The sequence below is a fragment of the Hydrogenophaga sp. FW305-3-2-15-A-LB1 genome (genome assembly GCF_058787875.1).
Map to the genome: position 1 here is coordinate 1 of NZ_JBYTAE010000011.1, position 54639 is coordinate 54639.

The window sequence follows — 54639 nt, forward strand, 5'->3', positions numbered from 1 at the left end:
GGGCATTGGAGGGGCGGGCCGGACCTACTGAAGACCGCCGGGCGCGGTGGCCGAGCCGTCGGAAATGCGTTCGCAATAGGCGATCAAGTCGTCCAGTTCGCACGACTTGTCGAACACCCGGTCCGCCCCCAGCAACGCGCAGCGCTTGCGGATATCGGGTGTGGCGTAATTGGTGAGCACCACCCGGCGCGCCGGCACATTCGACTCCTGGGCGGCTTTCAGCACACCCAGGCCCGAGCCGGTGACCAGGAAGATGTCGATGATCATGAGGTCGAACCGATCCCCCTGTTGCAGCCAGTGCACGGCCGTCTCTTCGTCGCTGGCGTGCCCGACCACTTCCACATTGGCCAGCTCTTCCAGCGTGGACACCAGGTTCTCATAGATGACCTTGTTGTCCTCGACGATGTAGGTTCTGAGCGGCGACATGGGGCAGGCGGGCGTGAGCGTTCCAAGGATATCCGGTGCGGGCGAATGGCATCCAGGATGCCTTCACGCACAAACGCGGCCATCTTGCCGCGCCTGTGCGTTCCCGCGCCTTCACGGCCGCTGATTTTCGTGTAGGCGGAATCCTACACGCGGCGGCCGTCGCTCGCGGTCAGCGGACCGCGATGTCGTTCTTGACGGATTTCACCCCGTTGACTTCACGCGCCAGGCGCTCGGCCGCGCTCTTTTCACCGGCGGACTTGGCAAAACCCGAGAGCTGCACCGTGCCGTTGAGGGTTTCCACATGGATGGAGGTGGCGGCCACGACCGGATCCTTGGCGTAGGCGGCCTTCACCCGGGTGGTGATGGTGGCGTCGTCGACGTAGGCGCCGACGGTCTGTTGATCGCGGGCCACGGCACAGCCGGTGATCTGAACGACGGCGGTGGCGGCGGCAATGGCCAGCAGGGTGTGTGACAGTTTCATGGGATTCTCCTCGGGGTTGGGTTCTTGGAGCGACCGGCGAGCCCCTGTGGACGGGGCCCGCCGGTGGCGGTGGTGGTCATTTGAAATTCAGAGAGAGATGGGTCTGGGGGCTGGTCAGCCCTTGGCCTCGACGGTCAGGCGGTTTTCCACCTTCACCACGCCTTCGACGGCAGCGGCCAGGACGGTCGCGCGATCTCGGGCGGCGGGGTCGGGTGCGGTGCCCTTGAGTTCCACGTGGCCATTGGTGGTGTCCACGTTGATCTTGAGCGCACTCAGTTGCGAGTCGCCGGCCAGGGCGGCATTCACCTTGGCGGTGATGGCCACGTCGGCGGCGCCCATGGCGATCTTGTCGGCGGCTTCGTTGCCGGCGGCCTTCACGTCCTGAGCGGCGTTGTTGGCATCGGCGCGCAGTTCAGCGCCCGCTGCCTGGGTTTGCTCCACCGTGCTGTCCATGCGCTGGCCCACGGTTTCGTCTTCCTTCTGGCCACAGGCCACGATCAGGCTGGTGGCCATGGCGGCGGCCGCGAGGGCCGCGAGTCGGGTGTTGCGTTTCATGATGTTGTCCTTTCAGATCGCCGGTCAGGCCGACGAAGGTGAATGAAGCAAATTCGCAGGTCAGTGCGGCTTGCGGTCGTTGGGGTTTTCGAACCAGTCGTCGCTGACGCGGCGTTCCCAGTCCGCCACCTGGCGTTCGGCTTCGTCCTTGGCCACGCCGTAGCGCTCCTGGATCTTGCCGGTGAGCTGTTCACGGCGGCCGGCCACGACGTCGAAATCGTCGTCGGTGAGCTTGCCCCACTGCTCGACCATCTTTCCCTTGACTTGTTTCCAGTTGCCTTCGATGCGATCCCAGTTCATGGCGACTCCTTGTGGTTGGGTTGCAGGTACCGGTCAGAAGACCGTGGAGTCACTGTAGGAAATCCGCCGGTTGCCGGATGTCGGGCGGCGGGCCGAGCGTGTGTAGGACATGGCCGATGCGCGGGGCGGGGTTGTAGGAGCCGTCTGACTGCCCCCGGGGAGCCGGCCTGTTAAATTGCTTGCGGCCCCCACCAAAGAGCATCAAGGACACCATGATCAAAGTCGGAATCGTTGACGACCACGCCATCGTGCGGTCGGGCCTGCGCCAGTTCCTGAGCGAACACGTGGACCTGAAAGTGACGGGCGAGGCCAACAACGGCCGTGAGGCCCTCGAACTCGTGCGCGGGGGCGAGGTGGACGTGCTGCTGATGGACATCTCCATGCCCGACCACAGCGGCGTGGACGCGCTGCAGGCCATCAAGGCGCGTTTTCCCGATCTGCCGGTGCTCATCCTCAGCGGCTTTCCCGAGGCCCAGTACGCGACCACGCTGCTGCGCTACGGCGCCAGCGGCTACCTGAACAAGGACTGCGCGCCCGACGACATCGTCACCGCCATCCGCACCGTGGCGCGCGGCCGGCGCTACATCAGCCCGGCCGTGGCCGAGCTGCTGGCCGACAACGCCGCGGGCGATGCCGAGCGCCCGCCGCACGAGCTGCTGTCGGAGCGCGAGCTGCAGGTGTTCCTGCGCCTGGCCAAGGGCGAGACCATCGGCAACATGGCCGAGTCCATGTTCCTGAGCATCAAGACCGTGAGCACCTACCGCACGCGCGTGCTCGAGAAGCTCAAGCTCACGAGCAACAGCGACCTCACCTACTACGCGCTGAAGAACGGCCTGATCCAGTAGGCGGCGCGCGCGCGAAGTGTCGGTGCCGTCCTACGAGACAACGGCGCTCGGGCTTGCAGCTTTCGAGCACCGGTGTCCCTACAGTGAAGGCATCACAACGGTGGTCGTTGTGAACCCACCAAAAGGCCGGACCACCGGCCTCACACAGGAGCCCACCATGCTGCACTACGCCGTGGTTTTCTTTGTCATCGCCCTGATTGCCGCTGTGCTGGGCTTCGGCGGCATCGCCGCCAGCGCGGCCGGCATCGCCAAGCTGCTTTTCGTGGTCTTCCTGGTCATGGCCCTGGTCTCGATCGTGGTCGGCCTGATCCGCAAGCGCTGACGAGCCATTCCGCTCGCTTCACCGCGATGAGGGCCCGACCGGTGTCTGCCGGTCGGGCCTTCGTTTTTTGGCGTCAGCGTTCGCTGCTCACGCGCCAGACCACATTGCCCGCGTCGTCGGCCACGAGCAAGCCGCCGCGCCGGTCGATCGCCACGCCCACCGGCCGGCCCTGGGCCTTGCCATCCGCATTCAGGAAGCCGGTCAGCACATCGACCGGCATGCCGGCGGGGCGGCCCGCCTGGAAGGGCACGAAGATCACCTTGTAGCCGCTGTGCGGCTGGCGGTTCCACGAGCCGTGCTGGCCGATGAACATGCCCTCGCCCACGAACGGCGCGGGCAAGGCGCTGCCACTGGACGAAGCCAGGCCGAGCGACGCGGTGTGCGGGCCCAGCGCGTAGTCGGGTGCGATTGCCGTGGCCACCAGCGCGGGTTGCGGCGGCTGCACGCGCGCGTCCACATGCTGGCCATGGTAGCTGTAGGGCCAGCCGTAGAAGCCGCCGTCGCGCACCGAGGTGAGGTAGTCGGGCACCAAGTCGCTGCCGAGCTCGTCGCGCTCGTTCACCACGGTCCACAGCGTGCGGCCCGAGGCGTCCCAGGCCATGCCCACGGGGTTGCGCAGGCCGGTGGCGAAGAGGCGGTGCGCGCCCGTGGCCACATCCACCTGCCAGATCGCGGCGCGGCCTTCTTCGGCGGCCATGCCGCGCTCGCCCACGTTGCTGTTGGAGCCCACGCTCACGTAGAGCCGCTGCCCGTCGGGGCTGGCGATCAGGCCCTTGGTCCAGTGGTGGTTGATGCCGGCCGGCAGGGCCACCAGCGGGGTGCCGGGCGCGCCGATGGTGGTGTCGCCCGTGCGGTACGGAAAGCCGAGCACCGCGTCGGCGTTCGCCACGAACAGGCGCTCGCCCACCAGGGCCATGCCGAAAGGTGAGTGCAGGCCGCTGAGCAGCACCGAGCGGAACTCGGCCACGCCGTCGCCGTCGGCATCGCGCAGCAAGGTGACGCGGTTCGCGCTGGGCACGGCCGCGCCCGCGCGCTTCATGAACAGGCCGGTGACCCAGGCCTTGAAACCGCCCCCGCTGCCTTCCGGCTTGGGGGGCGCGGCAGACTCGGCCACCAGCACGTCGCCGTTGGGCAGCACCAGCAGCCAGCGCGGGTGCGCCAGGTCGCGCGCGAAGGCCGTCACGCGCGTGCCCGGCGCGGGGGTGGGCGCTGCACCACTGGGCCAGCCGACGACGGGCGCCACGTTCACCGTGGGGATCAGGGTCTTGTTCGGTGCCGGCAGGACCGGGTTCGGGCCCGTGCCCTCGGCCACGCTGTGGCGGGCCGATTCGGCGCAGGCGCCGAGCGCCAGCAGCGCGGTCAGGCCCACGGCGGTGCGGGCGCGCCAGTTCGGCGGAGGAAGCAGGTTGGGCCGGGGCATGGGGTTCTTCGTGGCGGGTGGGTTTCCACGGTAGGACCTGTGCCCGGCCCGGTCTGTTCGCCAGCGCACGCGCCGTGCTCAGCGCGCGCGGGCGTCCTCCCGCCAGAGCGGGCGCAAGGCCCACAGCCCCAGCGCGGGCCCGACCGCCAGCCAGGGCAGCAGCGCGCCCAGCGGCACGTGTTCGGCCAGGGACACGAACAGCAGGATGCTCGCGATGGAGATCGCGAAGCCGATGCTGTTGGTGAGCGTGAGCACGCTGCCCACGGCCTGCGGTGGTGCATTGCGAGCGGTCAGCGTGGAGAACTGCGGCGAGTCGCCCGAAACGGTGATGCCCCAGAGCAGCAGCCAGCCGATGAACAGCGGGGTCGGCGCGCCCAGGGCCCAGGGCGCGGCGAGGCAGCAGGCGCCGCTGAGCGCGAGTTGCGTGCCCGCCACCCGCGCGCTGCCCCAGCGCGGCGCGAGCCAGCCCCCGCCCGCGCAGCCGATGGCGCCCGCGCCCAGCACGAGGAACGCGGTCCAGGAAAGCCCCGTGCCCTCGAAGCGCGTGGCCAGCACCAGCGGCACCATCACCCACATGGTGTAGAGCTCCCACATGTGGCCGAAGTAACCGAGCACCGAGCTGCGCACGCGCGCATCCGTCCACAGCGTGGCCAGGGCGCGCCATTGCAGCGTGGTCACGCGCTGGGCTGCGCCGGGCGGGTCGCTGGTGCCGAAGAACAGCAGCAGGCCGCCCGCGGCGGCCAGCGCCGCCACGCCCAGCATGAGCGTGGGCCAGGGCAGGGCGCCGCTGAGCGCGCGCAGCGCGTGCGCGCTGGCCGAGCCCAGCACCAGCGCCCCGATGAGCAGGCCCAGCGCACCGCCCAGGCCGCGCGTGTACCACTGCGCCGCGATCTTCATGCCCACCGGGTAGATCCCGGCCAGGAAAAAACCGGTGGCGAAGCGCCAGACCAGCAAGGCGGTGTGGTCGCGAACCATCCACCAGGCCCCCACGGTGCAGGCCGCACCGGCCAGCGAGCACACCAGGAACACGAGGCGCGGCGCGAACCGATCGGCGATGGCCAGCAGCGCGAACACCAGCGTGCCGGCGATGAAGCCGAACTGCAGCGCCGAGGTGAGCGTGCCCACCGCGCTGGTGGGCCAGCCCAGCTCGCGCTGCAGGTCGGGCATGACGGCGTTGACCGCGAACCAGAGCGAGGTGCCCAGGAACTGGGCCAGCACCAGCACGGGCAGGATGTGGCGGGGCACGGAGGTGTTCATGCCGGCCTCAGCGCCGCAGCTGTGTGAAAGCCTCGAACTCCCAGCTGCGCATCGCCAGCACCAGCGTGTAGCCCTCGCGGTCCTTCTCGCTGAGCTTCTGGTCGGTCTGGTGCTGCTGCGCGAAGTCCTGCGCGACGCGCTGCAGGCGCTCCAGGAAGGCCGGCGCCAGCGTGCGGCTGACCGATCCGTGCACCAGCATCACGCCTTCGCCGCTGCCGTCGAAGCCGCCGGCGAAATAGTCCAGCAGCGCGTGCTCGCGGAAGTAGTTCATCACCGGGCCATGAGGGCGCCAGCGGAAGGTCTTGGCCAGCTTGAGGCGGTAGCGGTTGAGCGGGCGCAGCTCGATGATGCCGATGCGGTCGAGCTGCACCAGGTACTTCACGCACTCGGCCTCGCTCAGCCGGTACTGCGCGGTCATCTGCTCCAGCGTCCACTGGCTGAGCACGCAGATGGCGACGAGCAGCAGCTTCTTGTCGGCCACCACCGCGCGTTCCTGGTCCTGCGACATCTCGCGCAGCAGGGGCTGGGTGTCGGCCACGCGCCGCGACAGCTCCGCGAAATCCAGCTTCAGGGCGCGGCAGATCTCGTCCACGCGCGAGAGCGACATGTCGCCGCCGGCCAGCATGCGCTTGACGCTGGACTCCGCCATGCCGATGGCCTGCGCCAGGTCGGCGTAGGTCATCTGCGCGGCCTTCAGTTCCTTCTTGAGCGCGAGAACGAGGTCGGTGGTGGTGCTCATGGGGTGTCCGGTATCGAGATGCGGTACTTGGGGTTTGGTCTGGATCGACTGTATCGGAAGACGATGCCCGATGGGGTGGGGAGCATGACACTGCGCCGTGCGGCAGAATCCGCCGCACAAGCCCAACAGGAGGAGATGCACATGAGCCCATCCACCGCCACGTCCGCCGTGGCCCATCCGTCTCACGCCCCGGCCCACGAAGGCGGCCAGTTCGCGCTGCTGGGCCAGCGCCGCTTTGCGCCGTTTTTCTGGACGCAGTTCCTCGGCGCGGCGAACGACAACCTGTTCAAGTTCGCCTTCACCGTGCTGGTGACCTACCAGCTGCAGGTGGCCTGGCTGCCACCCACCCTGGCCGGGCTGGTGATCGGCGCCCTGTTCATCCTGCCTTTCCTGCTGTTCTCGGCCACCAGCGGCCAGCTCGCCGACAAGTACGACAAGAAGACGCTGATCGTCTTCGTGAAGCGGCTGGAGGTGCTCATCATGGCCCTGGCCGCGTGGGCCTTCTTCAGCACGAACATCGTGCTGCTGCTGGCCTGCACCTTCCTCATGGGTCTGCATTCCACGCTGTTCGGCCCGGTGAAGTTCGCCTACCTGCCGCACCACCTGGGCGAGCGCGAGCTCACCGGCGGCAACGGCATGGTGGAGATGGGCACCTTCGTGGCCATCCTGCTGGGCAACCTGGCCGGCGGCCTGATCATCGCCGTGCCCGAGATCGGCGCGCACCATGTGGGCTTCAGCTGCGTGGCGCTGGCCGTGCTCGGGCGGGTGACGGCGCATTACGTGCCCGCCACGCCCGCCACCGACCCGGGCCTGAAGATCAACTGGAACCCCTTCACCGAGACCTGGCGCAACCTGAAACTCGCGCACGGCAACACGGTGGTGTTCCGCTCGGTGCTGGGCATCAGCTGGATGTGGTTCTTCGGCGCGGTCTTCCTGAGCCAGTTCCCCAGCTTCGCCAAGGAGGTGCTGCACGGCAACGAGCAGGTGGCCTCGCTGCTGCTCATCGTATTCTCGGTCGGCATCGGCACCGGCTCGCTGCTGTGCGAGGTGCTCTCGCGCCGGCACGTGGAAATCGGCCTCGTGCCGCTGGGCGCCATCGGCATGAGCGTGTTCGCCATCGACCTGTACTTCGCCTCGCGCGGCCTGCCGCCGGTGGCCAGCCAGGGCGTGGCCGAGTTCATGGCGGTGCCGGGCCACTGGCGCGTGCTGGTCGACCTGACCCTGCTCAGCCTGTTCGCCGGCCTGTACAGCGTGCCCATGTACGCGCTGATCCAGATGCGCAGCCAGCCCACGCACCGCGCGCGCATCATCGCGGCCAACAACATCCTCAACGCGCTGTTCATGATCGCCAGCGCGCTCATCGCGGGCGCCCTGCTCGGCGCGGGCTTCACGATCCCGCAGATGTTCCTGCTGGTGGGCCTGGCCAACGCGGTGGTGGCGTTCTACATCTTCATGCTGGTGCCCGAGTACCTGCTGCGTTTCGTGGCCTGGGTGGCCTCGCGCTGCGTGTACCGCTTCAAGGTCACGGGCGACATGCACATCCCCACCGACGGCGCGGCCGTGATCGTCTGCAACCACGTGAGCTTTGTCGATGCGGTGCTGCTCATGGCCGCGAGCCCGCGCCCGATCCGCTTCCTGATGGACCACCGCATCTTCCGCGTGCCGGTGCTGGGCGCGCTGTTCCGGCTGGCCAAGGCGATTCCGATCGCGCCGCAGAAGGAAGACGCGGCGGCCTACGAGGCCGCGTTCGACGCCGCCGCCGCCGTGCTGCGCGAGGGCGAGCTGCTGGCCATCTTCCCCGAAGGCGGCATCACGGCCGACGGTCAGCTGCAGCCGTTCAAGGGTGGCGTGATGAAGATCCTCGAACGCGCCGAGGCCGATCGTCTGCAGGTGCCGGTGATCCCGATGGCGCTGACCAACCTCTGGGGTTCCTTCTTCAGCCGGGTCGAGGTGCGCCACGGCGAGAAGACCGCCATGGTGCGCCCGTTCCGGCGCGGCCTGTTCAACCGCGTCGGGCTGAACGTGGGCGAACCGATGCCGTCTTCGGCCGTGACGCCCGAGGCCTTGCAGGCGCGCGTCGCCCAGCTGCTGCGCTGATGGGTTGATCGGGTATCGAAAATCGATACTCGATCAGCCATTTTTCGATACAGGTCGAGTTTCCCGGGTCTTTCGAGGCGCGCCAGCGGCACCATCGCGGCTCCTCAACAACCCCAAGGGTTTCCACATGGCCTCGAACCGTTCTTCCCTCATCGTGATGCGCGACACCCGTGCCTGGCAACTGCAGGTGTGGGTCTCGTTCGGTGTCGCCGTCTTCCTGTGCGCCACCGGCCTGGCCTGGCTGCCGGGGCAGTCGCTGGACCGCGCGTTCATGGTGATGGGCTACGTGTTCTGTCTCTCGACCGTGTTCGTGCTGTCCAAGGCGGTGCGCGATGGCCAGAAGGCCGCGCTCAGTGGCGAGGCCGAAACGCCGATGTGGCGCATCGTGGTCTGGGGCGGTTTTGCCGTCGCCATGGGCCTGACCGGCTGGGGCCTGATGCGCATGGAGATCAACGACACCTACCGCGCCTACCTGGGCGTGAGCTGGCTCTACCTCGTCACCTCGGCGTTCACGCTGGCCAAGACCCTGCGCGACCGCCACGAGGCCGACCTGAGCGAGGCCCAGATTCGCGGCCGTCAGCAGGCGATGCAGGAACGCGCCGCCGGCACCGCCGAATGAACCGACCCACCCCTTCTTTTCTTTTCCAGCCGGAGTCTTCCATGAACACGTTCAAACTGAAATCGATGTCGCTGCTCGCCAGCGTCTGTCTGGCCTTGTCCCTGGCCAGCGCCCCGGCCCGGGCGCAGAGCGAGGCCTCGGCCGCGCTGTCCCTGCTGCCGGTGGCCTCCGTGGTCGTCACCGCCTCGGCGGGCGCGGCGGCCGTCAGCGTGCTGCCGGTGGCGTTCTCCACCGCCGGCGCGGTGCTGGTGGTGAAGACGGTGGAGAGCACCGCGCGCGGCACGGTCTATGTGCTGGAACGCGCTTCCGACGGCGCCCGCGCCAGCGTGGAGGTCGCCGGGCGCGCGGCCTCGGGTGTGGTGGTCGGCGTGGGCACCGTGGTGGCGGTCAGCGTGATCGGCACCGGCGTGCTGCTCTCGGCGGCCGGCGAGGTGCTGGCCTTCATCCCCAACGAGCTCGGCCGCGCCCTGCTGCACAACGAACGGGTGACGCAATGAAGGCCGCGCTGTGTTTCGCTTGTGGATGCGCTGCCGCGTTGATGCTCACGGCGGTGGCCCACGCCGGCCGCTCCTGCGACCAGAAACCGCTCACCGCGCACACCATCGAGCAGGGCATGGCGCTGGCGCAGCGCACCGCGCAGGCGCTGGACGCCGAGCACGCCCGCAGCGGCGCGCGCGTGGTGGTGTTGGCCCGCGCCGGGCAGGACCTGAGCAAGTACCAGCTGCGCTACTCGCACCTGGGCTGGGCCTACAAGACGGCGCAAGGGCCCTGGCGCGTGCTGCACAAGCTCAACCAGTGCGGCACCGCCACCGGCGACCTGTACCGCCAGGGCCTGGGCGAGTTTTTCCTGGACGACCTGTGGCGCCAGGAAGCCGCCTGGGTGGTGCCGGCACCGGCCCTGCAGGCGCCGCTGTTCGAGCTGTTGAACGACCCCCGGCGCTCGGTGGCCCTGCACGCGCGGCCCTACAACCTGGTGAGCTACGCCTGGGGCCAGCGTTACCAGCAGTCCAACCAGTGGGCGATCGAAACCCTCGCGATGGCGGCCGAAAGCGGTGTCGGCACGCGCGAACAGGCCCAGGCCTGGCTGCGTTTCAAGGGCTACCAGCCGACCACGCTCAAGCTGGGCGCGTTCACGCGGCTCGGCGCGCGCGCCGGCACGGCCAACGTGGCCTTCGACGACCACCCGAACGAGAAGCGGTTTGCCGACCGCATCGAGACCGTGACGGTGGATTCGGTGTTCGAATGGCTCTCTCGCAGCGGCATGGCGTCCGCGCCGCAGGCGCAGGCGTTGTAAAACGGTGCAACTTTCTGGAGGACTGAACATGGGCAAGGCATTGCGTTGGTCGGAGAAGTGGTTCCACCGAGGCCTCTGGCTGGTGGCCTTCGTGTTCGCGTGGTTCCTGGTGGGGCTGGGCAGCACCATCGTGGGCGACCTGCCGCAGGTCGAGCAGCAGCGCACGCTCGACGACTTTCTGGACCCGCAGCGTGCGCCGCAGGTTCGGCAGGTCATCGAGACCGCGCAACGCAGGGCGCGCGAGGCCCAGGACGCGCTCGATCAGGCGCAGCTTCAGCACCAGGCCGCGCAGGCCAACCACCGCGCGGCACGCGACACCTTCGGCAACTGGTTGAATACCCGCCAGGCCACGCAGCGGCCCGAGCAGGACCCGGAACTGATCGAGCGCACGCGGCAGCTCGACGGTTACCGCCAGGCCGAGCGCGAGGCGCTCGCGGCGGTGGAGTCACAACGTCAGGCAGCGCTTGACGCGCGGCAGGTGCAGCAGCGCGCCCAGGATGAACTGCAGCAGATGCAGGAAGACGCGCGCCAGTCCTACGAATCGGCCCAGCGCGCGCAGGAGCTGCGCGTGTTCCTCTACCGCCTGGCGCTCACGCTGCCCCTGCTGGTGGTGGCGGGCTGGCTGTTCGCGAAGCAGCGCAAGAGCACCTACTGGCCCTTCGTCTGGGGCTTCATCTTCTTCGCGCTGTTCGCGTTTTTCGTCGAGCTCGTGCCTTACCTGCCGAGCTACGGCGGTTATGTGCGCTACATCGTGGGCATCGTGCTCACGGTGATTGGGGGGCGCTACGCGATCCAGGCGCTGCAGCGTTACCTCGAGCGCCAGCAGCAGACCGAGGCGCTGCCCGATCGGCAGCGCCGCCAGGAGCTGGACTACGACCTCGCGCAGACCCGCCTGGCCAAGGGCGTGTGCCCGGGCTGCGAGCGCGCGGTGGACCTGAAGGACCCGAAGAACGACTTCTGCCCGCACTGTGGCATGGGCCTGCACAACCACTGCACGGCCTGCCAGGCGCGCAAGAGCGCGTTCGCGCGGTACTGCTACTCGTGTGGTGAACCGGCGGCGCGGGTCGAGGCGCCGGTGGTGGGTGCGCCCGGGGCTTAGCGCACCGTGGGGATTTCGTCGTCGATTGGCGTTTCGGTCTTGAACTGGGCCGCGTCGCGGATGTTCTTCTGCACCGTGACCGAACCGAACAGCGAGAGCAGGAAGGCCATGGCGTAGAAGCCCTTTTCGCTGTTGGCTAGCGTGGCGTTCCACAGGCCCACGGTCAGCAGCAGCACGGCCAGGCCCAGCGACAGCCAGCACAGGCCGTAGTAGATGCCGGTCACGGGAATGCCTTCGAGCCGGTCGCGCACGGACTTCTGCAGCGAGACGGCCGAGAACAGCCCGTACATCAGCAGCGTGAAGTAGTAGCCCTTCTCGTTGAGCTGCATCTGGGCGTTCCACAGGCCCGAGAGGTACGTGATGGCGCCGACCAGCATGGCGGCCCAGGCGGCCGCCACGAAGGCGCCCGTGGGCTTCTGGATGTGTTGTTTGGGCATGGGAATCCTCCTCCTTGGTTTTGGATTCGCCACTGTAGTGGATTCGGCGCCCCGGGCGCCGCCCGCTAGACCCCGCGCGCGCGATCGGTCTTGAACTTCGCCTGGAAGGCGCTGAAGGTGCCGGCGTCCAGCGCCTCGCGCACCTCGCGCATGAGGTTCAGGTAGTAGTGCAGGTTGTGGATGGTGGTCAGCATGGGGCCGAGCATTTCGCCGCAGCGGTCCAGGTGGTGCAGGTAGGCGCGGCTGAAGCCGTCGCGCCCGCCGTCGGCCCAGCTCACGCCGCTCTGGCCCGCGCAGGCGTGGCAGGTGCAGGTGGCGTCCAGCGGCTGGTGGTCGGTCTTGTGGCGCGCGTTGCGGATCTTCAGGTCGCCAAAGCGCGTGAACAGCGTGCCGTTGCGCGCGTTGCGCGTGGGCATGACGCAGTCGAACATGTCCACGCCGTCGGCCACGCCCTGCACCAGGTCTTCGGGCGTGCCCACGCCCATGAGGTAACGCGGCTTGTGCGCTGGCAGTCGGTGCGGCGTGTGCGCCATGATCTGCAGCATCTGTTCCTTGGGCTCGCCCACGCTCACGCCGCCGATGGCGTAACCAGGGAAGTCCATCTCGACCAGTGCGTCCAGCGACTCCTGGCGCAGGTGCTCGAACATGCCGCCCTGCACGATGCCGAACAGCGCGTTGGGGTTCTCCAGCCGCGCGAATTCGTCCTGCGAGCGCTTGGCCCAGCGCAGGCTCATCTCCATGCTCTTGCGCGCCTCGGCCTCGGTGGTGAGGTGGCCGTTGGTCTCGTAGGGCGTGCACTCGTCAAGCTGCATCACGATGTCGCTGTTCAGCCCGGTCTGGATCTGCATGCTGACCTCGGGCGACATGAACAGCTTGTCGCCGTTGACCGGCGAGGCGAAGGTCACGCCTTCTTCGGTGATCTTGCGCATCGCGCCGAGCGACCAGACCTGGAAGCCGCCCGAGTCGGTGAGGATGGGTTTGTGCCATTGCTCGAAGGCGTGCAGGCCGCCGAAGCTTTGCATCACCTCGCGGCCCGGGCGCATCCAGAGGTGGAAGGTGTTGCCCAGGATGATCTGCGCGCCCATGTCGTGCAGGCTTTGTGGCATCACGCCCTTGACGGTGCCGTAGGTGCCCACGGGCATGAAGATGGGGGTCTGCACCACGCCGTGGTTGAGCGTGAGGCGGCCGCGGCGCGCGTGGCTGTTCGGGTCGGTGGTGAGCAGGTCGAACTGGAGCATGGTGGGTCTCTTGGGGGACGGGTGTTCAGGGTGGGCTGGGCGCGATCACGATCACGCTGCGGTTGCGGTCTTCGACGATCCACAGGCGGCCCTCGGCGTCGAGGGTGATGCCGGCGGGGGTGCCCAGCGGGCGCACGCCCACCTGGGCGTGCCAGCCGCTCACCAGGTCTTCGCGCGCACCGCCGGGGCGGCCGTGTTCGTCGAGCCGCCAGGCCACGACGCGGTGGCCGCCCGTGCGGTAGCCATGCCAGACGGCGAGCAGGCGACCGGCGAACGGACCGGTGGTGAGGGTCTGGGGCGCGCTGAGCAGTTGCAGCGGGGCCACGTGCGCCGGCCAGGCCGCGTGGGCCGCCGTGTGCGTGGCGCAGCGTGCCCGGCCTTCGTAGCCGCGCGCCGGCACGGCCTTGCCGCGCGCATCGCTCACGCAGTAGGGCCAGCCGTAGGACGCGCCTTCTTTCAGTTCGTTGAGTTCCTCGGCGGGCAGTGCCGCGTCGGTGTAGTCCACCGAGTTCTCGGCCTGCCACAGGCGCACCGTGCCGTCGCGCGCGCTCGTGCTGGCCAGGCCGAGCGAGTTGCGCAGGCCGGTGGCCAGGGGCTGGAAGCTCTGCAGCGCGAAGTCCGCGCCGCCGAAGCGGGCCACGTAGACCGCGGCGCGCGGCTGCGGGCCGGTGAGTTCGGGGCAGGGTTGAGGCTGCTGCTGGTCGTCGCCCCGGCAGGCGTCGGTGACCGAGCCCAGGTTGACCAGCAGGCGGCCATCGGGCGTGAAGGCCAGTTCCTTGAGCGGGTGCGCGCCGCCGGTGGGCAGGCCGGTGATCACGTCCTGCCGCTGCAGCGCCTCGCCCACCGGCGTGCGCCACACGGTGCCGGCTTCGCCGATGTAGACGCGGCCGTCCGGCCCCAGGGCCAGGCCGTGCGGGCGGTCCAGGCCGCTGGCGAGCACGCGCACGCGCCCGGCCTCGCCGCGCGCGAGGTCGGTGCGCAGCTCCAGCAGGCGGCCTCGGCGCGGCTCCCAGTTGCCCATGTCGATGATCCAGAACCGGTGCGGCGCCACGGCCAGCAGGCGGCGCGGCATGCGCAGGCCATCGCGCGCATCGGCCACCAGGCCCGCGCACCAGCCATCGGGCACCTTCAACGCGATGCCCGGGTGGCCGTCGCAACGGCCCTTGGCCGCATACAGGGGCTGGGCGGCCGGCGCGGCGGGGGGCAGCAACAGGGCGAGCAGGGCCAGGAGCAGAGGGCGCATGGTGAGACGGTTCAGGCGCGGCGCAGCAGCATGGCGTCGCCATAGCTGAAGAAGCGGTAGCGCCCGGCGATGGCGTGGTCGTACAGCGCGCGGATGCGGTCGTAGCCGGCGAAGGCGCTCACCAGCATCATCAGCGTGGACTGCGGCAGGTGGAAGTTGGTCACCATCAGGTCCACCACGCGGAAGCCGAAGCCCGGGGTGATGAAGATGTTGGTGTCGCCCTGGGTCTCGCCCGAGCGCGCCCAGCTTTCCAGCGTGCGCACGGTGGTGGTGCCGACCGCCACCACGCGGCCGCCGCGCGCGCGGCAGTCGGCGATGGCTTGCAGCGTTTCGGGGGGAATGGCGTAGCGCTCGTGGTGCATCACGTGGTCTTCGATGCGCCCGGCCTTCATGGGCGCGAAGGTGCCCGCGCCTACGTGCAGGGTGACGCTGGCGCGGCGCACACCGCGCGCGTCGAGCGCGGCCAGCACGGCCTCGTCGAAGTGCAGGGCGGCGGTGGGCGCGGCCACCGCGCCCGGCACGCGCGCGAACACCGTCTGGTAGCGGCGCTCGTCGTCGGCCTCGTCGGCGTGGGTGATGTAGGGCGGCAGCGGCACGTGGCCGTGGCGCGCCATCAGGTCGTAGGGCGTGTCACCGGCCGGGCCGTGCAGGCGGAAACGGAACAGCTGGCCCTGCTCGTCGGGCCAGCGACCGAGAAAGACCGCGTCGAACCCGCCGCCCTTCAGGCCGCCGGCCATGTGCAGGCGGCCGCCGGGCTGGGGCTTCTTGCTCACGCGCAGGTGGGCCACCACCTCGTGCGCCGTGCCGTCGCTGGCCTCGTGGGGCAGCAGCACGCGCTCGATCAGCATTTCCAGCTGGCCGCCGCTGGCCTTCTGGCCAAAGAGGCGCGCCTTGACGACCTGGGTGTCGTTGAACACCAGCAGGTCGCCGTCGTTCAACAGGGCGGGCAGCTCGCGGAACACGCGGTCCACCGGCGCGGGGCCGGTGCCGTCGAGCAGGCGCGAGGCGCTGCGCTCGGGTGCGGGGTGCTGAGCGATCAGCTCAGGGGGGAGGTGGAAGTCGAAGTCGGCGACGGTGAAGGGGCGCGCGACGGTGTCGGGGAAAGAAGAAGCGGTCATGCTGCTTGAGGGCCGAACAAGGCCCGTGCCAAGTGAAAAGGAGGGGTTGGGAACCGGGCAGAATTGTCCCATGCCCGACGCCACCCCTGCCCGCAAGCCCCTGTCTGCCCCTCAGAAGGCCTTGCACAAGCTCGGGTTGGTGCGCGACATCGACCTGGCCCTGCACCTGCCCCTGCGCTACGAGGACGAGACCCGCATCGTGAGCCTGCGCGGCGCGCGCGATGGTCAGCTGGCGCAGATCGAGGGCACGGTGACGAACAGCGAGATCAGTTTTCGCCCGCGCCGCCAGCTGCTGGTGACGCTGGACGACGGCACCGACACCTGCACGCTGCGTTTCTTCACCTTCTACCCGGCGCACCAGAAGACGCTGGCGGTGGGCGAGCGGGTGCGCGTGCGCGGCGAGCTGCGCGGCGGCTTCCTGGGCTGGACCATGGTGCACCCGGCGTTCCACGCGGCCGGTGGCGAGCTGCCTGACGCGCTCACCCCCGTCTATCCCACCAGCGCGCAGCTGCCGCAGGCCTACCTCCGCAAGGCCGTGGCCAGCGGCCTCAAGCGCGCCGACCTGAGCGAGACGCTGCCGCCCGCGCTGCTGGGCGGCCTGCAGGCCGTGGTGCGCGGCACCTGGACGCTGCGCGACGCGCTGCAGTACCTGCACCACCCGGGGCCGGACGTGTCGCTCGACGCGCTGGAAGACCGCAGCCACCCGGCCTGGCAGCGCCTCAAGGCCGAGGAATTGCTGGCGCAGCAGCTCTCGCAGTTCACGGCCAAGCAGGAGCGCGCCGCCTTGCGCGCGCCCGCCCTGCGTGCCGCGCCGGGCGGGCTGCACGAGCAGCTGCTGGGTGCGCTGCCGTTCGCGCTCACCGCCGCGCAGCGCCGCGTGGGCGAGGAGATCGCGCGCGACCTGCTGCGCCAGGTGCCCATGCACCGGCTGCTGCAGGGCGATGTGGGCTCGGGCAAGACGGTGGTGGCGGCGCTGGCCGCCGCCATCGCCATCGACGCGGGCTGGCAGTGCGCGCTGATGGCGCCGACCGAGATCCTCGCCGAGCAGCACTTCGCCAAGCTCATCGGCTGGCTGGAGCCCTTGCTCGCGCCGCTGGGCAAGCGCGTGGCCTGGCTCACCGGCAGCCAGAAGAAAAAGCAGCGCGGCGAGATGCTGGCCCTGATCGCCAGCGGCGAGGCCGCGCTGGTGGTGGGCACGCACGCCGTCATCCAGGACCAGGTGGTGTTCAAGCACCTCGCGCTGGCCATCATCGACGAGCAGCACCGCTTCGGCGTGGCGCAGCGACTGGCGCTGCGCAGCAAGGTGGGCGTGGCGGAAGACGGCACCGAGCAGGAGCCGCACCTGCTGATGATGACGGCCACACCGATTCCGCGCACGCTCGCGATGAGCTATTACGCCGACCTCGACGTGTCGACCATCGACGAACTGCCGCCCGGGCGCACGCCCATCGTCACCAAGGTGGTGGCCGACAGTCGCCGCGCCGAGGTGATCGAGCGCATCCGCGGCCAGCTCGGGCAGGGCCGGCAGGTCTACTGGGTCTGTCCGCTGATCGAGGAGAGCGAGGCGATCGACCTCTCGAACGCCACAGCCACGCACGCCGAGCTGTCGCAGGCCCTGCCCGGCGTGCTGGTCGGCCTCTTGCATTCGCGCATGCCGGTGGCCGAGAAGAAGGCCGTGATGTCGCTGTTCACCGGTGGGCAGATGGGCGTGCTGGTTTCCACCACCGTGATCGAAGTCGGGGTGGACGTGCCCAACGCCTCGCTGATGGTGATCGAACACGCCGAGCGCTTCGGCCTGTCGCAACTGCACCAGCTGCGTGGGCGCGTGGGGCGCGGCGCGGCGGCCTCGGCCTGTGTGCTGATGTACACGCCGCCCGATGGCGGGCGCCTGGGCGAGACCGCGCGCGAGCGCCTGAAAGCCATGGCCGACACCAGCGACGGCTTCGAGATCGCGCGCCGCGACCTGGAGATCCGGGGCCCGGGCGAGTTCCTCGGTGCGCGCCAGTCGGGTGCGCCGCTGTTGCGCTTTGCCGATCTGGCGACCGACACCCACCTGCTCGACTGGGCGCGCGAGGCCGCGCCGGTGATGCTCACCCAGTACCCGGCGGCGGCGGAAAAACACATCGCGCGCTGGCTCGGCGGCAAGGCCGAGTACCTGAAAGCCTGAGTGAATGGCTGAGGCGCCCTGCACGCCGCGGGCCACGGGCGCAAAATAGCACCCCATGACGCTCACCGAACTCAAGTACATCGTGGCCGTGGCGAGGGAGAAGCACTTCGGCAAGGCCGCCGAGGCCTGCTATGTGTCGCAGCCCACGCTGTCGGTGGCCATCAAGAAGCTGGAAGAGGAACTCGAGCTCAAGATCTTCGAGCGCAACGCCACCGAGATCGCGGTGACGCCGCTGGGCGAGGAGATCGTGCGCCAGGCGCAGACCGTGCTGGAGCAGGCCGCCGCCATCAAGGAGATCGCCAAGCGCGGCAAGGACCCGCTGGCCGGGCCGCTGCGGCTGGGCGTGATCTACACCATCGGCCCCTACCTGCTGCCCGACCTGGTGCGCCACGTCATCGACCGCACGCCGCAGATGCCGCTGATGCTGCAGGAGAACTTCACCGTCAAGCTGCTGGAACAGCTGCGCCTGGGCGAGATCGACTGCGCCATCCTGGCCGAGCCCTTTCCCGACACCAACCTCGCGATCGCGCCGCTGTACGACGAGCCCTTCCTGGCCGCCGTGCCGCACACCCATCCGCTGGCGAAGCAGGAGCACATCACCAACGAAGAGCTCAAGCGCGAGACCATGCTGCTGCTGGGCACCGGCCACTGCTTCCGCGACCACGTGCTGGAGGTCTGCCCTGAGTTCGCGCGCTTCTCGAACGACGCCGAAGGCATCCGCAAGAGCTTCGAAGGTTCCTCGCTGGAGACGATCAAACACATGGTCGCCGCCGGCATGGGCGTGACGCTGGTGCCGCGCCTGTCGGTGCCGTCCTCGGCGCTGGACGGCGCGAGCGCGCCGGGCCAGGACTTCGGCGACTCGTCCTACGTGCGTTACCTGCCGTTCCAGGGCGAGGCGCCCACGCGGCGCGTGGTGCTGGCCTGGCGGCGCAGCTTCACGCGCTACGAGGCCATCGCCGAGCTGCGCAACGCCATCTACGCCTGCGAGCTGCCGGGCGTCAAACGCCTGTCCTAGTTTTTCCTTTCCATTCACCATCCCAAGGAGCACACCATGGCCAAACCCCGAGGCACCGTCACCGCCCCCGCGATCAACATCGGCATCGGCGAGAAGGACCGCGCCGCCATCGCCAAGGGCCTGTCGCAGCTGCTGGCCGACACCTACACGCTGTACCTGACCACGCACAACTTCCACTGGAACGTGACCGGTCCGATGTTCACGTCGTTGCACACCATGTTCATGACGCAGTACACCGAGCTGTGGAACGCGGTCGATCCGGTGGCCGAGCGCATCCGCTCGCTGGGTCACGCGGCGCCGGGCAGCTACGCGCAGTTCGGCAAGCTCAGTTCGGTGCCCGATGTGCCGGCCACGCCGCCCAAGGCGCTGGAGATGGTGCGCATCCTGGTGCAGGGCCACGAGGCGGTGGCGCGCACCGCGCGCCAGCTGTTCCCCGTGGTGGAAAAGGCGGGCGACGAGCCCACCGCCGACCTGCTGACGCAGCGCCTGACGGTGCACGAGCAGACCGCCTGGATGCTGCGCTCGCTGCTCGAGGAGTGATTCGCCTGCCATGGTTGCCGCCACCTCGCCCGCGCCGTCGCGCCTGTCGCTGTACCTCGACCTGATCCGCTGGAACCGGCCCGCGGGCTGGCTGCTGCTGCTCTGGCCTTCGCTGGCCGCGCTGTGGGTGGCCGCGGGCGGTTTCCCGGGCTGGCACCTGCTGGCGGTGTTCGTGCTGGGCACCATCCTCATGCGCAGCGCGGGCTGCTGTGTGAACGACGTGGCCGATCGTGAATTCGACAAGCACGTCAAGCGCACGGCGCAGCGCCCGGTCACCTCGGGCAAGGTCTCGACGCGTGAGGCGCTTGCGGTGGGCGCGGTGCTGGCGCTGGCGGCCTTCGGGCTGGTGCTCACGACCAACACGCTCACGGTGCTGATGTCGTTCGCCGCGCTGGCGATCACGTTGATCTACCCCTATGCCAAGCGCTATGTGTCCATGCCGCAGGCGGTGCTGGGTGTGGCTTTCAGCTTCGGCGTGCCGATGGCGTTCGCGGCGGTGCAGTCGCAGGTGCCGCTGCTGGCCTGGGTGCTGATGGTGGGCAACCTGTTCTGGGTGCTGGCCTACGACACCGAGTACGCGATGGTGGACCGCGACGACGACCTGCGCATCGGCATGAAGACCTCGGCGATCACGCTGGGCCGGGCGGACGTGCCCGCTGTCACGGGTTTCTACCTGGTGTTCCTGGCGATCTGGACGGCCGCGCTCTGGGCGGTGGTGAATCCCTGGGTCTGGGGCGCCATGCTGGTGGTGGCACTGGCCCAGGTGGTCTGGCACTTCGGCCTGATCAAGGAGCGCACGCGCGAGGGCTGCTTCAAGGCCTTCCGGCTCAACCACTGGTTGGGCTTTACCGTGTTTGTGGGCGTGGTGCTCGGGTTGCTTTGAGTTTCGATCGTTGGACCTCGCGGCCGGCGGGCGCGGTGTGCTCTGCTCCGCGGCTGTCCCCCGGCGGCTGGTGCCGCCTCCTCCTTTACGCCGCTGCGCAGAACACACCACGCCCACCGGCGCAGGAGCGGCTTTCTCGTTTGTGACACCCGCTCGCGGATGCGGCGTGCTCTGCGCAGCGGCGTAAAGGGGGAGGCCGGCGCAGCCGGCCGGAGGACAGCCGCGGAGCAGAGTGCGCCGTGTCCGCGAGCAGCGAGAGAAACAACGTAACGTTTACTTCCCGAACTCGCGCCCAAGCTCCTCGGCGCGTGTCTGTGCCGCGAACAGCGCCTCCTCGAACTTCGTCTTCACGCCGGCGGCATCCAGAGACGTGAGCGCGGCGTAGGTCGTGCCCCCCTTCGACGTCACGCGCTCGCGCAGCGTCTGCGGCGGGTCGTCCGAGCGCTGGGCCAGCGTGGCCGCGCCGACGAAGGTGCCCACCGCGAGCTGGTAGGCCACCTCGGGCGGCAAGCCCATGCGGGCACCCGCGTCGCGCATGGCCTCGAGGAAATAGAACACGTAGGCCGGGCCCGAGCCCGAGAGCGCGGTCACGGCGTCCAGCTGGGCCTCCTCGGCCACCCACACCAAGTCGCCAGTGGTCTTCACCACGGCCTCCACCAGCGCGCGGTCGGCGTCGCTGGCGCCCGCGCGGGCGAACAGGCCGGTCATGCCCAGACCGACCAGGGCCGGGGTGTTGGGCATGGCGCGCACGATGCGCTGCGTCTGCAACCAGCCGGCCATGCTCTCGCTGGTGATGCCGGCGGCCACGCTCAGGTGCAACGCCTCCTTCAGGTGCGGCGCGCTGGCCAGCGCGGCTTCCTTGAAGGTCTGCGGCTTCACGGCCCAGACCACCAGGCCCGAGGGCTGGAGCGCGGGGCCGGCCGCCGGCAGCACGCTGACGCCGGGAAACTGCCGCGCGAGCTTGGCGCGCTGTTCGTCCCAGGGCTCGACGATCTGCAAGGCGCTGGCGGGGTGGCCCTGGCGGACCAGGCCGCCGACGATGGCGCTGGCCATGTTGCCGCCGCCGATGAAGGTGATGGTGGGGTGGGTGGAGGTGTTGCTCATCGCGCCATTGTCGCGCGTCGCATCAGGGCGCGACGGTCTGGCGCACGGCGTGTTCCCACTGCGCCATCTTCTCGGCCGCGCGCTCGCGCGAGAGCGTGGGGTGGAAGGTGCGTTCGGCGCGCCATTGTTTCGAGAGTTCGTCCAGCCCGCCATAGACGCCGCTGTGCAGGCCGGCCAGGTAGGCCGCGCCGAGCGCGGTGGTTTCGATCACCGCCGGCCGCACCACGGGAATGCCCAGCAGGTCGGCCTGGATCTGCATCAGCAAATTGTTCGCGCAGGCGCCGCCGTCCACGCGCAGTTCGCTCACCGGCACACCGCCGGCGGCCAGCGCGTCGCGGCTCATGGCGTCGAGCAGGGCCGCGCTCTGGAAGGCGATGCTCTCCAGCGCGGCGCGCGCGATGTGGGCCATGGTGGTGCCGCGCGTGAGGCCGGTGATGCTGCCGCGCGCCTCGGGTTGCCAGTAGGGCGCGCCCAGGCCGGTGAAGGCGGGCACCAGCACCACGCCGCCCGCGTCGGGCACGCTCTCGGCGAGCGACTGCACTTCGCTGCTGGAGGGGATCGCCTTCAGGCCGTCGCGCAGCCACTGCACCACGGCGCCGCCGATGAACACGCTGCCCTCCAGCGCGTACTGCTGTGGCCCGGGTGGTTGGGCGGTGGCGGTGGTGATGAGACCGTTCTCGCTGACCTGGAAACGTTCGCCGGTGTGCATCAGCATGAAGCAGCCGGTGCCGTAGGTGTTCTTGGCCATGCCGGCGGTGAAGCAGGCCTGACCGAAGAGCGCGCTCTGCTGGTCGCCGGCCACGCCGCCGATCTCCAGCGGCGCGCCCAGCCACTCGGCCTTCATGCGGCCGAAGTGCGCGCTGGAGGGCAGGGCCTCGGGCATCAGGCGCTTCGGGATGTCGAGCAGGGCCAGCAGCTCGTCGTCCCACTCGCGCGTGTGCACGTTGAAGAGCATGGTGCGCGAGGCATTGCTCACGTCGGTCACGTGGCGTTCGCCGCCGGTGAGCTGCCAGATCAGCCAGCTGTCCACGGTGCCGAAGGCGAGCTCGCCGCGCTCGGCCTGCTCGCGCGCCCCGGGCACGTGGTCCAGGATCCACTTGAGCTTGGTGCCGGAGAAGTAGGCGTCGATGCGCAGCCCGGTCTTCTGCAGCACGGTGTCGCTCGCGCCGCGCTCGCGCAGTTCGGCGCAGGTGTTCTCGGCGCGCCGGTCCTGCCAGACGATGGCGCTGTACACCGGCTCGCCGGTCTGGCGGTTCCACACCAGTGTGGTCTCGCGCTGGTTGGTGATGCCCACGGCCTGGATCTGGTCGGCGCGCAGCTTCGCCTGCTTCAAGGCCTCGCGCGCGGTCTCCAGCTGCGTCTGCCAGAGGTCGCGCGGGTCGTGCTCGACCCAGCCCGGCTGCGGGTAGATCTGGCGGAACTCGCGCTGCGCCATGGTGACCACGCGGCCCTGGCGGTCGAACACGATGCTGCGCGAGCTGGAGGTGCCCTGGTCGAGGGCGAGCAGGTAGGTCATGGCGTCTTCCGGGAGAACAGTGTTGGTCAGGCGTTGTCGGTGCCGATGCCGGCGCGCACGCATTCGACGTTGGCCTGGGCGAGCAGCTCGTCGAACGGTGGCGGCGGCGCCACGTCGGTGAAGACCACGTCGATGTCGTCCAGCCGCGCGAGCTCGACCATGGCGGGGCGGTTGAACTTGCTGTGGTCGGCGGCCAGCCAGACCTCGCGCGACTGCTCGACGATGGCGCGCGCCACCTTCACCTCGCGGTAGTCGAAGTCGCGCAGCGTGCCATCGGCCTCGATGCCGCTGATGCCGATCAGGCCGATGTCGACCCGGAACTGGCGCATGAAGTCCACCGTGGCCTCGCCCACGATGCCCTGATCGGCGCCGCGCACCAGGCCGCCGGCCACGATCACCTCGCAGTCGGGGTTGGTGCTCATGAGCGAGGCGATGTGCAGGTTGTTGGTGATCACGCGCAGGCCGCGGTGGTGCTGCAGCTCGCGCGCCACGGCCTCGATGGTGGTGCCGATGTTCATGATCAGCGAGCAGCCGTTGGGCACGCGCCGGGCCACGGCGCGGGCGATGCGCGTCTTGGCGTCCGCCTGCATGGCCTGGCGCTGGCGGTAGGCGATGTTCTCGGTGGTCGAACCCGGTTGCCGCACCCCGCCGTGAAAACGCGACAGCAGGCCGGCCTCGGCCAGGCGCTGCACGTCGCGGCGCACGGTCTGCAGCGTGACGCCGAAGCGCTCGGCCAGGGCTTCGATGGTCTGGGGACCGTGGGCGCGCACTTCGTCGAGCAGCTGGGTGTGGCGGGGGTTGAGGTTCATCGGGGCGGGCGGTCGTGGGTGAAAAGGCCACCCGAACATAACGGAATTCTTTTGGGCCCTCCTCAGGGTAAGTACCGAATAAAAAGGAACATAAACGAACAACATAATCGGCAAAACGAATCGCCACCTGCTTTCGGGTGTGCGCTTTTTCACACTGGGACTCGAATGCAGCTGTCACTGGAGCACGTGGGCAAGACCGTCGGGCCAACGGCCCACCTCTATCCCCTGAGCCTGAACCTGGCCCCGCGGGAGGTGACGGTGTTGCTGGGCGCGACCCAGGCCGGCAAGACCAGCCTGATGCGCGTGATGGCCGGGCTGGACACGGCCACCATCGGCCGGGTGCTGGCCGACGGGGTGGACGTGACGCGGGTGCCGGTGCGCCAGCGCAACGTGGCCATGGTCTACCAGCAGTTCGTCAACTACCCCTCCATGACGGTGGCGCAGAACATCGCCTCGCCCATGCGCCTGCGCGGCGAGCGCGGCGTGGACCAGCGCGTGCGCGAGCTGGCCGCGCGCCTGCACATCGAACCCTTCCTCGACCGCCTGCCGGCCGAGCTCTCGGGCGGCCAGCAGCAGCGCGTGGCGCTGGCGCGGGCCCTGGCCAAGCAGGCGCCGCTGATGCTGTTCGACGAACCCCTGGTGAACCTGGACTACAAGCTGCGCGAGGAACTGCGCGAGGAGCTCACCCACCTGTTCGCCACCAGCGACTCCACCGTGGTCTACGCCACCACCGAGCCGGGCGAGGCCCTGCTGCTCGGGGGCCACACGGCGGTGATGGACGCGGGTGAGCTGCTGCAGTACGGCCCCACGGCCGAGGTGTTTCATGCGCCCAGGAGCATTCGCGTGGCGCGCGCCTTCAGCGACCCGCCGATGAACCTGATGGCCGCCGAGGCGGTCGCGGGCGGTGTGCGCGTGGCCGGCGGCGAGGTCTGGCCCCTGGCCTTGCCGGCCGACGCGCCCGCGCGGCTCACGCTCGGCCTGCGCGCCGGTGGCCTGCGGGTGGTGCAGCGGCCCGGCGACGTGGCGGTGCCCGGGCGCGTGGAGCTGGCCGAGATCGCGGGGTCGGACACGTTTGTGCACGTGCACACGGCCGTGGGCGAGCTGGTGGCCCAGCTCACCGGCGTGCATGACTGCCCGCTGGGCGATCCCATCACGCTGTACCTGCGGCCCGATCAGCTGTTCGTCTTCGATGCCGAGGGCCCGCTGGTGCAGGCCCCGGCGCGCGCGGGGAGGGCGGGCTGATGGCACGCATCGAACTCGACCTGGCGCACGCCTACCGGCCCCATCCCAAGGCGGACGAGGATTACGCGCTGCTGCCGCTGCAGATGACTTTCGAGGACGGCGGCGCCTACGCGCTGCTCGGCCCCTCCGGTTGTGGCAAGACCACCATGCTCAACATCATCTCGGGCCTGCTCGCGCCGTCGCAAGGCACGGTGCGCTTCAACGGCGTGGACGTGACGCGCCAGAGCCCGCAGCAACGCAACATCGCCCAGGTGTTCCAGTTCCCGGTGATCTACGACACCATGACCGTGGCGCAGAACCTCGCGTTCCCCTTGCGCAACCGCAAGGTGCCCGAGCCCGAGATCAAAGACCGCGTGGGCCGCATCGCGGAGATGCTGGAGATGAGCCACCAGCTCGACCAGCGCGCGGCCGGCCTGTCCGCCGACCAGAAGCAGAAGATCTCGCTGGGCCGGGGCCTGGTGCGCTCGGACGTGTCGGCCGTGCTGTTCGACGAGCCGTTGACCGTGATCGACCCGCACCTGAAATGGCAGCTGCGGCGCAAGCTCAAGCAGATCCATCACGAACTCAAGCTCACGCTGATCTACGTGACGCACGACCAGGTGGAGGCGCTGACCTTCGCCGACGAGGTAGTGGTGATGACGCGCGGTCGGGCGGTGCAGGTGGGCGCGGCGGCGGCGCTGTTCGAGCGGCCGGCGCACACCTTCGTGGGCCACTTCATCGGCTCGCCCGGCATGAACTTCCTGCCCGCGACCAGCGTGCGCGGCGGTGTGGTGGTGCTGGAGCACCCGCTGGCGCTCACCAACGGCCAGGTGCTGCCCGAAGGGCCGGTCAAGCTTGGCATCCGCCCCGAGTACCTGGCGATCGGCCAAGCGGGCGAGCCCGACACGCTGCCCGCGACGGTGACGCGCGTGCAGGACATCGGCACCTACGTGATGGTGACCTGCGAGGCGGGCGAACACCGCCTCAAGTGCCGGCTGGCGCCCGAAGCCAGCGCGCCCGGGGTGGGCGAGACCGTGCACCTGCGCGTGCTCGGGCGGCATACCTGCTTTTACAAGGACGAGGTGCTGGTGGCATGAGCAATACAACCAAACCCGTGAACCAGAAGGCCTGGTGGCTGGTGCTGCCGGTGATCCTCTGCGTGGCCTTCTCGGCCGTGCTGCCGCTGATGACGGTGGTGAACTACTCGGTGCAGGACGTGCTTTCGCCCGACCGCCGCGTGTTCGTGGGCACCGAATGGTTCGCCGCCGTGATGCGCGATGAAGAGCTGCACCTGGCGCTGTGGCGGCAGATCCAGTTCTCGCTGGCGGTGCTGCTGGTGGAGATCCCGCTGGGCATCGCGCTGGCGCTGTCCATGCCGGCGCAGGGCTGGAAGTCCTCGGCCGTGCTGGTGCTGGTGGCGCTGTCGCTGCTGATCCCGTGGAACGTGGTCGGCACCATCTGGCAGATCTTCGGCCGCGCCGACATCGGCCTCATGGGCTACTTCCTGCAGTGGGCCGGCATGGACTACAGCTACACCGGCAACCCGGTGCACGCCTGGTGGACGGTGCTGATCATGGACGTGTGGCACTGGACACCGCTGGTCGCGCTGCTGGCCTTCGCGGGCCTGCGCAGCATCCCCGACGCCTACTACCAGGCCGCCAGCATCGACGGCGCGAGCAAGTGGGCCGTGTTCCGCTACATCCAGCTGCCCAAGATGCGCGGCGTGCTGATGATCGCGGTGCTGCTGCGCTTCATGGACAGCTTCATGATCTACACCGAGCCCTTCGTGCTCACCGGCGGCGGCCCCGGCAACGCCACCACCTTCCTCTCGCAGTACCTCACCACCAAGGCGGTCGGCCAGTTCGACCTCGGCCCGGCGGCGGCGTTCTCGCTGATCTATTTCCTCATCATCCTGCTGTTCTGCTTCGTGCTCTACAACTGGATGCAGAGCCTGGGCACGTCGGAGAAGGAGCAGGGTCATGGATAAGCGCCGTTTCAGGAAGAGGACGCTCTTCCTCATCGCCTACCTGGTCTTCGCGCTCCTGCCCATCTACTGGATGGTCAACATGAGCTTCAAGACCAACCAGGAAATCCTCTCGTCCTTCACCCTGTGGCCGGCCGAGTTCACCTGGGCCAACTACCGGACCATCTTCACCGACCCGTCCTGGTACTCGGGCTACATCAACAGCCTGATCTACGTCGGCATCAACACCGTGATCTCGCTCACCGTGGCGCTGCCGGCGGCCTACGCGTTCTCGCGCTACCGCTTCCTGGGCGACAAGCACGTGTTCTTCTGGCTGCTCTCCAACCGCATGACGCCGCCGGCCGTGTTCCTGCTGCCCTTCTTCCAGCTCTACACCACGCTGGGCCTGATGGACACGCACATCGCCGTGGCCATGGCGCACCTGCTGTTCAACGTGCCGCTGGCGGTGTGGATCCTGGAAGGCTTCATGAGCGGCATCCCGCGCGAGATCGACGAGACGGCCTACATCGACGGCTACAGCTTCCCGCGCTTCTTCTTCACCATCTTCCTGCCGCTGATCAAGGCCGGCGTGGGGGTGGCGGCGTTCTTCTGCTTCATGTTCAGCTGGGTCGAGCTGCTGCTGGCGCGCACGCTCACCAGCGTGAACGCCAAGCCCATCGTGGCGACGATGACGCGCACCGTGAGCGCCAGCGGCATGGACTGGGCCACGCTGGCCGCGGCCGGCGTGCTCACCATCGTGCCGGGCGCCATCGTCATCTGGTTTGTGCGGCACTACATCGCGAAGGGCTTCGCGATGGGCCGCGTCTGAGGAGCTTCACCATGTTTCAGTGGATGGTCTGGACCACACCCGTGGCCGTGTTCTTCACCTGCATCGCGCTCATGCTCGCCGGCATGACGCTGTGGGAAGTCAAGGCGCCCACCGTCGAGCGCAAGGGCTTCCTGCCCATGGTCACCTCGCGCGGCGACCGCCTGTTCATCGGCCTGCTCGGCGCGGCCTACATCAACCTGGCCTTCATCGGCCTGGCGGGCTGGTTCGCCCAGTGGTTCTCGCTGGAGCAGGAGCCCAGCATCTGGATCGCCTTCGTGCTCTCCATGGGCTGGCTGCTGCTGGTGATGCGCAAGGGCTGAGCGAGCCGGTTTTCTTTGTGGATTCGGCCCAATGCTTCCCCGGGGCCGAGATCTCTCACACACCGGGGAAGCACACCGCTAGAGGAGACGACATGAAATTGCGACACACCACCCTGGCCCTGGCCGCGTTGCTGGCCATGGGTGCCTTGCCCGCGTGGGCCGACGAGGCCGCCGCCAAGAAGTGGATCGACAGCGAGTTCCAGCCCTCCACCCTCACCAAGGCCCAGCAGGCGGCCGAGATGAAGTGGTTCATCGACGCGGCCGCCAAGCTCAAGGCCAAAGGCGTGAAAGAGATTTCGGTGGTGTCCGAGACCATCACCACGCACGAGTACGAGAGCAAGACGCTGGCCAAGGCCTTCGCCGAGATCACCGGCATCACCGTCAAGCACGACCTGATCCAGGAAGGCGACGTGGTCGAGAAGCTGCAGACCTCCATGCAGTCGGGCAAATCGATCTACGACGGCTGGATCAGCGACTCCGACCTGATCGGCACGCACTACCGCTACGGCAAGATGATGAACCTGACCGACTACATGGCCGGCAAGGGCAAGGAGTACACCAATCCCGGTCTGGACATCAAGGACTTCATCGGCACCAGCTTCACCACCGCGCCCGACAAGAAGCTCTACCAGCTGCCCGACCAGCAGTTCGCCAACCTCTACTGGTTCCGCGCCGACCTGTTCGCGCGCCAGGACCTGAAGGACAAGTTCAAGGCCAAGTACGGCTACGACCTGGGTGTGCCGCTGAACTGGAGCGCCTACGAAGACATCGCCGAATTCTTCACCAACGACGTCAAGACCATCGACGGCAAGCCGATCTATGGCCACATGGACTACGGCAAGAAGGACCCGTCGCTGGGCTGGCGCTTCACCGACGCCTGGCTGTCCATGGCCGGCACCGCCGACATCGGCATCCCCAACGGCAAGCCGGTGGACGAATGGGGCATCCGCGCCTCGGCCGATGGCTGCAACCCGCAGGGCGCGAGCGTCTCGCGCGGTGGCGCCACCAACTCGCCGGCCGCCGTGTACGCCCTCACCAAGTACATCGACTGGATGAAGAAGTACGCGCCCAAGGAAGCCACCGGCATGACCTTCGGCGAAGCCGGCCCGGTGCCCGCACAGGGCCAGATCGCGCAGCAGATCTTCTGGTACACCGCCTTCACCGCCGACATGACCAAGCCCGGCCTGCCGGTGGTGAATGCCGACGGCACGCCCAAGTGGCGCATGGCGCCCGGCCCGAACGGCCCCTACTGGAAGCAGGGCATGCAGAACGGCTACCAGGACGTGGGATCCTGGTCGTTCTTCAACGGCCACGACGAGAACAAGACCGCGGCGGCCTGGCTGTACGCGCAGTTCGTGACCGCCAAGACCACCTCGCTGAAGAAGACCATCGTGGGCCTGACCCCGATCCGCGAGAGCGACATCCAGAGCAAGGCCATGACCGACCTCGCGCCCAAGCTGGGCGGCCTGGTCGAGTTCTACCGCAGCCCGGCCCGCGTGGCCTGGACGCCCACCGGCACCAACGTGCCCGACTACCCCAAGCTCGCGCAGCTCTGGTGGCAGAACGTGGCCCAGGCCGTGACCGGCGAGAAGACGCCCCAGGCCGCGATGGACAACCTGGCCGAGCAGATGGACCAGGTCATGAGCCGCCTGGAGCGCGCCGGCATGGAGCGCTGCGCGCCCAAGCTCAACCCCAAGGGCGATCCCAACAAGTACCTGAGCGACAAGGCCGCGCCCTGGAAGAAGCTGGCCAACGAAAAGCCCAAGGGAGAGACCATCGCCTACGACCAGCTGCTCAACGCATGGAAGAATGGCAAGGTCCGCTGATGTGATGCATCGGCTTTTGTAGCAACCGTCCTCCGCGCCGCCTGGGTGCGGAGGACCATCCACCTCCCCATGAAACGCGCAGAACTGCTTGAATCGCTGTCCCGCCATGGCGTGTACGACCTCGCGGTGGTCGGTGGCGGGGCCACCGGCCTGGGGGTGGCGCTCGATGCGGCGCTGCGCGGTTTCTCCGTGGTGCTGCTGGAGTCGCACGACTTCGCCGGTGGCACCTCGTCGCGCTCCACCAAGCTGTTGCACGGCGGTGTGCGTTACCTGGCGCAGGGCAACCTGGCCCTGGTGCGCGAAGCCCTGGCCGAGCGCGCCACGGTGCTGCGCATCGCGCCGCACCTGGCGCAGCCGCTGCCCTTTGTCATGCCGTCCTATCGCTGGTGGCAGACGCCTTTTTACGGCCTCGGCCTCAAGCTGTACGACCTGCTGGCCGGTGGCGCGGGCCTGGGCCGCACCGAATTCCTCAACCGTGCGCAGGCACTGCAGGCCCTGCCCGGCGTCAAGCCTGACGGCCTGCGGGGCGGGGTGAAGTACTGGGACGGCCAGTTCGACGACGCCCGCCTGGCGCTGGCGCTGGCGCGCAGCGCCGAGGCCGCGGGCGCCCGCGTGTTGAACTACGCCGAGGTCACGGCGGTGCGCCAGCTCGCAGGCGCCGATCAACCGATGTCGGTGCTGGACGTGACCGACCGGCGCGGCGGCGGTACCTTCCCCTTGCAGGCCCGCTGCGTGGTCAACGCCACGGGCGTCTGGGTGGACGCCCTGCGCGACCGCACCCAGCCGCCGGTGAACCAGGGTGGCACGCCCTCCCACATGGTCAGCCCCAGCCAGGGGGTGCACGTGGTGGTGGACCGCGATTTCCTGCCCGGCGGCCACGCCCTGCTGGTGCCCAAGACCCGCGATGGCCGGGTGCTGTTCGCCGTGCCCTGGCTCGGCAAGCTGGTGCTGGGCACGACCGACACCCCCCGCCGCGACCTGCCGCGCGAACCGGACGCCTTCGCCGAAGAGCTGGAATTCATCCTCAGCGAAGCCAGCCAGGCGCTGAGCCGGCCGGTGCGCCGCGCGGACATCCGAAGCCTCTGGGTCGGCCTGCGGCCCCTGGTGGCGGCGCCCGAGGCGGCCGAGGGCGGCACCAAGGTGTTGTCGCGCGAACACACCATCGTGGTGGATGCCAATGGCCTGGTCACCGTCACCGGCGGCAAATGGACCACCTACCGCGCCATGGCCGAGGACGTGCTGGAGCGCTGCTTCGCCAGCCGCCTGCTGCCGCACCGCGCCGGTGGCCAGAGCGCCGGCCACGTGCTGCTGGGCGCCGGGGCCACCGCCAGTCCGGTCACGCCGCTGTATGCGCCACCCGGTCTTCACTTATATGGGACCGAAGCCCCGCAGGTGGGGGCCTGCCCGGGGCAGGCGAACCTGCTGGGTGCCGGATTGACCGAGGCCATGGTGCGCTATGCCGCCCGCTTCGAGTACGCCCAGACTGTGGAGGATGTGCTGGCCCGGCGCTGGCGCGTCCTGTTCCTGGATGCCACCGAGGCCGCCCGCCTGGCGCCCGCCGTGGCGGCGATCCTGGCCGACGAGCTGTCCGGCGACCCGGAACTGGCGGCTTTCCAGGCCCTGTGCGCCCGGTATCTGCCGGTTTCTGCATCCCCAGTTGACGCGCCGGCCGCATCCATGCCATAATTCGCGGCTTCGCTTGAAAAGGCGAAGAGCTATCTGCCCACCGAAGGGGGTGAGCCGGGTGCAATGCCCGGCAAGCCTTCAACGACGGGCCCAAGACTGATCACTCCCGGCCGTGGTGGCTGGGGGGATTCAAGTTGGGACTTAAATCAAATGATTCAAACGCAATCTCGACTCGATGTTGCTGACAACACGGGCGCGAAGTCCGTGATGTGCATCAAGGTGCTCGGCGGCTCCAAGCGTCGTTACGCCAGTGTGGGCGACGTCATCAAAGTCAGCATCAAGGAAGCAGCGCCCCGTGGCCGCGTCAAAAAAGGCGAGGTTTACAACGCTGTGGTGGTCCGCACCGCCAAGGGCATCCGTCGTCAGGACGGCGCCCTGATCAAATTCGACGGCAACGCAGCAGTGTTGCTCAACGCCAAGCTGGAGCCCATCGGCACCCGCATCTTCGGACCGGTCACGCGCGAACTGCGCACCGAGAAGTTCATGAAGATCGTGTCGCTGGCGCCCGAGGTTCTCTGAGGACTCATCATGAACAAGATTCGTAGTGGCGATGAAGTCATCGTGATTGCCGGTCGCGACAAGGGCAAGCGCGGCAAGGTGCTGCAGCGCAGCGACGACAGCCGCCTGGTTGTCGAAGGCGTGAACCTCGTCAAGAAGCATGCCAAGCCGAACCCCATGAAGGGCATCACCGGCGGCATCATCGAAAAGACCATGCCCATCCACCAGTCCAACGTCGCCATCTTCAATGGCGCCACCGGCAAGGCGGATCGCGTGGGCATCAAGCTCCTGGCCGACGGCAAGAAAGTGCGCGTCTTCAAGTCCAGCGGCGAAGAAATCAAGGTGGCATGACCATGGCACGTTTGCAAGAAGTTTTCCGCGACACCATCGCCCCGGACCTCATGAAGAAGTTCGGCTACAAGTCGACGATGGAAGTGCCGCGCATCACCAAGATCACGCTCAACATGGGTGTGAGCGAGGCCGTGGCCGACAAGAAGGTCATGGACAACGCCGTCGGCGACCTGACCAAGATCGCTGGCCAGAAGCCGGTCGTGACCAAGGCCCGCAAGGCCATCGCGGGTTTCAAGATCCGTGAACAGCAGGCCATTGGCTGCATGGTCACCCTGCGTGGCGCGCGCATGTACGAATTCCTGGACCGTTTCGTCACCGTGGCGCTGCCCCGCGTGCGCGACTTCCGTGGCATCTCCGGCCGTTCGTTCGACGGCCGCGGCAACTACAACGTCGGCGTCAAGGAACAGATCATTTTCCCTGAGATCGAGTACGACAAGGTCGATGCCTTGCGCGGTCTCAACATCAGCATCACGACGACCGCCAAGAACGACGAAGAGTGCAAGGCTCTTCTGGCCGGTTTCCGTTTCCCGTTCAAGAACTGAGGTGGCGCGTGGCTAAACAAGCACTACTCCAACGTGAACTCAAGCGCGAGAAGCTCGCCGCCAAGTTCGCCAAGAAATACACCGAACTCAAGGCGACGTCCAACGACGCCAAGAAGAGCGAAGAAGAACGCGATGCAGCCCGCCTGGCGCTGCAGAAGCTGCCCCGCAACGCGAACCCGACCCGTCAGCGCAACCGCTGCGAGATCACCGGTCGTCCGCGTGGCACCTTCGCCCACTTCGGCCTGGCCCGTGCCAAGGTCCGTGAAATGGCGTTTGCCGGTGAAATCCCCGGCATCACCAAAGCCAGCTGGTAAGCATTAGGAGAACCACAAATGAGCATGAGTGATCCTATTGCTGACATGTTGACCCGCATCCGCAACGCACAGATGGTCGAGAAGGCCGTTGTGACGATGCCGGCTTCCAAGGTCAAGGCCGCGATCGCCCAGGTCCTGAAGGACGAGGGTTACATCGACGGGTTCCAGGTCAAGAGCACCGACGGCAAGAACGAACTTGAGATCGCTCTCAAGTACTACGCCGGTCGTCCCGTGATCGAGCGCATCGAGCGCGTGAGCCGTCCCGGCCTGCGCGTCTACCGTGGCCGCAACGCCATCCCCCAGGTTCAGAACGGTCTGGGCGTGGCCATCGTCACCACGCCGCAAGGCGTGATGACCGACCGCAAGGCACGCGCTACCGGTGTCGGTGGCGAAGTCCTGTGTTACGTCGCCTGATGCGGGCATTGAGGAGAAATTAATGTCACGTATTGGAAAACTGCCGGTCACCGTCCCAGCCGGGGTGGAAGTCGCCGTCAAGGACAACCAGATCAATGTCAAGGGTGCCCTGGGTGCCCTGGCGCTGACGCTGAACACGCTGGTCAAGGTTGAGAACAAGGCCGGCACGCTGACCTTCGTCCCCGTGGACGAATCGCGCGAAGCCAATGCCATGTCCGGCACCATGCGCCAGCTGGTCAACAACATGGTCAATGGTGTGAGCAAGGGCTTCGAGAAGAAGCTGACGCTGCTGGGCGTGGGCTACAAGGCCCAGGCACAGGGTGCCAAGCTCAACCTGACGGTTGGCTACTCCCACCCCGTGGTGATGGACATGCCCGCCGGCATCAAGGTGGAAACCCCGACGCCGACCGAAATCCTGATCAAGGGTTCCGACCGCCAGCGCGTGGGCCAGATCGCTTCCGAGGTGCGAGCCGTTCGCCCCCCCGAGCCTTACAAGGGCAAGGGCATCCGTTATGCGGATGAAAAGGTCGTGATCAAGGAAACCAAGAAGAAATAAGGACCAGGATCATGTTGACCAAAAAAGAGCAACGTCTCCGCCGCGCCCGCCAAACGCGCATCCGCATTGCGCAACAAGGCGCCGTGCGCCTGAGCGTGAACCGCACCAACCTGCACATCTACGCCAGCGTCATCTCCGACGACGGCGGCCGCGTGCTGGCTGCTGCATCGACCGCCGAAGCCGAAGTGCGTGCCCAGATCGGTGGCGCTGGCAAGGGTGGCAACACCGCTGCCGCTGCCTTGGTGGGCAAGCGCATCGCCGAAAAGGCGAAGGCCGCCGGCATCGAGAAGGTGGCGTTTGACCGTTCCGGTTTTGCTTACCACGGCCGGGTGAAAGCCCTGGCAGACGCGGCTCGTGAAGCCGGTCTGCAGTTCTGATCAAACGGAATACACAAAATGGCTAAATTTACGGCAAACATCAACAAAGAAGCGAACGAAGACGGTCTGCGCGAGAAGATGATCGCGATCAACCGCGTGACCAAGGTGGTCAAGGGCGGTCGCATTCTCGGTTTCGCAGCGCTGACCGTGGTCGGTGATGGCGATGGCCGCGTGGGCATGGGCAAGGGCAAGGCGCGTGAAGTGCCGGTGGCCGTGCAGAAGGCCATGGAACAGGCCCGTCGCAACATGATCAAGGTGTCGCTCAAGAACGGCTCGCTGCACCACAGCGTGCACGGCGAGCACGGCGCTTCCAACGTCATGATGCTGCCGGCTTCCAAGGGTACCGGCATCATCGCTGGCGGCCCGATGCGCGCGGTGTTCGAAGTGTTGGGCATCACCGATGTCGTGGCCAAGAGCCATGGCTCGAGCAACCCCTACAACCTGGTGCGCGCCACGCTGGACGCACTGAAGAATTCGACGACCCCTGCCGACGTGGCTGCCAAGCGTGGCAAGTCCGTCGAAGAGATCCTGGGTTGATTGGAGCGATCATGACCACTCAAAACACCGTCAAGGTTCAACTGGTGCGCAGCCCCATTGGAACCAAGCAATCCCACCGCGACACCGTCCGTGGCCTGGGCCTGCGCAAGCTCAACAGCGTCAGCGAGCTGCAGGACACGCCCGCCGTGCGCGGCATGATCAACAAGATCAGCTACCTGGTCAAAATCGTCTGATCGGAGTCACTGACATGCAACTCAATACCATCAAGCCTTCCGAAGGCGCCAAGCATGCCAAGCGCCGTGTCGGCCGCGGCATCGGTTCGGGCCTGGGCAAAACGGCAGGTCGTGGCCACAAGGGCCAGAAGTCCCGTTCGGGTGGCTACCACAAGGTCGGTTTCGAAGGCGGTCAGATGCCGCTGCAGCGCCGTCTGCCCAAGCGCGGCTTCAAGTCGGCGCAACTGCAGTTCAACGCTGAAGTCACGCTGGCCGACCTCAACGCCCTCGACGTGAGCGAGGTCGATGTGCTCGTGCTCAAGCAGGCTGGCCTGGTGCCTCACCTGGCCAAGCGCGTCAAGGTGATCAAGACCGGCGAGATCACGCGTGCCGTGACCCTCAAGGACATCGCCGCGACCGCGGGTGCCAAGCAGGCCATCGAAGCCGCTGGCGGCTCCCTGGCGGCCTGATCGGACTCGAACGGAAGATTCCTGTGGCAACTGGATCCACGTCCCTGGCCAAAACCGGAAAGTTCGGCGACCTGCGTCGCCGGCTGGTGTTCCTGTTGCTGGCGCTGGTGGTCTACCGCATCGGTGCACACATTCCTGTGCCCGGCATCGACCCCGCGCAACTGGCGCAATTGTTCCAGGGGCAGCAGGGCGGCATTCTGAGCCTGTTCAACATGTTCTCGGGCGGTGCGCTCTCGCGCTTCACCGTGTTCGCGTTGGGGATCATGCCGTACATCTCGGCCTCGATCATCATGCAGCTCATGACCTACGTGGTGCCCACGTTCGAGCAGCTGAAGAAAGAGGGCGAGGCCGGACGCCGCAAGATCACGCAGTACACGCGCTACGGCACGCTGGCCCTGGCCATTTTCCAAGCCATGGGCATTGCCCTGGCCCTGGAAGGTTCGCCTGGTCTGGTGATCGATCCTGGCATGGGCTTTCGCCTGACGGCCGTGGTCAGCCTGGTGGCCGGCACCATGTTCCTGATGTGGCTGGGTGAGCAGATCACCGAGCGTGGTCTGGGCAACGGCATCTCGATCCTGATCTTCGCGGGTATCGCGGCCGGTTTGCCGAGCGCCATTGGTGGTCTGCTGGAGCTGGTGCGCACCGGTGCCATGAACATCCTGGTGTCGATCTTCATCATCGCGCTGGTGATCCTGGTCACCTACTTCGTGGTGTTCGTGGAACGCGGCCAGCGCAAGATCCTGGTGAACTACGCACGCCGTCAGGTGGGCAACAAGGTGTACGGAGGCCAGTCCTCGCACCTGCCGCTCAAGCTGAACATGGCTGGCGTGATTCCGCCGATCTTCGCGTCGTCCATCATCCTGCTGCCCACCACGGTGGTGAGCTGGGTGAGCACCGGTGACTCGACCCGCTGGTTGCGCGACATCGCGGCGGCGCTGTCACCCGGTCAACCGATCTACGTGGCGCTGTACGCCGCGGCCATCGTTTTCTTCTGCTTCTTCTACACCGCACTGGTGTTCAACAGCCGCGAGACGGCCGACAACCTGAAGAAGAGTGGCGCGTTCATTCCAGGCATCCGCCCGGGTGACCAGACCGCCCGCTACATCGACAAAATTTTGTTGAGGCTGACACTGGCTGGCGCTGTGTACATCACCGCCGTGTGTCTGCTGCCCGAGTTCCTGATCCTGAAGTACAACGTGCCGTTCTATTTCGGCGGCACCTCCCTGTTGATCATCGTGGTGGTCACCATGGACTTCATGGCCCAGGTTCAGAATTACATGATGTCGCAGCAATACGAATCGCTGCTCAAGAAGGCCAGTTTCAAAACCTCCCCTTGAACTTCGCTTATGGCCAAGGACGATGTGATCGAGATGCAGGGTGAGGTGATTGAAAACCTCCCCAACGCGACCTTCAGGGTCAAGCTCGAAAACGGTCATGTGGTGCTGGGGCACATCAGCGGCAAGATGCGGATGCATTACATCCGGATCCTGCCGGGGGACAAGGTCAAGGTAGAGCTCACGCCCTACGACCTCACCCGAGCGCGAATCGTGTTCCGCTCGAAGTGAATGGTCAGTTGTTGAATGTTTTAGGAATATCTAGGAGAAGACTATGAGAGTTTCGGCTTCGGTCAAGAAAATGTGCCGCAACTGTAAGATCATCAAACGGCATGGCGTCGTGCGAGTCATTTGCACCGATCCGCGTCACAAGCAGCGTCAAGGCTGACCGGTTAGTTAAGAGGACCCAACATGGCTCGTATTGCAGGCATCAACATTCCGCCGCACAAGCACGCCGAAATCGGCTTGACGGCAATCTTCGGCATTGGCCGCACCCGCGCTCGCAAGATCTGCGAAGCCTGCGGCATCGACTACGCCAAGAAGATCAAGGATCTGAGCGACGCGGAACTCGAAAAAGTGCGCGACCAGGTCGGTACGTTCACGATCGAGGGTGACCTGCGTCGTGAAACCACGATGAACATCAAGCGTTTGATGGACATCGGTTGCTACCGTGGCTTCCGCCACCGCCGTGGTCTGCCGCTGCGTGGTCAGCGCACCAAGACCAACGCCCGTACGCGCAAGGGTCCCCGCAAGGCCGCCCAGTCGCTGAAAAAATAAACGGTTAGAAGGACCCTCATGGCCAAGTCTCCCTCCAGCAGCGCATCCGCCCGCGTTCGCAAGAAAGTCCGCAAGAACGTTGCCGACGGCATTGCACACGTGCACGCCTCGTTCAACAACACGATCATCACCATCACCGACCGCCAGGGCAACGCACTGTCCTGGGCTTCGTCGGGTGGCCAGGGCTTCAAGGGCTCGCGCAAATCCACGCCTTTCGCTGCCCAGGTGGCTTCGGAAGTGGCTGGCCGCGCCGCCATTGAACAAGGCATCAAGAACCTGGATGTCGAGATCAAGGGTCCCGGCCCTGGCCGCGAATCCTCGGTGCGCGCCCTCGGCGCCCTGGGCATCCGCATCAACTCGATCTCCGACGTGACCCCGGTGCCGCACAACGGCTGCCGCCCGCAGAAGCGCCGCCGCATCTGAGGCACGACCGCGCTGATCGCGGTATAATTGAAGGCTTTTTTCGAGCGCCACCGCAGTCGCCTGCGGTGGCATTTTTGCTAAGCCCACCGCCATCTCCCCTGAGGGATGGCTCCCGCAACAACCGGTTGCGGCAGAGAAACCAAGGAAACCAACGTGGCACGTTACCTCGGCCCCAAGGCCAAACTTTCCCGCCGTGAAGGCGCCGACCTGTTGCTCAAGAGCGCCCGCCGCTCGATCAGCGACAAGGCCAAGTTCGACTCCAAGCCTGGCCAGCACGGCCGCACCTCGGGCCAGCGCACCTCCGATTTCGGCGTGCAGCTGCGCGAGAAGCAGAAGGTCAAGCGCACCTATGGCGTGCTGGAGCGCCAGTTCCGCCGCTACTTCGCCGAAGCCGATCGCCGCCGTGGCAACACCGGCGCGAACCTGTTGTTCCTGCTCGAAGCGCGCCTGGACAACGTGGTGTTCCGCATGGGCTTTGCCTCCACCCGCGCCGAAGCCCGCCAGATCGTGTCGCACAAGGCGATCACGGTGAACGGCCAGTCGGTCAACATCCCGTCGTACTCGGTGAAGGCCGGTGACGTGATCGCGGTGCGCGAGAAGTCGAAGAAACAAGGCCGCGTCATCGAAGCCCTCGAGTTGGCCAAGCAGATTGGCTTCCCGGCTTGGGTCGATGTGTCGACCGACAAGGTCGAAGGCGTGTTCAAGAAGTCGCCCGACCGCGATGAGTTCGGCTCTGACATCAACGAATCGCTGATCGTCGAACTGTATTCCCGTTAATTCCGTTCCCGGCCGGCATCCTCGTGGTGCGGTCGGGCCATGCTCCGTCTGCCTTATCGGTGTAACGAGCCGAGGGTCCTGAAGGAAGTTTGAATGCTGAACAATCTGCTGAAGCCCAAGACCATCAACGTCGAGCAAGTCTCGACCAATCGCGCCAAAGTCACGCTCGAGCCCTTCGAGCGTGGTTATGGCCACACGCTGGGCAACGCCCTGCGCCGGGTTCTGCTGTCGTCCATGACCGGCCACGCGCCGACCGAAGTCACCATCGCGGGTGTCGTGCACGAGTACTCGTCGATCGACGGCGTGCAGGAAGATGTTGTCAACATGCTCTTGAACCTCAAGGGCGTGGTGTTCAAGCTGCACAACCGCGACGAAGTCACGCTGAGTCTGCGCAAGGATGGTGAAGGTGTCGTGACGGCTGCCGACATCCAGACGCCGCACGACGTCGAGATTGTCAACCCCGGGCACGTGATTGCCACCCTGTCTGCCGGCGCCAAGCTGGACATGCAGATCAAGGTGGAAAAGGGCCGTGGCTATGTGCCGGGCAGCCTGCGCCGCAACGACGACCAGACGCGTTCGATCGGCCGCATCGTGCTCGACGCCTCGTTCTCGCCCGTCAAGCGCGTGAGCTACACGGTGGAAAGCGCCCGCGTCGAGCAGCGCACCGACCTGGACAAGCTGGTGCTCGAGATCGAGACCAATGGCTCCATCGGTCCGGAAGAAGCGGTTCGCGCCTCGGCCAAGATCCTGGTCGAACAGCTCGCGGTGTTCGCGCAGCTCGAAGGCGTGGAGCTCTCGGCGTTCGATGCCCCGGCACAGCGCAGCTCGCAGCAATTCGACCCGATCCTGCTGCGTCCTGTGGACGAGCTGGAACTGACCGTGCGCTCGGCCAACTGCCTCAAGGCCGAGAACATCTATTACATCGGTGATCTGATCCAGCGCACCGAGAACGAGCTGCTCAAGACCCCCAACCTGGGTCGCAAGTCGCTCAACGAAATCAAGGAAGTGCTTGCCTCGCGCGGCCTGACCTTGGGCATGAAGCTTGAAAACTGGCCGCCTGCCGGCCTGGACAAGCACTAAAGACCGCAGCGTCTGGCCAAGGAGGCCAGACCCGGACCAACTCCCAGTACCTGATACGGCTGGGGGCAAAACACTGAAAGGATGAAAAAATGCGTCACGGACACGGACTTCGCAAACTCAACCGCACCAGCGAGCACCGCCTCGCCATGCTGCGCAACATGATGAATTCGCTGCTCACGCACGAAGCCATCAAGACCACGGTGCCCAAGGCCAAAGAGCTGCGCCGCGTGGTCGAGCCCATGATCACCCTGGCCAAGGAACCCACGCTGGCCAACCGCCGCCTGGCGTTCGACCGCCTGCGCGACCGCGATGTGGTCGTGAAGCTGTTCAACGAACTGGGCCCGCGCTTCAAGGCCCGTCCCGGTGGCTACACCCGCATCCTGAAGATGGGTTTCCGCGTGGGCGACAACGCGCCGATGGCACTGGTCGAACTGGTGGATCGTGCAGAAGATGCCGCCCCGGCGGCCGACGCTGACAAAGCGTGATAGAATACAAGGCTTGACGCGGAGTGGAGCAGCCTGGTAGCTCGTTGGGCTCATAACCCAAAGGTCGCAAGTTCAAATCTTGCCTCCGCAACCAACTAAATCAAGCACTTGCTTGTCATTGAAGCCCTCGGAAACGAGGGCTTTTTTGTTTGTGACGAGTCTTGTGACGAGGCCTGTGTCGTCACAAAGATGGGTTATTGGGCTTGCGACCTTTGGGCGACTGTTCCCCTAGAAGCGCCTTCCCCTTCTACAAGGCGAGCGACTTTTCTGCAGCGTCTGCAGTCCTTCAGGCCTGAACGTCAAGAGTCTGCTGTCGGGTCAGCATCGGTCCCTGAGTGAGACTGTGTCTGTCAAGCACTATGTGCGACAAGGGTTCCGGGATGGTTGGCTAGTCAACCCCGCATTCCCCTAGGGGCTGGATATCCATATTGGATGGAGCCCACTCAGCTACTTCAAGTGTGAATTTTCATTTGATTTGTCGCAAAACGACAAGCGATGGGAGACAGATTCCAGAAAGGGCATTGAGATAAGAACCGGTCCGGAAGATTGGGGAAGGCTCAGTCAGAAGGTTCCGTGATTGAAGTTCGGCTACGGTGCTGGGTACCTCAGCGGTCCTAAAGCGATTTCAGTTGACGTGGCACCTCCGTGTGCGTTTTTCCCTAGAACTCCGTCTTTGTTCGGGGAGGCTCGCGCTATGCCGGTTAACACTCGATCCCTGTAACAGATTCTTACGTACACTTTCTGCCTTACGGAGGCGCGAATGGACGAACTCGAAGGCTTGCCGCAGGAAAAGCGGGTTGGGGAACCTTGCTATTGCTTGGAATTCGATTCGGCACCCACCATTGGGTACGCGTCGATTCAGAATTCCGTACCGGTTCTGAGAACGGTTCGAGTCACCAACAAATCCGAAGCCGACCTCACTGACGTCGACCTTGTGGTGCGGTGTGACCCCGCCTTCGCTACAGGCGCAAGGCTGCGGTTCCAAAAGCTCGCGCCCGGAGAGACGCGGACACTGGGATCAATCGACTTGAAGCCAGACCATAGCTTCCTGGCCGACCTTCAAGAAGGCATGACTGCCTCAGTCAGCTTGACCCTGACGCAGGGTGACCGTGAGCTCGCTAGTCAGGCTAAGCCAATTGAGGTGCTCGCCTACGACCAGTGGGCTGGCACGAGGACCCTGCCCGAGTTGCTGGCAGCGTTCTCCATGCCGAATAATCCGGCAATAGACATGCTAATTGGCAAGGCGTCTAAATTGCTGCGGAGCACGCACCCGGAGCTGTCAATGAACGGCTACCAATCGAAAAGCCGCGACGTGGTCTGGAAGCAGGTGTCTGCGCTGTACAGCACCATCGCCGCGGAGAGTCTCCAGTACGCTGAACCCCCGGCCTCGTTTGGCAGTGACGGACAGAAGATTCGCACCCCCGACCGCATACTCGAAGGCCGGGTTGCAACGTGCCTGGACTTGGCCATGTTGTTCTCGTCCTGTCTCGAGCAGGCAGGGTTGCGCCCGGTCATTCTGATGAAGCAGGGGCATGCATGGGTAGGTGTGTGGTTGCACCAGGCGTCCTTCCCTTTCCCCTTGACGGACGAAGTTCTCGCGGTTCGAAAGCGGGTGAACACAGGAGAATTCCTCGTCTTCGAAACCACAGCGGTCGCACAACACAAGAGCTTGCGCCCGTCTTTGCGCTTGGCAATGGAGCATGGCGCGCGCCATCTCCTGGAGGAAGACACTTTCCTCTACGCCGTGGACGTTCACATGGCCCGTGGCGTGCAAATCAAGCCGCTGCCTTCCAGAGTCACCCTTGCCCGTGATAGCGGGGATGTGGCAGAAGTTGAACTGCCTGAGCGCATTGAAGACACGCCGCCGCTGCCACCGCTGGACCCTGCCTTTCTGGCTCCAATCGAACTCGTCACAGACGACTCCCCTGAAGGTCGTCTCGCTAAGTGGAAGGGCAAGCTTCTTGACCTGACGCTGCGCAACAAGCTGTTGAACTTCAAGCCAACGAAAGCGAGCCTTCAGCTTGTCGCACCGGACTTGGCTGCGCTCGAGGATGGTTTGGCTTCTGGGCACGAATTCCGCATCAAGCCGCTGCCCGGCCTGATGGAAGGTCTGGACCCACGTTCTGCGCAAGTGCACACGGGTAGGTCTGGCAAAGCGCCATTGGATGAGATGGCGCTGGAGTCGCTGGCCAACCATCAAGTCATTGGCCAAGCGCAGCAAGAGGCCTTGGACGGCGGCTTGCTGGCCTTGTTCGGCGCAGCACGTACGGGATTCGAGGAGGGGGGAGCGAACACGCTCTACCTCGCATTGGGGATGTTGAAGTGGCGCGAAGCCGACCGGTCGGAAGTCGCCCACACTGCCCCACTTATCCTGGTTCCAGTGAGCCTGACGCGGCAGTCGGTCAAAAGCGGATTTCGACTGACCCGCCATGACGACGAGACCATTATCAACCCGACGCTGCTGCAGTTGCTCAAATCGGCCTTTGACTTGAGCGTCCCTGGCCTTGACCTCTTGCCCGCGGACGACAAGGGAGTTGATGTTGCACGAATCCTGCAGGCATTCCGGATGGCAGTTCGTGAGATTCCCGGCTGGGAGGTGCAGGAGAGCGCTTGGCTTGGGATTTTCTCCTTCACCAAGTACTTGATGTGGAAGGACTTGCAAGACCGCACCGCAGCATTGAAAGCCAACCGGGTGGTTCGCCACCTCGTAGACAATCCAGGCCAAGCGTTTGCCACCGAGGCCCGCGATGAGCGATTTGAGCGGCTCGATGAGAACTACAAGCCGCAGGACATCCTGGCTCCGCTGCTGTCTGACTCGTCTCAGCTCAAGGCAATCTGCGCCGTCGACTCTGGCCGCGACCTGGTGCTGGAAGGCCCGCCTGGCACGGGCAAGAGCCAGACCATCACGAACCTCATCGCGCACAGTCTGGCCAAGGGGAAAAGCGTTCTCTTCGTATCCGAGAAGATGGCTGCGCTAGAGGTGGTTTACTCGCGCCTTTCCAAAATCGGTTTGGGACCTTTCTGTCTCGAGCTGCACTCGTCGAAAGCGAAGAAGTCCGAGGTGCTCCAACAACTTGGTGCCGCCCTCGCTGCGCCGGGGCGCCTGACCACTGAACAGTGGAGCATCGAAGCTGAGCGGCTGGCCGGACTTCGGCAAGAACTCAACGGATTTGCAGAGTCTCTTCATAGACGGCATGGCAATGGCCTGACCGCCTTCGACGCGATGGGTCTGTGCATTGCTAACGCGGCCGCTGAACCGTCCCCAATGTCGTGGGCCGATGCGAGCGTGCACTCGGCCAGCGACTTGCTGAAATTGAGGGAGACGGCGCGCCGCATCGCTTCTCTCGGGCAGGTTTTGCCTACCCTTGCGAACCATCCGCTCGCGCTTGTCGACCAAACGGAGTGGTCCCCGACCTGGCAGGACGAGCTGTTCAATGCTGTCGAACAGGTCAACGCCGCAGTCGTCAGCTTGAGGCAACGATACGAACCGTTGGCCAAGCTTCTACAGCTTGCACCCGCTGGTCAGAATATGGAGTGCTACGCGGCGCTCGACCAACTCGCTGACGTACTGTTGTTGGCGCCGAAGGTACCTGTCGGCTTGGCGACGCGGGCTAGCGACGGGCAGATTCGCTCCCGTGTCGAATCACTCGTCGCGCATGGAAAAGTTAGGCAACAGAAGTGGGAGGAGGTCGGAACCGGATGGTCCACCCAATTTGCGAAATTCCGCTCGATCGAACTCAAGGCGGAATGGACCCAGGCGGTCAACGCCTGGTGGCCGAAATCCCTGTTCTCAAAGCGCTCGATTCTCGGCAAGCTTGCCTCGGTACGCCTCGATGGAAAGCCGCCGACTCCAGAGGCGCTGACTAGAGCGTTAGAGCCGCTTGCAGCCGTCAACGACGAGGACGAGTTCCTGCGCTCCATGCAGGCGGACGCCGAGTCGCTTCTTCAAGAATCGTTCTCCGGCGTCGACACAAAGTGGGGCGATGTGGAGGAGCACAACGAGTGGGCGGCCAAATATGCGCAGGTGTTGGGCTCTCTTGCGCACACTCAATCTTCCGGAGTGGAAGGTGTCCATGCTATTAACTCCCGTCTCGTGCCACTCCTTGGAGAACAAAGAGCACTGCTTCTGCCGGCGGGAATGGTAGGCGCAAGCCTTGTCGCATACAGGGATGCATTGGCCGACTTCACTGCCAAACTCCTTGCGCTCACCGAGCTTGCACGACCGGTGGAACATCTAAGCGGGCCTTCCGGTGCCGACGGCGCATTGGAACGAGTGCGGGCTGTCATCGACCGATGGAAACAATCCAAAGGAGACCTGCGTGCTTGGTGCCAGTGGCGCAAAGTCCGCAATGAAGCCATTGCCCTCGGCTTGCAAGGCGTCGTGATGACGGTGGAGGCTGGCGCCGTTCCGCTCGCCAACGTCGGTACCCACTTTGAGTTCAGTTACCAAAACTGGTGGCTCAAAAGGACGTTCGACTCCGACCATATTCTGCGCAACTTCGCCAGTGCTGACCACGAGCGCAAGATCCTTGAGTTCCGAGAGGTGGACGCGCGCTTCCAAGAGCTCACCAAGGCCTACATCGTCGCTCAGCTCTCAGCCCGTGTGCCATCGGCGACAGCTGTGGCGGTGGGGGCTGACAGTGAGATGGGACGTTTGCGACGCGAACTGCAGAAGCAAAAGCGTCACATGCCTGTGCGCCAGCTAGTGCAGGGTCTCCCGACCCTTCTGCCCAAGCTCAAACCGTGCTTGTTGATGTCGCCACTTTCGGTCGCGCAGTACCTTGACGCTCGGCACGCGCAATTCGACCTCGTGGTGTTCGACGAGGCATCGCAGATTCCAGTATGGGATGCCGTCGGCGTAATTGCCCGTGGCAAGCAACTGGTTGTTGTCGGTGACCCCAAGCAGTTGCCGCCAACCAACTTCTTCTCGAAGTCCAGCGATGGCGGCGACGGCGCCGCACCGGATGACCAAGTCGATGATCTTGAAAGTATCTTGGATGAGTGTCTCGGGGCGGGCATGAACCGGCTCAGTCTGAAGTGGCACTACCGAAGCAAACACGAGAGTCTCATCACGTTCAGCAACGTGAGGTACTACGGCTCGGAGCTGGTGACATTCCCATCGCCGGTAACCGCCGACGTTGCCGTCAAATTCCAGCCAGTGGCGGGCGTCTACGACCGCGGCGGTTCGCGCACGAACAGAGCGGAGGCGGATGCGGTGGTCAAGGCCATCGAAGCACATTTCACTAAACCGGGTCGGAAGGCTTCCGTTGGTGTGGTCACCTTCAACCAGACGCAGCAGGCCCTCATCGAGACGCTCTTGGAAGCAAGGCGCCGAGAGAACGGAGCGCTGGACCGCGCTCTCGCTGAAGTGAAGCATGAGGAGCTGTTCGTCAAGAACCTCGAGAACGTGCAGGGGGATGAGCGGGACCTCATTTTCTTCTCCATCACGTACGGACCGGATGCGGCTGGCCAGGTGACGATGAACTTCGGCCCTCTGAACGGAGAGGGAGGTCACAGGCGCTTGAACGTGGCCATCTCTCGGGCTCGAGAGGGCGTGGTTATTTTCAGCACGCTCCGTCCCGAGCACATCGACCTTTCGAGGGTGCGCGCCGCCGGCGTCAAAGACTTGAAGCACTACCTTGAGTTCGCCATCGGAGGTGCGAGAGCGCTTGTGGCGAGCAGTTCCCCCACCGGACTTGGCCCGGACAGTCCATTTGAGATTGCGGTCGCGAACATGATTCGCGATAAGGGATGGGTCGTGCATAACCAAGTTGGGTGTTCTGGGTACCGCATCGACATGGCAGTAGTCGACCCGCGCGCGCCGGGCAGATATCTCTTGGGCATCGAATGCGACGGCGCTAGCTATCACTCATCCGCATCCGCGCGTGACCGTGACCGTTTGCGGCAGCACGTGCTCGAGACTCTTGGATGGAAACTGCACCGCATCTGGTCGACGGACTGGTGGTTCTCTGCAGAGCGAGAGCTTGAAAAGCTCCATGCAAAGCTAGAGATGGTGGTGTCCGAAGAGGTAGAGGCACTACCGGACGAGGTCGTCGATGAAGAAGAGTCATCAGACCCTGCTCAGGAACAAGAATTGGCGCTTTTTGCCGGACAGGCTCCAATTGTGAATGCGCCGCTGCCTGCCTTGGAGCTTCCAACATACAAGCTTGCGGAAATTCGTGGCGGAGGACCAGACGCGTTTTATGAAGGCTCTGCAGCTACGAGACTCCGCGAGAACGTCGCACTCATCATTGCGCAAGAAGGGCCGCTACCCGACACGATGGTCTTTGAGCGCGTGGCTAGGGCGTGGGGTCTGAAGCGCACAGGCCCCAGAATTGTGGAACGGCTGCAGCGGTTGGTCCCGAGCGATGTAATCCGCACCTCAGAAGGTAACAAGACATTCTATTGGCCGCCCGGAACGAAGGTGGAGGCCTGGAGTAGCTTCCGTGTGGCGGATGAAACCGAGCAATCTAAGCGCCATGTAAGTGACGTGCCGCTGGAGGAAATTGGCGTCTTGGTAAAACATCTGCTTGAGCACGCCGGCTCTTCAAGGCGCCAAGACTTGGCACGTGCTGCCTGCAAGATGCTGGGGATGGCAAGAACACCGGCGGACGCTGAGGCTAGAGTGGATGCAGCTATCCAGTATCTGCTGAGTCTGGCTCAGGCGAAAGAAGAGGACGGGTACATCCGGCTGTAGGACAGGGACAGTCTTGAACGCTTATGACTAAGAAGACCCGCTTGAATCGCGACGATTTCCAAGGCCGGTTATTGAGTCGCCATCGCTATGCAAAGATGACTGAGCGCTTTTCCGCCACTGGCACTATCAGGTTGCAAGCGGTTCACCCTATCAAGCCGTTCTGAAGTGATTACCCATGGAGCGAAAGAAGGCACGACTTCCGTCTGACCTGAGCCGGGCAAGCTTCCATCGGAAATCACACGCCCCCAGTCTCCTACCGCATCCGCACGGGCATGCGTTCTTGTTGGCAACCCGATGTCGTTGGCTGATTGCGCGCAGAGCGAGCGACACCGCGCTCGCCCCTAGCAAACCGAGTATTTGCTCGTAGTCGTCGAGCAGCCCGGCTTTGCCGTGGGCCAGCTCAGAAAAGGGAAGGTCCCCGCCGTTTCTCTCTCGGCACGATGCCGAATACAGGAATGGAATGACGCATTGGTTGACGAAGGTCAGCAAATCCGGAGGCGTCCCAATGATTCGGCGAAGCATCCATGGCGAACCCAGGCACAACGCGCCATTTGTGTAGACATGGTTGTCGATGTGACGCGTGATGCGACCACCAGTTTCAAATACTTGAGGCGCGTTCGCCGAGGTCATCGTTGGCACTTCCAGGCGGACTGAGTAGCTATCCTCGATCAGAGGTAAGCCGGCCGGAGCCATCGAGAACCCCAAGGTCCCGACAATCGACACGAAGCCGTCTCGCGTCACTGGCGCACGCCTCAGGCGTGGCCAATAGTTCAGCAGCGCGTTTACGTCACTCTCGCCGAACTTCATGATGTCCTAGCTGCACCACGGGCGAGGTGGCGCCGGCTGAGCTGCTACAGTACGAATCGAACTCGCGGCAACCGCCGATGCGGCCGCGCCAATGTTTCTGGAAAATCGCGACGCGGCGTTGACTTGGAAGGCGTCTTGCGCAGTTTCGACAAGCCGTTGGCTCGGGGAGTTAGCAAGAAACTCGCCGAAATCTCGCGATGCCTGTTCGATCCACGCGTGGAAATTGGCTTTCAATCGAAGGTGCTGCAGTTCAGGACGTGCCCAACGGTCAGCGAAGTTCTCCTTGGGGTTGATTGGGTTCAGCACCACATCCGTGCCGGATCGACGAAGCTCTTCAAGGGCGTGCAATGTCCGCTGGAGAGTCTGCGACAACGACTCGCCTGCGTTATAGGTCCGCGCGGCTATCGTCGTGATGATGATGGAAGCCGGCTTCATCTCGCAGCGCCCTTTGAACATCACGTCGCGGTGTCTTTTCATTAGCTGAACGCTGTGTTGAAGCGGCGTCTTGCTGCGGTAAACCGGCAGTGGGTCCACTTGAGCGCGCACGACACCTTTTTGCTCTGCACCGCGCATCTGCGCCTGGAACCAAAGCTGGTAGCCCCCCGGGTTGCTTGAAGGCCAATCCCGGCTGATGCGGTTGAAGTCGGAGTCCTGAAGGTCTGTGATCCATAGCGCACGACGAGCCGCTTCTATGGCCAGCGCGGAGCCGACACCCGCTTGCTCCATTCTAGTTTGCAGTTCGAATCGCCGAGCTGTGTCAGCCGGAATTCCGGGCACAACGTCCATGTGGAACGCTAGCTCGTCTTTGTAACCTAGGCGCCAACACCTGTTCTTCGCTACCAGCGGCTTCGTGATCTGCCGAGCTTCGCGGTAAGAGCGCAACTCTTCGCCGACCAAACGCTTGAGCTGCTCTTGGGTGTGCGTGTCGCGCGAAATCCCTTTTCGGAGTTTGCAGGTGAAATCCAGGTCGTATTCGTCGTCTTCGTCGACGGGTTGGATGGCGGTTCCAAATGCAAACGAACCTTGAACAAAGATGTGCGCATCGTACGGGTCCAACGACGACCCCGGTCGCCGGATCCATTCGCCCAGATCCTTGTAACGACGCTCAGCAAGTTCGTAGGCGCGATCGGGAAGATCCAGTTCGGAGAGAAGCGCTGCGAGGCTCTTGTCTGATTCTGTCGTGTTCATGTCGTTCTTTCCTCTGAGTTCTGCTTTTTAGCGACGGGGGCCGAGATTCGCTTTTAGATGGCGGAGGTGCGGGTACGTTGTCATGATCAAGTGCCTTATGCCGACTCTGCTTACACAATTGAAATGGACTCGCCGGTCGACAACAGGGTCACATCGGTGGGAGAAATCGCAATGGTTTTAGCGAACTCGCCGCGCGCACCTGATGCGGCGCTTGGCCTGCGTTCGTACAAGATGAACTCGGCGTGATGACGGGCTTGCATCTTTTGCCCGACACGGAAGCAGGCAGTGACCGGTGCAACCACTACCAAATGCACCGTGCGTACGCGCCACTCGTCCTGGAGCTTCTGCAGCGCTTGATCGACGGCGCGGCCCAACAGTTCGAGATCGGCGGGGTGTCCAATGACGCGGTGGCTTGGACTCCCGACCGTGATTTCGATTGTCGGCATCTCGTGCTGGCCTGAAGAAAACAGGTGGATCGGAAGATCCGCTGCAGGAACTGCGGCCGTCAGGTTGACCCGCAGGCAAGCCTCTGTCTCGCCGCCTTTGGCATGACGGTGAACTTGGACCTTGAACTTGTCGTTGGGCGGAGCCAGCGCGGCCTCCGGCCAAGCCCACTGCCCGCCGCGCTGCCCGCTCACTTGGTCACGATGAAACTGGAAGACATGGACGGAACTGGAGTCTCCGACGAGGCGTCCGGACAAGACCAAAACCGATGTGCCGTGGAGAGGGAAAACCGCGAGCGGTGGTCTGGGCGCCCCGCCGTACGCCGTGCCATCCAGCAAGCCGGCCAAGCGCGGCTTGTCATTCTTCAGCAACGAAAACAGGCTGAGCCAGTAGCCGTCCGAGTTCGATGCGCCAAGATGGGGGCCATTGCGCGAAAACCATTCTGCACGTCCACCGCCGGTCCGAAGACGGCGCAACCACATCGCCTCTTCCGCGATTCGTTCGTCGAAAGCGAAAGACTGGCCTTCAATGTTGCCCCCGATGACCAGCATCTGGGCTGCGGGATAGCGGAGCGTGTCCAACAGCTTGCTGACCTCATCGACGTTGCGCTGACGCATCTCGTTGAGAAGGTGGGCGTCGTATCGGGCGGGAGCAACACGATCAATGAGGCGATGGCATTTGTCGCACATCAGCATGATGTTCGACGGGTCGTTCGCCAGCAGCGGGGATTTCACCTTGTCGCCGCGTGGACCGTCTACCGACGATGCAACGATGTGCGCGAAGTAGCTGTAGTTCCCTGCGGCACCAGGCACGAAGTGGTGGCGCAGGTTCTCCCCGCAACCATCAAACTGGCAACGCCACCCCGCGAGCGATGCGACCTCGAAGCGCGTCGCAGCATCGACCTCGCCGTGACGACCTGAAGTCCCAGTGATCTTGTCTCGCTCTTTACACCAGGACTTCACATGGGCATGACCTACTCGAATCGTCGGGCCTGCAGCGGCGCAGTCCAGGCTGCCGACATCAGCCGTCGACGTCGTGATCCATTGGAGGTGCTGTCGCTTTGCCACCGCCTCCAACGTCTTCGTCGCTTCTGGACCGATATCGCCCACGCCAAGATCGCTCCACACGGGCGGCAACGCAGTTGCGCCCACGAGCACGCGGCTGCTGAACTTGTTTGCGATCACAAGGATATGTGACTCGCCCGCCGCCGCCCGGACACGCAAAGCCGCAGCCAAGCCGTCATCAGTCAAACCTCCAGGCCTCAACAAACTCATCCAGCAACTCCAAAAGCGACAACACGCCAAAGAATAACAGAAAGTTCGGTATAGCGAACTTCTAAGGCAGGCAGTTTGCTCGGAATTTGCTCATAGAAAGTTCGGAATAGCGATAAAATCGTAGGCTGTCTAGTAGGAGAGCGCGAGATGGCATCAAAGCTTGGCGAGAAACTTCGAGCGTGCCGCACGTCACCGAAGGTGAACCTGACGCTGGAAGAAGCAGCCCGCAGAGCCGGTCTGAGCAAAAGCTACCTTTGGGAGTTGGAGAACCGCGAGTCGCAGAAGCCCTCGGCCGAGAAGCTGCAGGCAATCGCGGACGTGCTTGGACAGGATGTCTCGTTCTTCTTGGACGACACGATCGACTCCCCCCAGGAATCGAACAAGGACAAGGAATTCTTTCGCAGCTACTCGAAGCTGGAACCAGAAGCCAAGGAAAAGCTGCGGCAGATCCTGGACGTTCTGAAAAAACCTTCCTGAGAACGGCATGCCCGAGGCGCCCTTTACGCCCGCAACTGCCGCGATCCGGCTGACCCATTGGCTTGACGCCGCTGCGGCAGCTGGCCTGCAGCGGTTTCCGGTCGATGTCGAACAGCTCGCGCTTTATGTGGGTAAGGAGCTCAAGTGGCCCGATCCCATATTCCAAGTCGTGGCCGCTGACATCCCGTCGTTTGAAGGCGGTCTCTTTCACGTGGAGGATCAGGGGTGGGCGCTTCTGTACAACCGCAAGATGACGTCCGAAGGGCGGATCCGGTTCACCCAAGCCCATGAACTTGGGCACTACCTGATTCACCGCCTTGCACAGCAGGAGTTCCAATGCTCGCAGGCCGACATGGTGCATTGGGGTCCAGAGATGAGGTCGATCGAAGCCGAAGCCGATGACTTCGCATCGAACCTGCTGATGCCGATGAAGCAGTTCCGAGCATGCACTTCGGCCTCGGACATTGATTTCGACGTCCTTTCCGGCGCTTCGAACATGTTCGGCGTGTCTTTGACCGCAGCAGCACTGCGCTGGATCCGATCAACTGAGCAGAGCGCCGTGTTGATCTTGTCGAGGGACGGGTTCATGGACTGGGCCATCTCGTCCGATAAAGCCAGGTCCAACGGGGCTTTCTACAAAACCAAAGGCCGCGTGGTCGAACTTCCATCAGGATCCATCGCGGCGGATGAGTCGATCAATGCTTGTCGCAATGGCGAACGGATCAGTCTGAACACATGGTTTGAGCATGCGCACCGCGACGCCGTTGCACGAGAAATGAAACTGGTTTGCGAGAACTATGGCTACACGTTATCGCTGTTGAGTCTCTCAACCGGTGACAAAGCATGGGCACCCCGCGATTGGGGCGACACCTGACACGTATTGCTATTGGGATCGAGGCCCTGTTAGTCGCGCGATGCCGACTGCTCCGCCGTCAACCAGCCCCTCATCTATCCCTACGCGATTTCCAGTTTGGGCAGTGCTCGCACTAGCTTTATCGTCTCCAAGCTGACCGTCACCACCCGCTGGAATAGCTCCATCGGGTAGCGCGGGTTGCTCATGGTCTCCACTGCCCAGTCGTTCGCATCGTTGACGATGCCGCTGTCCTTGTCGGTCTTGACGCACTAGCACGACGCGAAAATCGCCAAAACGCGCAGGCAGGCCCCGCCAAGGAATTCCTGCTCGGGGCGGCGCGCGCAGGATGAGCTGCACGGCGATGCGACAATCGTCGTCGCTCAAATAGATCGATCTGGACACCCTGGGAGGGACATTGGGACTGGTAATCAAGGGCACGAAGGTGCTCGTCGACCACAGCTTGAACGAGCATCTGGTCACGACGCTCGCAGGAAATCCTAGGCTCTTCAACGTGGAGAACCAGTACGGAAAGATCGACGTCTTCTCGATTTTCACCCGCCTCAAGGCAACGGCGCAGGAACGCCGTAACCGGCAACAACGCAAGTTAGGGGACAACTGTCCAATGATCTATGCCCTAAAGGGCAAAGACGGCCTCGTAACAGGCTATCGAAGCGTGCGTGAGATGCTGCTTATCGGGAGGCAGATCGTGAGCCAGCATTTGAAGCTTCCCGACGACACCGTGATCGTTTGTGTCCCGTCCTCTCACTCGGTTGTGAGGCACCTAGCTCAGCAGTTGAGTGAGCTGCTCAACCTTCCCATCGTTGATGGGCTGCTCGCCAAGGCGTCCGTCGAATCGGCGGTGGCTGATTTGGAGCATGCCATCTCGATTGCCCAAACCTATGAAGATAAGAAGAACCTTGGAAATATCCGCCAGGCTGTCAGCAAGCAAGAGGTCCTTGCGCTCAAGGATGTGAGCACACGCTATCGTTCAGTTATCCGGCCGGTGGCGCTTAAAATGAACACGGCTAATGTTGTGTACCCCTCTATCCTGCTCGTTGACGACCTGGTATCTACCGGCACTTCACTCATAGCGGCCAAGAACATGCTAAGGTCCAACGGGAAGGGTCAGGACTTCCAAGCTCTCACACTGTTCAGCAAGGTATAGCGCTTTGTTGCGTCAGGGGACTTGCAAAGAGATTTCAGGTCTAGTAGTATGGGCCCCGAGCGTGCTTGAGCCCCCCCGCTCACTAAATATATGAAGGGGCCCGCGTAGCACCGCCCACGGTCAGTTCGTAAAGAGCAGAAAGTGGGAAGGTTAGGCAGCGGCTAACCACCCTGGGCGATGACCTCGCCCACCCTATTCGAAGGCCCACCGCGCGGTGGGCCTTTTTCGTTGCTAGGTGTGCGCTCGGTTCTCTAGTTTTGCGTGGCACGTACGGGTAGGCTAAGTCGGGGCCCCCCAACCTGGCCTACGACCATGAAGAGAAATCGCGCGGCAACAGGGTTGAGTTCCATGGCCGCGAGCCGACGAAACACGTTTTCGCGAGTGCGCTGCGCTTCGAGTAGGCCTGCTCACCGTGCGCACAGCGTAGATCAAGGTATCGCTGCACAGCGCGATCGCGCCACGGACAAAAGCAAAGGCCTTCTGGTCGCGCTTGCAGATTCGGTGGTTACGGACTGGATGAACGACCTCGACCTGGTTTGACAGGTGGTCCGACCAAGACTCTCGGCCGAACCACCGGGGCATCAGCTCATGACGTAACCGTCCGTTTCTCCGACGGCGGTCCAGCTGGCTGACCTGAAGCGCACCAAGATGAACAACTTGGGCAAGGCCTCGTTTGGAGAGGTTGTCACAGCGCCCCAAAACGCCCATCAGAAAGGCGGACTCAGGTCGGTCGGCGGCAACTCATCAGCCCGAAGCAGTCGTTCCAACTCTGGTCACGAAGGACTGCTGCCGCTGCAAAGCAGGCGCTCGTCCAGCGCGCGGCAGTCAGAGCTGGTCATTCCCTTCGCGCAACCGGGCTCTGAGAAACTTTCCCCCGCCTCCAGCCAGCTCATTTCGATCAAAGAGCTTGCCGGTAAATGCAAAGTTCTTGTCAACACGAACGATCAGCAACTGCTCGAAGTCACCTTGCCGCTTGACGACCACCACGTCGCTGGTCTTTTCGGGAGAGATGGTCTTCACCTCGACACGTCTACCGTTAATGGTCCCGTCCGAGCCCGCTCGGTGGGTCCCATGGCGGCGCAGGCCGAACTTCACTTCCGCGTAGATCTCGCCGAGTTCTCCCCACACCTGCAGGTACCTGCCCGTGTTCCCGAAGTGGCGGTCAGCGCAATCGACTAGGTCCATCAAGATATCGGCCTGTTCCAGGATGGAGAACGGGAAGCCATCTCTGCTCTTGAATCGCTCCTTCGGCTTCAG

58 protein-coding genes and 1 tRNA gene (1 of these 59 only partly in view) are annotated in these 54639 nt (G+C 65.0%); 41 read left to right on the forward strand and 18 right to left on the reverse strand.

Annotation, left to right across the window (positions count from 1 at the left end; genetic code table 11):
* Window positions 1-24: 24 nt before the first annotated feature.
* The 4 genes from AC3WPZ_RS04935 to AC3WPZ_RS04950 all read right to left on the reverse strand — a co-directional run bounded on the left by AC3WPZ_RS04935 (window position 25) and on the right by AC3WPZ_RS04950 (window position 1762).
* A complete protein-coding gene (locus AC3WPZ_RS04935; RefSeq protein ID WP_382322126.1) occupies window positions 25-426 on the reverse strand; it encodes a response regulator transcription factor in 402 nt (133 codons plus the stop codon).
* A 169-nt stretch (window positions 427-595) separates the two neighbouring features.
* A complete protein-coding gene (locus AC3WPZ_RS04940) occupies window positions 596-907 on the reverse strand; it encodes a BON domain-containing protein (protein WP_382153665.1) in 312 nt (103 codons plus the stop codon).
* A gap of 114 nt (window positions 908-1021) precedes the next feature.
* Entirely contained in the window at window positions 1022-1462 is a 441-nt protein-coding gene (locus AC3WPZ_RS04945; RefSeq protein ID WP_444687574.1) for a BON domain-containing protein, read from the reverse strand.
* A 60-nt stretch (window positions 1463-1522) separates the two neighbouring features.
* On the reverse strand, window positions 1523-1762 hold the full coding sequence (locus AC3WPZ_RS04950; protein ID WP_382153670.1) for a CsbD family protein: 240 nt from the start codon (window positions 1760-1762) through the stop codon (window positions 1523-1525).
* A gap of 212 nt (window positions 1763-1974) precedes the next feature.
* Here AC3WPZ_RS04950 and AC3WPZ_RS04955 point away from each other — a divergent pair, with 212 nt between their 5' ends.
* Complete coding sequence (locus AC3WPZ_RS04955; protein ID WP_291111933.1) at window positions 1975-2607, forward strand: response regulator; 633 nt, start codon at window positions 1975-1977, stop codon at window positions 2605-2607.
* A gap of 157 nt (window positions 2608-2764) precedes the next feature.
* The gene (locus AC3WPZ_RS04960) at window positions 2765-2929 is read left to right on the forward strand and encodes a DUF1328 domain-containing protein (protein ID WP_382153673.1); all 165 of its coding nucleotides are present in this window, start codon (window positions 2765-2767) and stop codon (window positions 2927-2929) included.
* 73 nt (window positions 2930-3002) lie between these two features.
* On the opposite strand, the gene AC3WPZ_RS04965 is transcribed toward AC3WPZ_RS04960, so the two are convergent.
* The 3 genes from AC3WPZ_RS04965 to AC3WPZ_RS04975 form a co-directional block, all read right to left on the reverse strand.
* Window positions 3003-4349, reverse strand: coding sequence for a PQQ-dependent sugar dehydrogenase (locus tag AC3WPZ_RS04965; RefSeq protein ID WP_492438432.1), 1347 nt, complete (start codon window positions 4347-4349; stop codon window positions 3003-3005).
* A 78-nt stretch (window positions 4350-4427) separates the two neighbouring features.
* Entirely contained in the window at window positions 4428-5606 is a 1179-nt protein-coding gene (locus AC3WPZ_RS04970; RefSeq protein ID WP_492435544.1) for an MFS transporter, read from the reverse strand.
* Window positions 5607-5613: 7 nt separating this feature from the next.
* A complete protein-coding gene (locus tag AC3WPZ_RS04975) occupies window positions 5614-6345 on the reverse strand; it encodes a helix-turn-helix domain-containing protein (RefSeq protein WP_492438434.1) in 732 nt (243 codons plus the stop codon).
* A gap of 141 nt (window positions 6346-6486) precedes the next feature.
* Here AC3WPZ_RS04975 and AC3WPZ_RS04980 point away from each other — a divergent pair, with 141 nt between their 5' ends.
* The 5 genes from AC3WPZ_RS04980 (at window position 6487) to AC3WPZ_RS05000 (ending at window position 11454) form a co-directional block, all read left to right on the forward strand.
* A complete protein-coding gene (locus AC3WPZ_RS04980; RefSeq protein ID WP_492438436.1) occupies window positions 6487-8442 on the forward strand; it encodes an MFS transporter in 1956 nt (651 codons plus the stop codon).
* A 127-nt stretch (window positions 8443-8569) separates the two neighbouring features.
* Window positions 8570-9061, forward strand: a complete 492-nt coding sequence (locus AC3WPZ_RS04985) for a YiaA/YiaB family inner membrane protein (protein ID WP_382322121.1) — start codon at window positions 8570-8572, stop codon at window positions 9059-9061.
* 41 nt (window positions 9062-9102) lie between these two features.
* Window positions 9103-9558, forward strand: a complete 456-nt coding sequence (locus tag AC3WPZ_RS04990; RefSeq protein WP_382328141.1) for a hypothetical protein — start codon at window positions 9103-9105, stop codon at window positions 9556-9558.
* Window positions 9555-10355 (forward strand): DUF2145 domain-containing protein, encoded by an 801-nt coding sequence (locus AC3WPZ_RS04995; protein ID WP_492438439.1) that lies wholly within the window; start codon window positions 9555-9557, stop codon window positions 10353-10355. Before AC3WPZ_RS04990 ends, AC3WPZ_RS04995 begins: the two co-directional genes overlap by 4 nt.
* A 28-nt stretch (window positions 10356-10383) precedes the next feature.
* Entirely contained in the window at window positions 10384-11454 is a 1071-nt protein-coding gene (locus AC3WPZ_RS05000) for a serine endopeptidase (RefSeq protein ID WP_492438441.1), read from the forward strand.
* On the opposite strand, the gene yiaA is transcribed toward AC3WPZ_RS05000, so the two are convergent.
* The 4 genes from yiaA to queA form a co-directional block, all read right to left on the reverse strand.
* Window positions 11451-11891 (reverse strand): inner membrane protein YiaA, encoded by a 441-nt coding sequence (gene yiaA / locus AC3WPZ_RS05005; protein WP_492438443.1) that lies wholly within the window; start codon window positions 11889-11891, stop codon window positions 11451-11453. The two genes, AC3WPZ_RS05000 and yiaA, sit on opposite strands and share 4 nt — an antisense overlap.
* 65 nt (window positions 11892-11956) lie before the next feature.
* Window positions 11957-13129, reverse strand: coding sequence for a tRNA guanosine(34) transglycosylase Tgt (tgt, locus tag AC3WPZ_RS05010; protein WP_444687569.1), 1173 nt, complete (start codon window positions 13127-13129; stop codon window positions 11957-11959).
* 25 nt (window positions 13130-13154) lie between these two features.
* Window positions 13155-14372, reverse strand: a complete 1218-nt coding sequence (locus AC3WPZ_RS05015; RefSeq protein WP_382322118.1) for a PQQ-dependent sugar dehydrogenase — start codon at window positions 14370-14372, stop codon at window positions 13155-13157.
* An 11-nt stretch (window positions 14373-14383) separates the two neighbouring features.
* Complete coding sequence (queA, locus tag AC3WPZ_RS05020) at window positions 14384-15490, reverse strand: tRNA preQ1(34) S-adenosylmethionine ribosyltransferase-isomerase QueA (RefSeq protein ID WP_492438445.1); 1107 nt, start codon at window positions 15488-15490, stop codon at window positions 14384-14386.
* Between the two features lie 70 nt (window positions 15491-15560).
* Between queA and recG the strand changes: the two genes are divergently transcribed.
* From recG to ubiA, 4 genes are read left to right on the forward strand one after another with little or no spacing between them, the layout of a single operon-like run.
* Complete coding sequence (gene recG, locus AC3WPZ_RS05025; RefSeq protein WP_492438447.1) at window positions 15561-17657, forward strand: ATP-dependent DNA helicase RecG; 2097 nt, start codon at window positions 15561-15563, stop codon at window positions 17655-17657.
* A gap of 55 nt (window positions 17658-17712) precedes the next feature.
* Entirely contained in the window at window positions 17713-18672 is a 960-nt protein-coding gene (locus tag AC3WPZ_RS05030; RefSeq protein ID WP_382153707.1) for a hydrogen peroxide-inducible genes activator, read from the forward strand.
* A 36-nt stretch (window positions 18673-18708) separates the two neighbouring features.
* Window positions 18709-19212, forward strand: coding sequence for a Dps family protein (locus tag AC3WPZ_RS05035; protein ID WP_291111885.1), 504 nt, complete (start codon window positions 18709-18711; stop codon window positions 19210-19212).
* 10 nt (window positions 19213-19222) lie between these two features.
* Window positions 19223-20095: a 4-hydroxybenzoate octaprenyltransferase gene (gene ubiA / locus AC3WPZ_RS05040; RefSeq protein WP_492438449.1), complete on the forward strand. Its 873-nt coding sequence runs from the start codon at window positions 19223-19225 to the stop codon at window positions 20093-20095.
* A gap of 273 nt (window positions 20096-20368) precedes the next feature.
* Here the strand turns inward: ubiA and proC are convergent, their stop codons facing one another.
* From proC to AC3WPZ_RS05055, 3 genes are read right to left on the reverse strand one after another with little or no spacing between them, the layout of a single operon-like run.
* A complete protein-coding gene (gene proC / locus AC3WPZ_RS05045) occupies window positions 20369-21199 on the reverse strand; it encodes a pyrroline-5-carboxylate reductase (protein WP_492438451.1) in 831 nt (276 codons plus the stop codon).
* 22 nt (window positions 21200-21221) lie between these two features.
* The gene (gene glpK / locus AC3WPZ_RS05050) at window positions 21222-22715 is read right to left on the reverse strand and encodes a glycerol kinase GlpK (protein ID WP_492438453.1); all 1494 of its coding nucleotides are present in this window, start codon (window positions 22713-22715) and stop codon (window positions 21222-21224) included.
* A 26-nt stretch (window positions 22716-22741) separates the two neighbouring features.
* Window positions 22742-23524, reverse strand: coding sequence for a DeoR/GlpR family DNA-binding transcription regulator (locus AC3WPZ_RS05055; RefSeq protein ID WP_382153716.1), 783 nt, complete (start codon window positions 23522-23524; stop codon window positions 22742-22744).
* Window positions 23525-23689: 165 nt separating this feature from the next.
* Between AC3WPZ_RS05055 and AC3WPZ_RS05060 the strand changes: the two genes are divergently transcribed.
* The 27 genes from AC3WPZ_RS05060 to proA all read left to right on the forward strand — a co-directional run bounded on the left by AC3WPZ_RS05060 (window position 23690) and on the right by proA (window position 47174).
* Complete coding sequence (locus AC3WPZ_RS05060) at window positions 23690-24766, forward strand: ABC transporter ATP-binding protein (protein WP_382322113.1); 1077 nt, start codon at window positions 23690-23692, stop codon at window positions 24764-24766.
* Entirely contained in the window at window positions 24766-25842 is a 1077-nt protein-coding gene (locus tag AC3WPZ_RS05065) for an ABC transporter ATP-binding protein (protein WP_382322112.1), read from the forward strand. The genes AC3WPZ_RS05060 and AC3WPZ_RS05065 overlap by 1 nt, the downstream gene beginning before the upstream one ends.
* Entirely contained in the window at window positions 25839-26732 is an 894-nt protein-coding gene (locus AC3WPZ_RS05070; protein WP_382153722.1) for a carbohydrate ABC transporter permease, read from the forward strand. The genes AC3WPZ_RS05065 and AC3WPZ_RS05070 overlap by 4 nt, the downstream gene beginning before the upstream one ends.
* Window positions 26725-27537 (forward strand): carbohydrate ABC transporter permease, encoded by an 813-nt coding sequence (locus AC3WPZ_RS05075; protein WP_492438456.1) that lies wholly within the window; start codon window positions 26725-26727, stop codon window positions 27535-27537. Before AC3WPZ_RS05070 ends, AC3WPZ_RS05075 begins: the two co-directional genes overlap by 8 nt.
* An 11-nt stretch (window positions 27538-27548) precedes the next feature.
* A complete protein-coding gene (locus AC3WPZ_RS05080) occupies window positions 27549-27857 on the forward strand; it encodes a DUF2160 domain-containing protein (protein ID WP_382322110.1) in 309 nt (102 codons plus the stop codon).
* A gap of 92 nt (window positions 27858-27949) precedes the next feature.
* Window positions 27950-29683 (forward strand): ABC transporter substrate-binding protein, encoded by a 1734-nt coding sequence (locus AC3WPZ_RS05085; RefSeq protein ID WP_382153730.1) that lies wholly within the window; start codon window positions 27950-27952, stop codon window positions 29681-29683.
* Between the two features lie 69 nt (window positions 29684-29752).
* A complete protein-coding gene (locus AC3WPZ_RS05090; RefSeq protein WP_492438458.1) occupies window positions 29753-31369 on the forward strand; it encodes a glycerol-3-phosphate dehydrogenase/oxidase in 1617 nt (538 codons plus the stop codon).
* A gap of 150 nt (window positions 31370-31519) precedes the next feature.
* Window positions 31520-31888 (forward strand): 50S ribosomal protein L14, encoded by a 369-nt coding sequence (gene rplN, locus AC3WPZ_RS05095; protein WP_009514936.1) that lies wholly within the window; start codon window positions 31520-31522, stop codon window positions 31886-31888.
* 9 nt (window positions 31889-31897) lie between these two features.
* Window positions 31898-32218 (forward strand): 50S ribosomal protein L24, encoded by a 321-nt coding sequence (gene rplX / locus AC3WPZ_RS05100; protein ID WP_066267894.1) that lies wholly within the window; start codon window positions 31898-31900, stop codon window positions 32216-32218.
* A 2-nt stretch (window positions 32219-32220) separates the two neighbouring features.
* The gene (gene rplE / locus AC3WPZ_RS05105; protein WP_297396180.1) at window positions 32221-32760 is read left to right on the forward strand and encodes a 50S ribosomal protein L5; all 540 of its coding nucleotides are present in this window, start codon (window positions 32221-32223) and stop codon (window positions 32758-32760) included.
* 8 nt (window positions 32761-32768) lie between these two features.
* Window positions 32769-33074 (forward strand): 30S ribosomal protein S14, encoded by a 306-nt coding sequence (gene rpsN, locus AC3WPZ_RS05110; protein ID WP_382153736.1) that lies wholly within the window; start codon window positions 32769-32771, stop codon window positions 33072-33074.
* A gap of 18 nt (window positions 33075-33092) precedes the next feature.
* A complete protein-coding gene (gene rpsH, locus AC3WPZ_RS05115; protein WP_382153739.1) occupies window positions 33093-33488 on the forward strand; it encodes a 30S ribosomal protein S8 in 396 nt (131 codons plus the stop codon).
* Between the two features lie 22 nt (window positions 33489-33510).
* Entirely contained in the window at window positions 33511-34044 is a 534-nt protein-coding gene (gene rplF / locus AC3WPZ_RS05120; RefSeq protein ID WP_382325751.1) for a 50S ribosomal protein L6, read from the forward strand.
* Window positions 34045-34055: 11 nt separating this feature from the next.
* On the forward strand, window positions 34056-34421 hold the full coding sequence (gene rplR, locus AC3WPZ_RS05125) for a 50S ribosomal protein L18 (protein ID WP_382153742.1): 366 nt from the start codon (window positions 34056-34058) through the stop codon (window positions 34419-34421).
* An 18-nt stretch (window positions 34422-34439) separates the two neighbouring features.
* Entirely contained in the window at window positions 34440-34958 is a 519-nt protein-coding gene (gene rpsE, locus AC3WPZ_RS05130; protein ID WP_159589444.1) for a 30S ribosomal protein S5, read from the forward strand.
* Window positions 34959-34969: 11 nt separating this feature from the next.
* Window positions 34970-35152 (forward strand): 50S ribosomal protein L30, encoded by a 183-nt coding sequence (rpmD, locus tag AC3WPZ_RS05135; protein ID WP_159589446.1) that lies wholly within the window; start codon window positions 34970-34972, stop codon window positions 35150-35152.
* Between the two features lie 14 nt (window positions 35153-35166).
* Entirely contained in the window at window positions 35167-35601 is a 435-nt protein-coding gene (rplO, locus tag AC3WPZ_RS05140) for a 50S ribosomal protein L15 (RefSeq protein ID WP_137917291.1), read from the forward strand.
* A 23-nt stretch (window positions 35602-35624) separates the two neighbouring features.
* Window positions 35625-36938 (forward strand): preprotein translocase subunit SecY, encoded by a 1314-nt coding sequence (gene secY / locus AC3WPZ_RS05145; protein ID WP_297396159.1) that lies wholly within the window; start codon window positions 35625-35627, stop codon window positions 36936-36938.
* A gap of 9 nt (window positions 36939-36947) precedes the next feature.
* Window positions 36948-37166 carry a translation initiation factor IF-1 gene (infA, locus tag AC3WPZ_RS05150; protein ID WP_086118896.1) on the forward strand — a complete coding sequence of 73 codons (219 nt, stop codon included), beginning with the start codon at window positions 36948-36950 and terminating at the stop codon, window positions 37164-37166.
* Window positions 37167-37209: 43 nt separating this feature from the next.
* Window positions 37210-37323 carry a 50S ribosomal protein L36 gene (gene rpmJ / locus AC3WPZ_RS05155; RefSeq protein WP_009514917.1) on the forward strand — a complete coding sequence of 38 codons (114 nt, stop codon included), beginning with the start codon at window positions 37210-37212 and terminating at the stop codon, window positions 37321-37323.
* 23 nt (window positions 37324-37346) lie between these two features.
* Window positions 37347-37712 (forward strand): 30S ribosomal protein S13, encoded by a 366-nt coding sequence (gene rpsM, locus AC3WPZ_RS05160; RefSeq protein ID WP_137917294.1) that lies wholly within the window; start codon window positions 37347-37349, stop codon window positions 37710-37712.
* Window positions 37713-37730: 18 nt separating this feature from the next.
* A complete protein-coding gene (gene rpsK / locus AC3WPZ_RS05165) occupies window positions 37731-38135 on the forward strand; it encodes a 30S ribosomal protein S11 (protein WP_066267872.1) in 405 nt (134 codons plus the stop codon).
* 153 nt (window positions 38136-38288) lie between these two features.
* The gene (gene rpsD, locus AC3WPZ_RS05170) at window positions 38289-38912 is read left to right on the forward strand and encodes a 30S ribosomal protein S4 (protein WP_297396134.1); all 624 of its coding nucleotides are present in this window, start codon (window positions 38289-38291) and stop codon (window positions 38910-38912) included.
* Between the two features lie 93 nt (window positions 38913-39005).
* Window positions 39006-39992, forward strand: a complete 987-nt coding sequence (locus AC3WPZ_RS05175) for a DNA-directed RNA polymerase subunit alpha (protein WP_297396132.1) — start codon at window positions 39006-39008, stop codon at window positions 39990-39992.
* Window positions 39993-40081: 89 nt separating this feature from the next.
* Window positions 40082-40477: a 50S ribosomal protein L17 gene (gene rplQ, locus AC3WPZ_RS05180; protein WP_297396129.1), complete on the forward strand. Its 396-nt coding sequence runs from the start codon at window positions 40082-40084 to the stop codon at window positions 40475-40477.
* 17 nt (window positions 40478-40494) lie between these two features.
* Window positions 40495-40571 (forward strand) — tRNA-Met (locus AC3WPZ_RS05185).
* Between the two features lie 666 nt (window positions 40572-41237).
* Window positions 41238-47174 (forward strand): anti-phage protein ProA, encoded by a 5937-nt coding sequence (gene proA / locus AC3WPZ_RS05190; protein ID WP_492438461.1) that lies wholly within the window; start codon window positions 41238-41240, stop codon window positions 47172-47174.
* 150 nt (window positions 47175-47324) lie between these two features.
* Here the strand turns inward: proA and AC3WPZ_RS05195 are convergent, their stop codons facing one another.
* From AC3WPZ_RS05195 to AC3WPZ_RS05205, 3 genes are all read right to left on the reverse strand, one after another.
* The gene (locus tag AC3WPZ_RS05195) at window positions 47325-47981 is read right to left on the reverse strand and encodes a hypothetical protein (RefSeq protein WP_492438463.1); all 657 of its coding nucleotides are present in this window, start codon (window positions 47979-47981) and stop codon (window positions 47325-47327) included.
* Between the two features lie 6 nt (window positions 47982-47987).
* Complete coding sequence (locus tag AC3WPZ_RS05200) at window positions 47988-49169, reverse strand: nucleotidyltransferase domain-containing protein (RefSeq protein WP_492438465.1); 1182 nt, start codon at window positions 49167-49169, stop codon at window positions 47988-47990.
* 110 nt (window positions 49170-49279) lie between these two features.
* A complete protein-coding gene (locus AC3WPZ_RS05205) occupies window positions 49280-50887 on the reverse strand; it encodes an SAVED domain-containing protein (RefSeq protein WP_492438467.1) in 1608 nt (535 codons plus the stop codon).
* A 147-nt stretch (window positions 50888-51034) separates the two neighbouring features.
* Here AC3WPZ_RS05205 and AC3WPZ_RS05210 point away from each other — a divergent pair, with 147 nt between their 5' ends.
* From AC3WPZ_RS05210 to AC3WPZ_RS05220, 3 genes are all read left to right on the forward strand, one after another.
* On the forward strand, window positions 51035-51364 hold the full coding sequence (locus tag AC3WPZ_RS05210) for a helix-turn-helix domain-containing protein (RefSeq protein WP_492438469.1): 330 nt from the start codon (window positions 51035-51037) through the stop codon (window positions 51362-51364).
* Between the two features lie 7 nt (window positions 51365-51371).
* The gene (locus tag AC3WPZ_RS05215; RefSeq protein WP_492438471.1) at window positions 51372-52238 is read left to right on the forward strand and encodes an ImmA/IrrE family metallo-endopeptidase; all 867 of its coding nucleotides are present in this window, start codon (window positions 51372-51374) and stop codon (window positions 52236-52238) included.
* A gap of 439 nt (window positions 52239-52677) precedes the next feature.
* Entirely contained in the window at window positions 52678-53382 is a 705-nt protein-coding gene (locus tag AC3WPZ_RS05220; protein ID WP_492438473.1) for a phosphoribosyltransferase, read from the forward strand.
* Window positions 53383-54207: 825 nt separating this feature from the next.
* Here the strand turns inward: AC3WPZ_RS05220 and AC3WPZ_RS05225 are convergent.
* Window positions 54208-54639, reverse strand: partial view of a hypothetical protein gene (locus tag AC3WPZ_RS05225; protein WP_492438475.1) — the 3' portion only. Its footprint extends 165 nt past the window's final position; 432 of the gene's 597 nt are visible here — the last part of the coding sequence; the start codon falls outside the window, past its right edge — the gene reads right to left on this strand; it ends in the stop codon at window positions 54208-54210.

Coding starts and splice junctions, on each gene's coding strand:
- infA (WP_086118896.1), top strand. CDS start 36,948: ATGGCCAAGGACGATGTGATCGAGATGCAGGGTGAGGTGATTGAAAAC.
- AC3WPZ_RS05210 (WP_492438469.1), top strand. CDS start 51,035: ATGGCATCAAAGCTTGGCGAGAAACTTCGAGCGTGCCGCACGTCACCG.
- rplN (WP_009514936.1), top strand. CDS start 31,520: ATGATTCAAACGCAATCTCGACTCGATGTTGCTGACAACACGGGCGCG.
- AC3WPZ_RS04940 (WP_382153665.1), bottom strand. CDS start 907: ATGAAACTGTCACACACCCTGCTGGCCATTGCCGCCGCCACCGCCGTC.
- AC3WPZ_RS04975 (WP_492438434.1), bottom strand. CDS start 6,345: ATGAGCACCACCACCGACCTCGTTCTCGCGCTCAAGAAGGAACTGAAG.
- AC3WPZ_RS04990 (WP_382328141.1), top strand. CDS start 9,103: ATGAACACGTTCAAACTGAAATCGATGTCGCTGCTCGCCAGCGTCTGT.
- AC3WPZ_RS05215 (WP_492438471.1), top strand. CDS start 51,372: ATGCCCGAGGCGCCCTTTACGCCCGCAACTGCCGCGATCCGGCTGACC.
- rplR (WP_382153742.1), top strand. CDS start 34,056: ATGTTGACCAAAAAAGAGCAACGTCTCCGCCGCGCCCGCCAAACGCGC.
- proC (WP_492438451.1), bottom strand. CDS start 21,199: ATGAGCAACACCTCCACCCACCCCACCATCACCTTCATCGGCGGCGGC.
- AC3WPZ_RS05205 (WP_492438467.1), bottom strand. CDS start 50,887: ATGAGTTTGTTGAGGCCTGGAGGTTTGACTGATGACGGCTTGGCTGCG.
- AC3WPZ_RS05065 (WP_382322112.1), top strand. CDS start 24,766: ATGGCACGCATCGAACTCGACCTGGCGCACGCCTACCGGCCCCATCCC.
- rpsH (WP_382153739.1), top strand. CDS start 33,093: ATGAGCATGAGTGATCCTATTGCTGACATGTTGACCCGCATCCGCAAC.
- AC3WPZ_RS05030 (WP_382153707.1), top strand. CDS start 17,713: ATGACGCTCACCGAACTCAAGTACATCGTGGCCGTGGCGAGGGAGAAG.
- AC3WPZ_RS04985 (WP_382322121.1), top strand. CDS start 8,570: ATGGCCTCGAACCGTTCTTCCCTCATCGTGATGCGCGACACCCGTGCC.
- yiaA (WP_492438443.1), bottom strand. CDS start 11,891: ATGCCCAAACAACACATCCAGAAGCCCACGGGCGCCTTCGTGGCGGCC.
- AC3WPZ_RS05035 (WP_291111885.1), top strand. CDS start 18,709: ATGGCCAAACCCCGAGGCACCGTCACCGCCCCCGCGATCAACATCGGC.
- AC3WPZ_RS04980 (WP_492438436.1), top strand. CDS start 6,487: ATGAGCCCATCCACCGCCACGTCCGCCGTGGCCCATCCGTCTCACGCC.
- rplQ (WP_297396129.1), top strand. CDS start 40,082: ATGCGTCACGGACACGGACTTCGCAAACTCAACCGCACCAGCGAGCAC.
- AC3WPZ_RS05055 (WP_382153716.1), bottom strand. CDS start 23,524: ATGAACCTCAACCCCCGCCACACCCAGCTGCTCGACGAAGTGCGCGCC.
- ubiA (WP_492438449.1), top strand. CDS start 19,223: ATGGTTGCCGCCACCTCGCCCGCGCCGTCGCGCCTGTCGCTGTACCTC.
- glpK (WP_492438453.1), bottom strand. CDS start 22,715: ATGACCTACCTGCTCGCCCTCGACCAGGGCACCTCCAGCTCGCGCAGC.
- AC3WPZ_RS05085 (WP_382153730.1), top strand. CDS start 27,950: ATGAAATTGCGACACACCACCCTGGCCCTGGCCGCGTTGCTGGCCATG.
- AC3WPZ_RS04965 (WP_492438432.1), bottom strand. CDS start 4,349: ATGCCCCGGCCCAACCTGCTTCCTCCGCCGAACTGGCGCGCCCGCACC.
- rpsM (WP_137917294.1), top strand. CDS start 37,347: ATGGCTCGTATTGCAGGCATCAACATTCCGCCGCACAAGCACGCCGAA.
- rpmJ (WP_009514917.1), top strand. CDS start 37,210: ATGAGAGTTTCGGCTTCGGTCAAGAAAATGTGCCGCAACTGTAAGATC.
- AC3WPZ_RS04960 (WP_382153673.1), top strand. CDS start 2,765: ATGCTGCACTACGCCGTGGTTTTCTTTGTCATCGCCCTGATTGCCGCT.
- rpmD (WP_159589446.1), top strand. CDS start 34,970: ATGACCACTCAAAACACCGTCAAGGTTCAACTGGTGCGCAGCCCCATT.
- AC3WPZ_RS05060 (WP_382322113.1), top strand. CDS start 23,690: ATGCAGCTGTCACTGGAGCACGTGGGCAAGACCGTCGGGCCAACGGCC.
- AC3WPZ_RS04955 (WP_291111933.1), top strand. CDS start 1,975: ATGATCAAAGTCGGAATCGTTGACGACCACGCCATCGTGCGGTCGGGC.
- AC3WPZ_RS05015 (WP_382322118.1), bottom strand. CDS start 14,372: ATGCGCCCTCTGCTCCTGGCCCTGCTCGCCCTGTTGCTGCCCCCCGCC.
- rpsK (WP_066267872.1), top strand. CDS start 37,731: ATGGCCAAGTCTCCCTCCAGCAGCGCATCCGCCCGCGTTCGCAAGAAA.
- AC3WPZ_RS05070 (WP_382153722.1), top strand. CDS start 25,839: ATGAGCAATACAACCAAACCCGTGAACCAGAAGGCCTGGTGGCTGGTG.
- AC3WPZ_RS04995 (WP_492438439.1), top strand. CDS start 9,555: ATGAAGGCCGCGCTGTGTTTCGCTTGTGGATGCGCTGCCGCGTTGATG.
- AC3WPZ_RS04945 (WP_444687574.1), bottom strand. CDS start 1,462: ATGAAACGCAACACCCGACTCGCGGCCCTCGCGGCCGCCGCCATGGCC.
- recG (WP_492438447.1), top strand. CDS start 15,561: ATGCCCGACGCCACCCCTGCCCGCAAGCCCCTGTCTGCCCCTCAGAAG.
- proA (WP_492438461.1), top strand. CDS start 41,238: ATGGACGAACTCGAAGGCTTGCCGCAGGAAAAGCGGGTTGGGGAACCT.
- rplF (WP_382325751.1), top strand. CDS start 33,511: ATGTCACGTATTGGAAAACTGCCGGTCACCGTCCCAGCCGGGGTGGAA.
- AC3WPZ_RS04935 (WP_382322126.1), bottom strand. CDS start 426: ATGTCGCCGCTCAGAACCTACATCGTCGAGGACAACAAGGTCATCTAT.
- AC3WPZ_RS05200 (WP_492438465.1), bottom strand. CDS start 49,169: ATGAACACGACAGAATCAGACAAGAGCCTCGCAGCGCTTCTCTCCGAA.
- rplX (WP_066267894.1), top strand. CDS start 31,898: ATGAACAAGATTCGTAGTGGCGATGAAGTCATCGTGATTGCCGGTCGC.
- queA (WP_492438445.1), bottom strand. CDS start 15,490: ATGACCGCTTCTTCTTTCCCCGACACCGTCGCGCGCCCCTTCACCGTC.
- rpsE (WP_159589444.1), top strand. CDS start 34,440: ATGGCTAAATTTACGGCAAACATCAACAAAGAAGCGAACGAAGACGGT.
- tgt (WP_444687569.1), bottom strand. CDS start 13,129: ATGCTCCAGTTCGACCTGCTCACCACCGACCCGAACAGCCACGCGCGC.
- AC3WPZ_RS05000 (WP_492438441.1), top strand. CDS start 10,384: ATGGGCAAGGCATTGCGTTGGTCGGAGAAGTGGTTCCACCGAGGCCTC.
- AC3WPZ_RS05080 (WP_382322110.1), top strand. CDS start 27,549: ATGTTTCAGTGGATGGTCTGGACCACACCCGTGGCCGTGTTCTTCACC.
- AC3WPZ_RS05175 (WP_297396132.1), top strand. CDS start 39,006: ATGCTGAACAATCTGCTGAAGCCCAAGACCATCAACGTCGAGCAAGTC.
- rplO (WP_137917291.1), top strand. CDS start 35,167: ATGCAACTCAATACCATCAAGCCTTCCGAAGGCGCCAAGCATGCCAAG.
- rplE (WP_297396180.1), top strand. CDS start 32,221: ATGGCACGTTTGCAAGAAGTTTTCCGCGACACCATCGCCCCGGACCTC.
- AC3WPZ_RS05075 (WP_492438456.1), top strand. CDS start 26,725: ATGGATAAGCGCCGTTTCAGGAAGAGGACGCTCTTCCTCATCGCCTAC.
- AC3WPZ_RS04970 (WP_492435544.1), bottom strand. CDS start 5,606: ATGAACACCTCCGTGCCCCGCCACATCCTGCCCGTGCTGGTGCTGGCC.
- AC3WPZ_RS05195 (WP_492438463.1), bottom strand. CDS start 47,981: ATGAAGTTCGGCGAGAGTGACGTAAACGCGCTGCTGAACTATTGGCCA.
- AC3WPZ_RS04950 (WP_382153670.1), bottom strand. CDS start 1,762: ATGAACTGGGATCGCATCGAAGGCAACTGGAAACAAGTCAAGGGAAAG.
- AC3WPZ_RS05090 (WP_492438458.1), top strand. CDS start 29,753: ATGAAACGCGCAGAACTGCTTGAATCGCTGTCCCGCCATGGCGTGTAC.